Source organism: Pseudomonas sp. GW822-FHT03F08 (genome assembly GCF_058801265.1).
Window position 1 is genome coordinate 1 of sequence record NZ_JBXANC010000002.1, and the last position, 55792, is coordinate 55792.

The following is a 55792-nucleotide window of genomic DNA, read 5'->3' on the forward strand; positions in this document are numbered from 1 at the left end:
CTACCGCAAAATCACCTGGACCCACGAAGTCTCCGGTACTTCGGGTTCCGATGACTGGCGTGCTCCAGTCGTTTAATTACGGCTGATGGTTGTACCGCCTCGACCGGTTTCGCCGGTCGAGGCACCTTCACTACTTAAAGAATTTTCAGCGTCAGATCCTTATCGATCTGGCGTGCGCTGCAGCACAGCACGAGGGACAAGGGAATGTTCTCACCGGCCAACCAGGCTCATTTCAACCTGACCATCGATGGCGCGGACAGCGATTTCCAGGTGCTGTCGTTCACCGGTCGGGAGGCCCTCAACACGCCCTTCGAATTCGAGCTGGAACTGGTCAGCGAAAAGGCCTCGATCAACCTCGAAAGTCTGCTGCACAAACTGGCGTTTCTTCAGCTGTCGCCGAGCGGCACCGGCATTCACGGGCTGATCTACAGCATCGCCCAGGGCGAGGCGGGCAAGCGCCTGACCCGCTACAAGATCTCGCTGCGCCCGCAGCTTTCGTACCTCGCGCACCGTTTCAACCAGCGCATCTTCCAGCAGATGACCGTGCAGCAGATCATCAGCCAGGTGCTGGAAGAACACGGCATCCTCGCCAGCGACTACCACTTCCAGCTGAGCGCGATCTATCCCGAGCGCGTCTACTGCACGCAGTACGATGAAAGTGACCTGCATTTCGTCCAGCGCCTGTGCGAAGAGGAGGGGATTCACTACCACTTCCAGCACACCGCCAGCGGCCACAAACTGACCTTCGGCGATGACCAGACGGTGTTCCCGAAACTCGCGCCCGTGGCCTATCAGCAGGACTCCGGGCTGGTGGCGGACAAGCCGGTGGTCAAGCGTTTCGGCCTGCGCCTGGCCACCCGCACCAGCCGCACTACGCGGCGCGATTACGACTTCGTCAAACCGAAGATCGAGCTGGAAAGCGATGCCAAGAGCAGCGCCCAGCCGGACCTGGAAGATTACGATTACCCGGGCCGTTTCGTGGACCGCGAGCGCGGCAAGCACCTGGCCAACCGCAACCTCGAACGCCACCGCAGCGACTATCGCCTGGCCGAGGGCAACAGCGACCAGCCGATTCTGGTCACCGGGCATTTTCTGGCCCTGACCGACCACGCCAACCCGACGTGGAACGACCTCTGGCTGCTCACTGAAATCTTCCACGAAGGCAAGCAGCCGCAAGTGCTGGAAGAGTCGGTGACCAGCGACACCACCGACAACAAAGACGATTTTCACCAGGGCTATCGCAACCGTTTCAACGCCATCCCCTGGGACGTGCCGTACCGTCCGCCGCTGGATCACCCGAAACCCAAGGTCCTCGGTTCGCAAAGCGCCGTGGTCACCGGGCCGGAAGGCGAAGAGATCTTCTGCGACCAGTACGGCCGGGTGAAGGTGCAGTTCTTCTGGGACCGCGAAGGCCAGCACGATGACAAGACCACCTGCTGGATGCGCGTGGCCTCCAGCTGGGCGGCTGAAGCCTTTGGCTCGATCAACATTCCGCGGGTCGGCATGGAAGTGCTGATCACCTTCCTCGAAGGCGATCCCGACCAGCCGCTGATCACCGGTTGCCTGTACCACGGCGCCAACCTGCCGCCGTACAAACTGCCCGACTTCAAGACTCTGGCCACGGTCAAGAGCAAGGAATACAAGGGCAGCCGCGCCAACGAACTGCGCATCGACGACACCACCAGCGAGATCAGCATCGCGCTGCGCAGTGATCACGGTGCGAGTGCGATCAACCTTGGTTACCTGACCCATCCACGTCCTTCAGGTGGGCAGCCACGCGGCGAAGGTTTTGAACTGCGCACCGACCGCCATGGCGCCGTGCGTGCTGGTGCCGGTCTGTTGATCACCACTGAGCCGCGCCCAAACGAATCCAAGCACCACAAGGACCTGCCGGAAACCGCCGAACGCCTTGCCACCGCCAGCGATCAACAGGACGGTTTCGCCACGCAGGCCAAAGAGCTTCAGGCTCAAGAGGCGGGCGATCAGGACGACGTGGCCAAGGCCTTGCACGCCCAGCACCAAGGCGTGCTCGGCTCGGGTCCGGCAAACCTCACCGCCAACGAATTCCCCGAATTCACCGAGCCGCATCTGGTGCTCGCCAGTCCGGCCGGTATCGCCCTGACCACACCGCGCTCCAGCCACATCGCCACCGGCGAACACCTGGCGCTGAGCAGCACCGGCCACACCAGTTTTTCCATCGGTAAACGCTTGCTGGCGAGTGCCAGCCGTGGCATGCGCTTGTTCGTGCAGAGCATGGGTTGGCGTCTGGTGGCGGCGTCCGGCGACATCGACGTCAAGGCGCTCAAGGACAGCATCAACCTGCTGGCCAAACTCAACATCACCGCCAACGCCGACCGCATCACCCTCACCGCCAAGACCGAACTGGTGATCCAGGGCGGCGGCAGCGCCACGACCTACAACGCCGGCGGCATCACCCACGCCACCAGCGGCCCGTACACCGCGCATGCGGCGAACTTCGCCTACACCGGGGCGAAATCCTTGGCGGGCGTGTTCCCGGAACCGCCGAAACCGGGCAAGGGCAATCTCGAATTATTCAACCAGTACGCCGGGCGTCAGGGCATCAAGGAAGGCGATTACGAAGTCATCGATGCGCTGGGCAAGAGCATCAAGGGCAAGCTCGATGCGAAGGGTTTCGCCAGTGTTGCCGGCGCCGCACCGGGGCCAGCGCGGGTGCTGTTCGGCAAGGACCCGGCGGACACTTGGAGTGAAGGCAGCTACATCGGCAAACCGGAATGGCCGTTGAATCCACCGGGCGCTGAGGACGTGCCGAGTCAGGTGCAGGCGATGGTCGCGCAGGCGCTGCCGAGCAAGAACTGGGATCTGTTGGAGAAGGGCAAGGAATTGGCACAGACCGGGATGGGCGCGGTGCACACCGCACAAGGCGCGATGCAAACAGCGCAGCAGGTGAAAGGCGCGATGCAGGGCGGGGTGGCTGGGCTGCCGAAACTGGCGAGTGCGGCGATGCCGAGTGCTTCCGGGCTGCTCGGGGCGGCGAGCAAGGCGGGCAAGTTGCCGAGTCTGCCAGCACCCGCGCTACCGAAATCCTCGCTTAAAACCCCTGGGCTGATTGCAAGTGAGATGCTGTCATGACTACCGCAAGCGCAACACAAAGCCGAGAGTCTCAAGTTGCTGTCGTGCCACTGAATCAGATTCAAGTAGCGGATGTCGGACGCGATGCTGCCAAGTTCGATGCATGGCTGCAGGAAGTCAGTGGCGGTTACGTCACCCTCGAGCGAATCAAATATGTCGCCGGAGCCCTGCCGGTAGTTGGCAACATCATGGCGTTGGTCGATGTCTTGAATGACATTGCCGTTTTATCTCGAAGTGAAAAGCGCGATCCGCTGGATTGGGTCAGCCTGGGCATCGACCTTATCGGTGTAATACCTGTCCCTGCGAATATGGCTGCCGCACGCATGAGCCTTCGACCGACGCTTTACCTGGTTCGGCAGGAAATGAAGGTGGCTGGCAAGGCGCTTTTGGGCGACGCGTTGATCAACGTGATTGCCGGTCACTTGAACGCAACGATTGTTGGCGAGATTGATCACTTCGTTAAGACCGCCCAATCTGCCTTGCCTGATCTGCTGGATAAAGCCGGGCAAAAGGGTGAAGAGTTCCTCAAGCAGATTGCCACGGGATTGAACGCTGTTGTCGATGCTGAACTTGATGCCGGTGCTGACCTCAAGCGAGCAGGGAAAAAAATGGACGGTGTGGGGGGGCAACTCCTGCACGATCCCGGCAAGGCCATCAGCAATATTTTTGACGCAGCCTTCGATGTCTATAAGGCCGCGGGAAAGGGCGTAGTCAATAGCGCTGCAAAGCATCTGTTGCCTCGGGAAGCCAAGAAGCTCGTTCACGATCAAACCAAGATACTGGTTGCCATGGGGCCGGAGCTAAAGGCTCAACTGAAAAAGCTCAGTAATCCGAACATGCCGTTTTCCATCGGCGCGCTGCTGATCGTACTGACAAAGGCTGTCGAGGCCTGGAATCTGCGTAACAGGCGTGGTGTCGCCGGTCACGTGAAAGTCGGCGGAACGAGCCAGGCCAAACACAGGGCAGGTGAGGGCAGAACCGAAGTCAGGAAAACGGAAGTCCCGGCGAAGAAGAAACCCAATGCTGAAAAAAACGGTACCTGCCCGGGTACCTGCGACAGCATCAGCTTTGCAGTGGGCTCCGAAAGCATTGCTCACACGGATTTCAATTTGACCGGCCCGTTCCCGATCGAGTGGACGCGTATTTACAGCTCGGATCTGGATACCTATGACCAAGGCGATTTGGGTGCACGATGGATCACTTCGTTCACCACACGATTCGACCTCGTTGACGGTGCCTTGCAGTTCCATGATGCGGATGGCCGCAGCCATGACTATCCGCTGCCCAAAGTTGACCTGTTCCATTACGACGCGATCGAAAACCTCACGGTTGTCCGCGTTAGTGACGACAAGCTGTTGCTCTGCCGTGGTTTCGAACGCAAGGAAACCTATGTCCGTCGTGGTCAGCAGTTTCTGCTGGTCGGTGTGGAGTTGCGCAGCGGCGCCGGCATCATGCTGCATTACGAGCATCGCTACGGTGACCGGACAGTACTGTCCGACCTGATTACGTACGAGGGGGATCCGGGCAAGGTGCATCTGCACCTCGGCACGATGATTGATGGACAAGGGCGCTTGACCGGGCTCTGGGAGATCCGTGACGGTGAGCCTCTGCGTCAGCTTTGTTCCTATGTTTACGATTCGGCGGGCGATCTGGTTCAGGCACAGGATGAAAACGGTGCTGCATGGCGTTATCAGTACCAGCATCACCTGATCACCCGTTACACCGATCGCACCGGGCGCGGCATGAACCTGCAATGGCTGGGTCATGGTGCAGACGCCAAGGCAGTTCGTGAGTGGGCGGATGACGGCAGTTTCGATACCCGTCTGGAATGGGATGAAAACATTCGACTGGTGTACGTCACGGATGCGCTCGGTCATGAGACCTGGCATTACTTTGACAGTCTGGGTTACACCTACCGTATTCGGCACGCCGACGATCGTTCTGACTGGTTCTTCCGCGATAGCGCAAAAAACGTGATCCGCCACGTCCGTGCCGATGGGCGCTCGGATCGCTACAGCTATGATGAACGAAGCAATCTTCTCGAACACATTCGCACCGATGACACGGTGGTCCACTTCGCCTACGACGATCTCGACCAACTGATCAAGATCAGCGATGCCGAGGGCGGGCAATGGACAAGGGCCTATGACGACGCTGGCAACCTTGTCGAGAGCGTCGATCCACTGGGCAACAAGACCGAATACGCTTACAACCCGGCCGGGATGCCAACCTCGGTCAAAGATGCCAACGGCAATGAAAAGAAACTGGCCTACAACGCTTCCGGGCAATTGGTGGAGTACGTCGATTGTTCAGGCAAGACCAGTGCCTGGGAGTACAGCGAACGCGGCCAGATGATTTGCTTCACGGACGCTGCCGGCCACAGTACCGAATACCGATACAGTGCCGGGCAATTGACGTTGATCATGCACCCGGACAAGACCGAGGAGCGCTTCGAGCGTGATGCCGAGGGCCGATTGCTGGCCCATGTCGATGGTCTGGATCGTTGCACAACTTGGAAGTACAGCGCGGCGGGGCTGATCGCCGAGCGGGTGGATGCGCTGGAGCATGCCGTTCGTTATCGCTGGGACAAGCTCGGTCGACTGATTGCACTGGAGAACGAGAACGAACGTCGTGCTCACTTCAACTACGACCCGGTCGGTCGTTTACTTGAAGAAACAGCTTTTGACGGGCGTTCAACCCGTTATTCGTACGAGCCCGAAACCGGGCGGCTTGCGAAAATCTACAACGGTGAACATTGCGTCGAGATACGTTTTGACTCAATGAATCGTTTGATCGAACGCAGAGCGATTCTGGGTGATCAGCAGCAAAGCGAAACCTTCGATTACGACGGTAACAGCAAACTGATCATGGCTTGCAACGCCGATAGCCGCTTGCAGTGGTTCCATGATCTGGCGGGTAACATCCTGCGTGAGCATCAACACTATCTGGGCCTCGAGAGCCCGATGGTCGCCATATGGCAGCATGAGTACGATGCACTCAATCAACGCGTTGCAACCCTGCGCCCCGATGGCCACCGAGTCAGTTGGCTGACCTACGGCAGCGGCCACCTGCTGGGATTGCGTCTGGATGACCATGAACTGGCCGGATTCGAGCGTGACGATTTGCACCGTGAAGTCGCTCGCCATCAAGGAAATCATCTGTTGCAAACGCAGAAATGGGACCCGGCCGGGCGCTTGCAAGCTCAGGTGCTGGAGCGCAGTGCCGACAAATCGGTGCTGCTCAAGCGTGACTACCAATACGATGCCGCTGGTCAACTGACGGATATCAATGACAGTCGTCGGGGCCCGCTTTCCTATCGTTATGACCCTGTCGGTCGTTTGATCAATGCCGTTACGCGTATAGGGGTCGAAACCTTTGCGTTCGATCCTGCCGGGAATCTCCTGGATGAACGAGCCTTTGAAATCCGCCGGCCTCTGGACCAAGAGCCTGCGCGAAGCAAACTGCTGGATAACGTGTTGCGTGAATACGCGGGCACGAATTATGAGTACGACGAGCGCGGCAATCAGATCAAGCGCTGGAGTAACGGCAGCGTCTGCGAAATGCGATGGGACCTGTTCGATCGCCTGGTGCATTTCGAAGATGATCGTCTGTCGGTGGATTATGCATACGACCCGTTAGGTCGCCGCCTGCACAAGAACTCTCGAGCGCACTACAAGCATCGTCCAGAGGCAGGCTCTCTGTGGAACAGCAATGAACATGCACGTAAACAACGTGAGCATGACTGTGGCTTCACGATGTTCGGTTGGGATGGTGACAATCTGGCGTGGGAGAGCAGTCCCCCGCAGCTGGATGGTGATACCGGACGCACGGTTCATTACATTTACGAACCTGGTACCTACAACCCCGTGGCACAGGCGCTGAGTCAGCAGCCTGTTCGTCTGGTGCCTCAACCCGAATACGGTGACGTTTACGCGGCGGACGAGGATCCACTTTGGAATCACGCTCCGGTTCCGCCCCCGTTTGATGCGATTGCCTGGTATCAGTGTGATCACCTCGGTACACCCCAGGAAATGACCGATCAGCAAGGGAATGTGGCTTGGAGCGCTCATTACAAAGTGTGGGGGCGGGCGATTGAACAGCGCTCATCATCAGCGCTGCAGCAAGGGTTGAAAAACCCATTTCGCTTCCAGGGTCAGTATCACGACCATGAGACCGGCCTGCATTACAACCGTCACCGGTACTACGATCCAGACGTCGGTCGCTTCGTTTCTCGTGATCCGATCGGGTACGCGGGTGGTATCAACTTCTATCAATATGCAATCAGTCCGACCCAGTGGGTCGATCCGAACGGTCTTTGCAGCACTGCACTCAATCGGGCACTGGGCGGAAAAACCCATGACAAGATGCAGGCCCATCACCTGATTCCCGAGGAAGTATGGGGACGGCAGGCCAGCTTCTTCTCGGATATCGGGATGGGTGGAGAACGCGATAAAAAGGAAAACGGATTGTTGATGCCCGACAGTGCCGATCAGGCCAAGAAAACCAAGCGTGTTTTTTACCACTGTGGGTCGCATGGTAAGGTCTACAGCCCGATGGTTAACAACATGGTAACGACCGTCAGAAGCAAATATGAAGCTGGTGTGATTGACGAAGCGCAGGCGCGAACTCAGATATCCGCGATTCAGACAAGACTGAGAGCCAGTCTTTCCGTACCTGGCACAACACAGCGCAGACTTAGATAAGCAGGGAGAAGGGATTATGGAATACTTTGTGCTTTCTCAAAAAGAAGAGTCCGGTTGCCCGGTCGGATTCTTGCAGGCGGATCTATACGATAAGTTCTATTCAGATACCAAGGACGTTGAGCATGGTTTTTTTTCGTGGTACGCGGAGAAAATTCATTACAAAACGCACACGCCTTATCCAGAAGGCATGGTGCTTATTTCAAAAGACAAGCTCTATGACTTTGATATACGTAGCATTGCCCGCTTTTATATAGTCAGTGACGAATTCATGTCTGTTTGCAGCGAGATGGATGTTGCTGTTACTGATTCGGTGCCAATCAAGGTGGTTTCCAAAGCTGGAGAAAGTATTTCATCCAGAAACTACAATGCTGTTCTTTTTGAGGAACTGGATGCGCGCTCGCAAACTGACCCGGCATCGACTTTTATAGAGGAGGATGGGTTGATTTTCAGATTCAAAAAGCTTGTATTGCCAGCAGGCTTTAATCGGAATCTGTTCAAGTTCAAGGGGCTGATTTCAGGTAGTAATACGCTTATCTGTTCCAGTGAGTTCAAGAAGCTCGCGGAGGGGATCAAAGGGGTGAACTTCACTCCTCTGAAGGATGTGATCTGGTCGGGCGTGAGACCTATTTGACTGCGAGCACAGAGTTTATGAATTTTTATGTGCTTTCACAGAAAGAGGAGCAAGGCTGTCCTGCCGGGATTTTACGTGCTGATCTTTTCGACAGATATTATTCCTGCACAAGAGATGTTGAATTTGGTTTTTTTCCCTGGTACGCGGAAAGGGGGAAGCCCGGGCCGCGTACCCCCTTTCCGGAGGGCATGGTTTTAATTTCCAAAGATGAAAACTATGAATTCGATATTCGAAGCGTTTCGAAATTTTTTTATGTGGTGAGTGACGAATTTTTAGCCGCCTGCAATAGCTTCAACGTGAATGTGGTTGATAGCGTCAGGATTGACGTGCTTTCGGAGGGCGGAAAACGCACTTCCTCAAAACATTACAATGCTGTGTTGTTCGATGAGTTGGATGTACGGACAAACTGCGATCCAGCCTCTACGTTTGTAGAGGAAAAGGGCAGGCCAATCAGGTTCAAAAAATTAATTCTCGGTGATGATTGGAAATTCGATCTTTTCAAGTACGGGAGACAGGTGTCAGGAAGTGATAGTCTGATCTGTTCTCAGGCGTTCAGGGATGCGGCAATCGATTTCAAGGGTATTGATTTTACCTCGTTGGAAACAGTTGTGTGGTCCGGGGTTAGGCGAATATGAACGATACAAAGCTGAGTTTTCGCATAGCCGACAAAACCAACCCTGTTCATATTAAGGTATTTGCAGGCAGCCACTCTGATGGTCCGGTATACGAGGAGCTCCCGGCTCGTCATGTAGGCGCGACAGCCTATGAACTGCTGTCCTCACCCGGGCTGGCGCTGAATATGGCTCGCGGAGACGTCATATCGATCAAAAACAAAAACACCCATGCGGTGGTGCTTGAACGAGGTGGTAACTTTTGCATTCACATCTACGCCGATTCCATTCGTGCTGCGGATATCGCTGAGCTGGAAGTCGATGTGCTGCGTGAACTGGGTGGAACGCTGGACGGCGTGTTTGAGGGCAATCTTTCGTTGGCTGTTCCAGCGAGCAACGGGATGAACAAGATCAACGAGGTTTTTGACCGATTTCGCGATAGAACCGGGATTCAATGGTATTACGCCAACATCTATCAGAACCTGGATGACGATGATGACGAGACGCTGTTGAACTGGTGGCTCGAAGGCTGACGACCCTGAACCCACAATCGAATGGAATCGGATCAACAAACAAGGAGTGGCTGTGAGCGAACATGAGCGGGTTTATCCCAGTGCTGCGCAGAACGCGATCTGTGAAAAATACGGGATGTCTGTGCTTCCTCCCGAGGAAATGGTCGCTATCGCCATCGAGTCGCTAGGGAACACACCCATTTATGGCACACGCGTTTGTTTGCCGGATGGGGGGAATGTCAGCTGGTTCATCCACGGCGGCACGCATTCAGCGGCGATTGATTTTTACCAGCCGGTTTGTATTGAACACTTACCCGAAATGCTTCCGCTGGTGATGAAATATCTGTGTTTACCCACGGGCGCCAAATTCATCATCGATACCCAAGGGTACGAAGACGTCTGGATGGCTGAGTAACCTGGTCAAAGGAGTGACAACATGAAAGACGCAATCCGCCTCGGCGACTCCACCACCCACGGTGGCAAGGTCCTCGAAGCCTTCTCCCGGACCGACCTCAACGGCAAGCCGATTGCCGGGGTCGGCCACAAGGTCAGTTGCCCGTTGTGCAAAGGGATTTTTCCGATTGCCGAGGGCAGCAGCACCTACACCGTCGATGGTGTGCCCATCGCGCTCGACGGCATGAAAACTGCCTGTGGGGCGGCGCTGATTGCCAGCGGGCCCAAAGGTGCAGTTGTCAGCTAAAACCATACTTGTACATTGATTGCCATCTTCATGACGCGGCCTTTTCGGCGCGTTTTTTGATAAGAAATGCTTCAACCAAAGCAGAGTTCAAAACTCTCCAACATTTAAAGGAATAAATATGAAAACCGCTTCTTTGATTCTCGCCATGGCAGCCGCTTTTGGCACCAGCATGCTCGCCCACGCCGAAGGGCAAGACGCCGTCACCCTGAAAGGGATATACGACAACGGCCGCAACATGTCAGGCCTGATCAAAAGCTGCGTCGACAAGGGGTTCCTGAAAGCAGATAGCACCGAGAACGCCAACAAGATGGTTGCATTCGTTGGCAACATGCCTGGCGATTTCGACAAGCGTGACGGCGATAAAAACGAACAGTTTGGCCGTAAAGGCGAAGTGTTCACGGATGGGGAATACAAGAGCCTGGAAAGCAACCTGCCGCCGAACCTCACCCTCAAACAATGGTGCGAACAGGCTGATCAAGGCATGCGCGAAGGGTTGAAGCGCGTCGGTCTGTAGCCGTCAGCTGATTCAGGACCGACGGTAACGGCAAGTCGATTGCCGCGGTCGGTCCTGAGGTCAGTTGTACCCCCTCAATAGACAGACCTAAGCTAATGCAAAAAAGATATTTGTTCGGAGTTTTATATATCGTTTAGTTTTGATTCACAGACGAATCAAAGCATCAAACCGACAGACCCCCGATTGCCATGACGGCACACGCTGAATCGATCACAGGCTCTTCAGGTTTGATTCACACGGGAGTGAATCATGCCGCACACCTCAGACATCACCGCATTACCCATCCTGGACTTGTCCCTGCTCGACGGTACGCCGCAGCAGCGCCAGACCTTTCTCGATGACTTGCGCCACGCCGCGCGCGACGTCGGGTTTTTCTACCTGACCGGCCATGGCATCGACGCTGGCTTGCTCCAGCAAGTGCAAGACCACGCCCGCCAATTCTTTGCCTTGCCCGACAACGAGAAAACCGCCGTCGGCATGGTCAATTCCCCGCACTTTCGCGGTTACAACCGCGCCGCTTCGGAGATCACTCGCGGCCAGCCCGATCAGCGTGAACAGTTCGATCTGGGGGCCGAGCGTGACGTCTTGCCGTTGACGGCCGACAGTCCGTTGTGGGCGCGCCTGCAAGGCCCCAATCAATGGCCGCAGGCATTGCCGCAACTCAAACCGTTGCTGCTCGATTGGCAGCAAGCCATGACCCAAATGTCTTTGCGCCTGCTGCGTGCGTTTGCCCAGGCGCTCGCGCTTCCGGAAGACGCCTTCGACCAGTTGTACGGCGATAAACCCAACGAACATATCAAGTTGATTCGCTATCCCGGGCAGCCCTCGAAGGCGAGCAATCAGGGCGTCGGCGCGCACAAGGATTCGGGTTTCCTCAGCTTCCTGCTGCAAGACCAGCAGGCCGGTCTGCAAGTGGAAATCGAAGAAGGTCGCTGGATCGATGCGTTACCACGGGACAATACCCTGGTGGTCAACATCGGCGAATTGCTGGAGCTGGCCACCAACGGTTATCTGCGCGCCACGGTGCATCGCGTGGTTTCGCCGCCAGCGGGCAGTGAGCGTTTTTCCATCGCGTTTTTCCTTGGTGCGCAACTCGACGCGGTGGTGCCGCTGTACCCGTTGCCGGCGGTGTTGCTGCGCGAAGCGCGGGGGCCGGCGAGTGATCCGCTCAATCCGTTGTTCCGTGACGTCGGCTGGAATTACCTCAAGGGCCGACTGCGCTCCCATCCCGATGTCGCGCAGCGCTTCTATGCCGATGCGTCGAATACCCGGACACCGCTTCGCAAGACCGCCAACGCCTGATCCATCACTCGCAAAAGGACTCTTCCCATGTTGAAAAAAGCAGGCTTGACCCTGGCCGTTCTCGGCGCGCTGGTGGCTTCGTTTGGCGCTCAGGCGCTGGAACCGTTGCGCGTTGCCGCCGACCCGGTGCCCCACGCGCAGATTCTGGCGTACATCCAGAAGATCGACCCACAACTGAACCTCAAGGTGATCGAAATCCCTCAGGGCGTGAACTCCAACGAGCTGCTGGTTCACGGCGATGTGGACGCCAATTACTTCCAGCATCTGCCGTATCTGCAATCCCAGGAAAAAGCCCTCGGCGAGAAACTTGCGGTGGCCGCGACGGTGCACATCGAACCGCTGGGCATTTACTCCCACCGTCACAAAACCTTCGCCCAAGTGCCGGACAAAGGCACCGTCGCCGTACCGAACAACGTCACCAACCTGAGCCGTGCGCTGTACCTGTTGCAGGACAACGGCCTGATCAAGCTCAAGCCCGGTTTCAATGATCCAGCGGCCGATCAGGCAACGCCCAAGGACATCGCCGAAAACCCGAAACACCTGAAGATCCTCGAAATCGAATCGCCGCAACTGCCTCGTGCGCTGGACGATGTGGACCTGGCGGTGATCAACGGTAACTACGCGCTGGAGGCCGGTCTGGTGCCGGCCAAGGATGCGCTGGGCCTGGAGAAAGCCGAGCACAACCCTTACGCCAACATTCTGGTGACCACGCCGAAACTGGAAAACGATCCGCGCATTCAGCAACTGGCCAAGGACCTGACTTCGCCGCAAGTCGCCAAATACATCGCCGAGAACTTCAAGGGCTCGGTGATCCCGGTGGCGGACGCCAAGCCATGATCCTCGTCGAGCAGTTGAGCAAGACTTACCCGTCAGCGCCGACACCGGCGCTGGATCAGGTATCGCTGAGCATTCCCGATGGTGCGATCTATGGGATTCTCGGGCGCAGCGGCGCGGGCAAGTCGACGCTGTTGCGCTGTCTCAATCTGCTCGAACGCCCGGACTCCGGGCGGATTCTGCTGGACGGCGAAGACCTCACGGCACTGTCCGACCGTGAGCTGCGCCGGCAACGTCAGCGCATCGGCATGATCTTTCAGGGCTTCAATCTGCTGCATTCGCGCAACGTGTTCGACAACGTCGCGGTGCCGCTGGAAATCGCCAAGGTCGCCAAACCACAGCGTCACGAGCGGGTTCGGGAGTTGCTGGATCTAGTGGGCTTGAGCGACAAGGCCGAAGCCTTTCCTTCGCAACTGTCCGGCGGGCAGAAGCAGCGGGTGGGCATCGCCCGGGCCTTGGCGGCGCGTCCGGCGTATCTGCTATCGGACGAAGCCACCAGCGCCCTCGACCCGGAAACCACCGCGTCGATTCTGGAGCTGTTGCGCGATATCAACCGGCAGTTGGGTTTGACCATTGTGCTGATCACCCACGAGCTGGACGTGGTCAAGTCGATCTGCGATCACGCTGCGTCCATGGCCAACGGAAGATTGGTGGAGGCGGGGCCGGTCGCCCGATTGCTGGCGACTCCGGATTCCGCGCTCGGTGCCTCGCTGCGGCCCAGTTGCGGTTTACCGCTGGGGCACGACGCGCCGGGGCTCAGTTTTCTCCGACAATACGGCGTACGGGCGGCCCACTCATGAACCGTACCGTCGACTGGAATGAAATCCTGCAACTGGTGCTCAACGCCACCGGTGAAACCCTGTACATGGTGCTGCTTGCCGGGCTGTTCACGCTGTTGATCGGCCTGCCGCTGGGCGTTTTGCTGTTCATCAGTCGCCGTCAGGGTTTGTACCCGTTGCCCCGGATCAATCAGGTACTGGGCGCAGTGATCAACCTCGGTCGGTCGCTGCCGTTCGTGGTGATGCTGATTGCCCTGATCCCGCTGACCCGGCTGGTGGTCGGCACCACGTTGGGCAGCACGGCCGCCGTGGTACCGATCACTATTGGAGCCTTTCCGTTTTTTGCGCGGATCGTCGAGAACGCCCTGGACGAAGTTGAAAAGGGCCGGATCGAAGCGATCCTCGCCATGGGGGGCGACATCCGTCATGTGATTTTCAAAGTGCTGTTGCCCGAAGCGCTACCGGCGTTGCTGGCGGGCGTCACCCTGACGCTGGTGATGCTGATCGGTTTTTCCTCCATGGCCGGCGTGATCGGTGGCGGCGGACTGGGTGATCTGGCAATCCGTTACGGCTATCAGCGGTTCAACAATGAAGTGATGGTCGCCACCGTCGTGGTGCTGGTCATCCTCGTCCAAGGCGTGCAGAGCCTGGGCGATCGGCTGGTGCGATCGCTGGCTCATCGACGTTGAAGGTCGGTTGCAGGCTTACTTTTTGAGGGGCGTGACGAGCGCCGTTTCGTCGGTGTCGAGGACGAACACCGCCAACAAGCGCGCAGGCTGGGTATCGCTGGCGTTGGCACTCACCAGGTGCACGGAGCCCGGCTCCTCGACGAAGTTTTCGCCGACGTGGTAGATCTTTTCCGGCTCGCCTTTGACTTTGATGCGGAACGAGCCTTCCAGAACCGTGGCGTAGATGAAGGCGGTTTTCGGGTGGGTATGGGACGGTGATGCCGCTCCCGGCCCGTATTCGACCACCACACCCCTCATGCTTTTGCCGGGGATGTTGGGAATCGGCCGATCAAAGACCACCGAGACCTTGCCGGCGGGTGGCTCGGCGGCCGATGCGGCGCTGATCGACAGCGCTGCAAAAACGGCGCTCAACAAAAATCGAATTACCATGATTTTTCTCCTTGGCAAAAAGGGAAGGGAATGGCGCGAATGACTATCGCGCTGTCGACCGAGCGATCCAGTCTTCAAAACGAATGGCACCCAGGCGCGACTGCTTGCCGGTGACCAGCGATTGATCGTCGAGCAACGTCCCGTAGTAGCGTGCATGCACGTCCGGTACGACCTTGCGGTTGTCCTGGCTCGCCTGCAGGAAGCGTCGGACCAATTCGTCCAGCGGCAGTGCTTCAGGCCCGCCGACATCCACTGAGCCGTTGAGCGGGGCGGCCAGGACGACGTCTGCCAGCGCCGCCACCACGTCGTCAGAAGCAATCGGTTGAATCAGCGCTGGTGGCACGCGAAGTTCATCGGCGACGGCAAAGGATTCAGCGATGCCACCGACAAATTCGAAAAACTGCGTGGCCCGCAGGATCGAGTAAGGCATGCCGGATGCCTTGATCAGGTTTTCCTGGGCCACCTTGGCGCGCATATAGCCGGCCTCGGGCAAGCGTTCACACCCGACAATCGACAGTGCAACGTGATGACGCACCCCGGCAGCAGCCTCGGCCGCCAGCAGGTTGCGGCTCGAGGTTTCGAAGAAGTCGAGGACGGCCTGATCCTCCCACGACGGAGCATTGGCCACGTCGACCACGACGTCGGTGCCGTCCATGGCGGCCGCCAGACCTTCGCGGGTGATGCTGTTGACGCCCGTGCTGGGGCTGGCGGCGAGCACGTCATGGCCGCGCTCGCGAAGAAGGTTCACCAGTTTCGAGCCGATGAGGCCGGAGCCTCCGATAACGACGATCTTCATGGGGTCTCTCCTCGATGACGCCAACCATTGGCGTCGTTGGAATGGAGAGTGCCGGTGCAGGGGAGAGAAGTCCTTGTGGCGACCTTGGGTTTGCCTTGTCGAACCCTTGCATTTTTGTCCAGCCTGCGCCCCGGAATGGACGCAGTAGCGTGTTCAAGTCAGGCGTATTATCGTTCTCGACTTCTCACCATCTGCCGCCCGGGACACGGAGTTGAAGGCGCGTCGCCAAGGGACGTTCGCTGTGCCATTCACGTTTGAAGACTATGTACTGGATCAGGAACGTCGCGAGCTGACCTTGCGCGGGCAGGTCGTGGCCGTCGGCCCGCAGGTCTTCGATCTGTTGCTGCTGTTCGTCAACAACCCCGAACGCGTGCTGAGCAAGGACGAATTGCTCGGCACGGTATGGAGCGGTCGCATCGTTTCCGAATCGACGATCACCAGCCACATCAACGCCGTGCGCAAGGCTATCGGTGATACCGGCGAGGAGCAGCGTCTGCTGCGCACGGTCGCCCGCAAGGGCTATCGTTTCATTGGCCAAGTCAGTTCCGATATGACCGAGCCGGTGCCTGACACCGACGAGGGCTCAACTGCATCTCCCCGCGTATTGGCGCTGCCGGACAAACCCTCGATCACCGTCCTGCCTTTCTACAATCTGAGCGGCGATCCCGAACAGGATTACTTTGCCGACGGTGTCGTGGAGGACATCATCGCGGCGTTGTCGCGTCTGCGCTGGTTGTTCGTCATCGCACGCAATTCGAGCTTCACGTTCAAGGGGCGCACGGTCGATGCCCAAGGGGTCGGGCAGGAACTGGGCGTGCGCTATGTGCTGGAAGGCAGTGTGCGCAAATGCGGAAACCGGGTGCGCATCACCGGGCAACTGATCGACGCCACGAGCGGGGCACACATCTGGGCCGAGCGTTTCGAAGGCACCCTCGACGACATCTTCAAGCTGCAGGATCAAATCACCGAAAGTGTCGTCGGGGCCATCGCGCCACAACTGGAGCGCGCGGAGATCGAGCGCGCCAAACGCAAACCGACGGAAAGCCTGGACGCCTACGATTACTACTTGCGCGCCATGGCAAAGCTGCACAGCGGCACCCAGGAGGCCATCGAGCAGGCGCTGCCGATGTTCTACAAGACCCTCGAACTCGATCCGGAATTCGCATCGGCCTATGGCATGGCCGCCTGGTGCCACTTCTGGCGCAAGCTCAATGGCTGGATGACGGATCGGCCGGCCGAGATCGCCGAGGGCATTCGCCTGGCGCGTCTGGCGGTCACGCTGGGGCGCGATGACGCTGTGGCGTTGACGCGCGGCGGACATGCGCTTGCGCACCTGGCGGGGGATGTGGACGCCGGCATCGCATTGCTCGACCGCGCGCGCCTGCTCAATCCCAATCTCGCACCCGCTTGGTTTCTCGGCGGAATCCTGCGTGCACTTCGCGGTGAAACCGCGCCGGCCATCAAGGACTTGAACCATGCTGCGCGCTTGAGCCCGCTGGACCCGGAAATGTTCAGAATGCACGTCGGCATGGCTCTGGCGCATTACTTCGCCGGGGACTTTGAGGCCTCGGCAGATTTCGCCGAAAAAGCCTTGGGCAACCTGCCCACGTTGTTGGTGGCGGCGGCGCTGGTGGCGGCCAGTCATGCGCTGGGCGGGCGCCCGGATAAAGCGCGCTGGGCGATGCAGCGTTTGCAGACGCTGAATCCGGCGTTGCGCCTTGGCCACCTCAAGGACTGGCTGCCGATTCAACGGCCCGAGGATTTTGCCCGGTTCATTGAAGGGCTTCGACTTGCGGGGTTGCCGGAGTGATGGCTTGAGTGCACCTGCTCCGATCTCGCGGACATGCACGGCGGTACCGGGCCTAAGCTAATACCAAAACGGTATTTGTTTGTTGTTTTTAAGATCGTTTAGCTTTTACTGACTCACCAATCAGACTTTCAAATAATAGAACCCTCGATTGCCATGACGGCACGCGCTGAATCGATCAAAGGCTCTGCAGAATTTTCTTGCTGATGGGCGCCACACACTGGCCCATCGACTTTAAGGATTTGTATGAGTGCGCCTGTCGCCGTGGCCTCCGAGCCGCTGATTCGTGTACGTGAACTGAGCAAGACCTTCGGCTCGAACCGCGCGCTGGATCGGGTCAGCCTGGAGATATTTCCCGCCGAAGTGGTTGCGTTGCTCGGTGCCAACGGCGCGGGCAAGTCGACGCTGGTGAAGATCCTCGCCGGCAGCCAATCGGCCGACAGTGGCGAGATTCAGGTCGACGGTCAGCCCCGGCAATTCAACTCGCCGCTATCCGCTCGGCGGGTCGGCATCGTTGCGGTTCATCAACAGATCAACGAGGGCATCGCGCCGGGATTGAGCGTGGCGGAAAACCTGTTGCTCGATGAACTGTGCCGGCCGGACGGTGACTTCTGGCTCAACCGCAAACGCCTGCTGGAGCGCGCCGCGAACATTGCTGCCGGGCTCGGTCTGGTGCTGCCGCTGGAACAACCGATCGAGCACCTCGGCCAGGCCGAGCGGCAACTGGTGGTGCTGGCCCGCGCCTTCGCGTTGCAACCACGGTTGCTGATTCTCGACGAACCGACAGCAGCGCTCTCGGATGCCGAAGCGCAGCGCCTGTTCGGCCTGATCGACACGCTGCGCAGTCGGGGCGTGGCGATCATTTATATCTCCCATCGCCTGTCGGATCTGCAACGGGTGGCGGATCGCGCCATCGTCCTGCGTGACGGGCAACTGGCCGGCGAATTCAGTGCCCGGCAATTGCCTCAGGCGCTGGAGGCCATGCTCGGCCAGGCGCTGGAGACGCATGTCTATACGCCGCGAGCGGCGGGGCGCGAAGTGCTGAAGCTGCACGACGTGAAACTGCTGCCGCGCACCCGAGCCTTTGACCTGACCCTGCATGAAGGCGAAGTCGTGGTGCTGACCGGATTGCTCGGTGCCGGCAAAAGCGAGATCGCCGAAGTGCTGTTCGGTCTGCGCAAACCCTTGTCCGGATCATTGCAACTGGATGGCGCCGACTGGCAACCGGGCTCGCCTCGGGTGGCGATCCAGAGCGGGGTGTTCTTCGCCGCCGAAGACCGGGCCAGCCAATCGCTGGTGCCGGATTTTTCCCTGCGTCGCACCCTGACCCTGCCGTTCCTCGAACGCTTCACCCGTGGCGGTTTCATCCGCAACCGCGCCGAAGCGGCAGCGGTGGAAGCGCAAGTCGCGGCGCTGGGAATCAAGACCGCCGGCATCGATGTGCCGATGAGCGCGCTGTCCGGCGGCAATCAACAGAAAGTCGTGCTCGGTCGCTGGCTGCTTGGCGAGGGCAGGGTGTTGATCCTCGATGAGCCCTTTCAAGGCGTTGATGTGCGTGCCCGACGCGAGATCGGTCAGCTGCTGCGTGATAGCGCCGACGGTCGTGCCACGCTGGTGATCTGTGCGGATGTCGATGAAGCCCTGGAAATCGCCGACCGGATCCTGCTGGTACGCGATCACGCCGTGGTGGCCGAGTACCCGCGTGCCGGGCTGGATCGCGCCACCCTGGTCGCCGCGCTGGCCGGCACTGATCCAGAAAATTCTTTTGTTCAAGCCGCGCCAAGGAGTAGAGCGAGTGCCTGATTCGAGTTCCCTGTTGTCATCCGCCCCGGCGCCGTCCGAGCGCTTCGTGCAAGCGTTGATTCGCTACGGCCTGCTGTGGGTGCTGGCGTTGATCGTGGTGTTTTTCAGTGTCGCTGAACCAGCGTTCCTGCGGGTCGGCAACCTGTTCAGCATCTTGCAGTCGGTGTCGATTGTCGCGCTGCTGGCGTTGGGTGTGACCCTGACCATGGCTGTCGGCGGGCTGGATCTGTCCATCGGTGCGGTGGCGGCCATGAGCCTGATGATCGCCGGTTACGTGATGGTGGTGCTCGGTTGGGGCGCGGTGCCGGCGGTGCTGATCAGCCTGGCCGGTGGCGCGCTGGTCGGGCTGCTCAACGGCTGGCTGATCGTGAAGATGCGCGTGCCGGACATTCTCGCAACGCTCGGCAGCATGTTCCTGGTGATCGGCGTGCAACTGATTCCCACCGGCGGACGCTCGATTGCGGTGGGCATGACCCTGCCCAATGGCGACGAAGCCGAAGGCGCGTTCAGTGCGTTGTTTCTGGCGCTTGGGCGCGGGCGGCTGTGGGACGTCGTGCCGATTCCGGTGTTGATCACGGCGGTTGTCGCGGTGGCGGTGTGGCTGTTTCTCGAACGCACGCGCATCGGTCGGTTGTTCTATGCGATTGGCGGCAACGAGCAGGCGGCGCGTCTGGCCGGTGCGCCGGTGCAGCGCTTCAAGCTGCTCGCTTATGTGCTCTCGGCGCTGCTGGCGTCGCTCGGCGGATTGTTGTTGGCGGCGCGCCTGGGGCGCGGCGATGTCAGTTCCGGCAACGGTCTGGTGCTGGATGCACTGGGTGCTGCGCTGATCGGCTTTGCCGTGCTCGGCGCGAAGAAGCCCAACGCGTTCGGCACGCTGGTCGGTGCGTTGCTGGTGGCCTCGTTGCTCAACGGCCTGACCATGCTCAACGCGCCGTATTACGCGCAGGATTTCGTCAAGGGACTGGTGCTGGTGCTGGCCCTGATGTTCACCTTCGGCCTCGCGCATCGGGCGCGCTGAGCCGGTTCATTGAAGCTTCAAGGAAAGATCCATGCACGGTTCAATCAAGCAGTTCGCACGCCATTGTCTCGCTGGTGCCTTGCTCTCGGCACTGGCGCTCAATGCCCAGGCCAAAGCCTTGCCGGGGGCGCCGGCACCGTTCGATAAAGGTCAGGTACAGATCGCGCTGGTGGGTTATCTGTTCTCCGGGGATTTCCCCGAAGCCTACCTGCGCGGCGTCGAGAGACAGACCGAAGCGCTGGGCGCCAACCTGCGGGTGTTCGACGCGCGACAGCAGGCGGCCAGTCAGGGCGAGATGATCGATCAGGCCGCCGACCTTGGCGTCGACGGGATCATCGTGCAACTGGGTCTGGCGGAAACTCTCAAGGGGCCGATCGACCGTGCGTTGGCCAAAGGCATCAAGGTGGTTGCGTTCGACGTCGACCTGAACACGCCACAAGTGACTCAGGTTGAGCAGGATCACCACGCGCTGGCGCGTCTGGCACTCGATCAAGCAGTCAAGGACAACGGCACCCGTTTCGACGCAGGCTACGTCTACATCAGCGGCTTCACACCGATGGAACGCCGCGACGAGATCTGGAGCCAGGTCAAGGCGAGCAATCCGGGGATCATCGAGAAGGCCCGTTTTGGCACGCTCAATCCGCCGATTGCCAACTCGGTGGCCGATCAGGCCAGCGCCGTGTTGCGGGCCAATCCGGGAATCAGCGTGATCTTCGCGCCGTTCGACGAGTTCGCCAAAGGCGCGAAAATCGCCGTGGACGAGGCGGGTCTGAGCAGCAAAGTGAAGATCTACAGCGCCGACATTTCCACCGCCGACATCCAGATCATGAAAGAGCCGAACAGTGCCTGGGCCGCGACGGCAGCGGTCAATCCGCAAGTGGCCGGCGCGATCAGCGTGCGCAGTCTGGCGCTGCTGATCGCCGGGGAAAGTCCGGGGCACAAGGTGCTGGTGCCGCCGACCCTGATCACCCGCCAGCAATTGCTGGATCTGGACGTGAAAAACGTGCGGGATCTGGGGCAGAAACTGCCGTCCTTCGGCGATACCGCCAATGTGGCGCGAGCGTCGTGGATTCCTGTGGCGAACTGAGGAACCGACATGCACGACAAGGCTGCGCGCCTGCGCAAAAGCCGTTCGCCGCAAGCCGATGTGGCGCTGGGCGAACGGCTGCCACCGGGGCAGGTGCTGACGGAGCGTTTCCCGATCCTGCACGAAGGCGAGGTGCCGGCGTATGACCTGGCGACGTGGTCACTGCGCCTGTTCGGCACCTTGGCAAACCCGGTCGAGCTGACCTACGCCGATCTGCAAGCGCTGCCGCAACGCTCGTTGCAATGCGACATTCATTGCGTGACACGCTGGTCGAAGTTCGACACCCGCTGGAGCGGGGTGCACCTGCAGGATCTGTTGCAGGCCCTGGACATCCGGCCGACGTCGTCCTTCGTCATGGCCCACGCCGATCACGATTACCAGACCAACCTGCGTCTCGAAGATCTGTTGCACCCGGACAGTCTGCTGGCCACTCATTACGACGGTCAGCCGCTGACTGCGCAACATGGCTGGCCGCTGCGTCTGGTGGTGGCAGGTAGGTACTACTGGAAGAGCGCGAAATGGCTGCGCGGGCTCGAGTTCACCGATCAGGAACAACCGGGCTTCTGGGAGCGCAACGGCTTTCATTTGCACGCCGATCCGTTCATTGAACAGCGCTTCAGCGGTGATGCGCTGGACATAGCCGAAGATGCCTGGCGGGAAAAGGATTTCGACTGACGGCATTTAACTTCGCGCCGAAAAAAACAAAGATTAAGAGCGTGCTCTACAACAGCGTGGAGTGCGTTTTTGTGCGTGATTAGTTGTTCGCTAGTTGGTTGTTCATGTTGTTGCGTAAACACAAGTGTTGCTCAGGCAACACTCCGTTCGTCGGGCATAACCTAAGCGTTATTGGTTCTTTTGCGGCGGGCGACCACTCATCTAGGATCGGTAAACAGGGGGTTCTACTAACTTTGGGGTTCTTGCACTCTAACAGTCGATAGTTGTTCGACACACTTCGCTGCCTTTCTGAACATCAAAACTACAGCAGAAATTACTGTGCGCTGATTGCCGACGCTTAATGATTCGGCAGCGGCCGGTTATTAACTGCGATTCAAGGAGCTGTCACATGATTCACCGTTCCCGTTCATTACTGGCCGTCGCTGTTGTCAGTGCGATCTGGCAACTTCCCGCACAAGCCGAAGACTCTTCTGCCCGCGCTGACGATGACACACGGTTGGGTACCGTGCTGGTCACCGGCACCCGTGGCACCGCCCGTACGGTGCTGGATTCACCAGTGCCGGTGGATGTGCTGACCGCTGAAGACCTGAAGACCGCCGGCGCCAGTGACGGCGAGTTGGGTCAGGCGTTGCAGACGCTGTTGCCGTCGTTCAGTTTTCCGCGTCAATCCAACTCCGGCGGTGCCGACCATGTGCGTGCCGCACAGTTGCGCGGCATGAGCCCGGATCAGGTGCTGGTGCTGGTCAACGGCAAGCGTCGGCACACCTCGGCGGTGGTCAATGACTCGTCGAAAATCGGTCGCGGCACGGCGCCGGTGGATTTCAACTCGATCCCGATCAGCGCCATCAAACGCATCGAAGTGCTGCGCGACGGCGCGGGTGCGCAATACGGCTCCGACGCGATTGCCGGGGTGATCAACATCATCCTCGACGACGCCCCCGAGGGCGGTGAAGTGTCCACCAGCTACGGCGCCTATCACACCCATCAGGACGCCATCGGCAAAACCACCACCGACGGCCAGAACAGCGTGACCACTGCCAAGATCGGCACACGCCTGGGCGAAGAGGGCGGTTTCATTCGCGGCGGTACCGAGTACAAGAATCGCAACCCGACCAACCGCGCCGGCTACGACGGTTTTGCCGACACACCGAACCAGCGCAACTACGTGATGGGCGACGGCATCGCTCGGGACGTCAACCTCTGGTTCAACAGCGAATTGCCGCTGGCCGGCGGCAAGGCTTATTCGTTTGGTACCTACAACCAGCGGCACACTACAGGCGCCGAGTTTTATCGTTATCCATCCGAGCAGCCGCAGTTCTACCCCAACGGTTATTTGCCGCAGTCGATCGGCGACAACAAGGACATCTCCGCCACGGCCGGCTTCAAAGGCCTGATCGGCGACGACTGGGACTTCGACAGCAGCGTCACCCACGGTCGCAACCGTTTCGATGGAGCCACCCGGCGCACCCTCAACGTCAGCCTGGGCGAAGACTCGCCGACCCGATTCGACACCGGCGATTACGAGTTGCGCCAGACCACCGCCAACCTTGATTTCAGCCGCGAACTGCGGCTGGGCGGACGCTCCTTCGTCCTCGCGCTCGGCAGCGAATACCGCTACGAAAACTACCTGACTTACGCCGGTGACGAGGCCTCTTACATCGGCTCCGGCGCTGACGGTGCCAACGGTTTGCGCCCGAGTGAAGAATCGGACCTGGACCGCAACGTGTTCGGCACCTACGCCGAATTGTCCGGTGATCTCACCGACCGTTTCTTCGTCGACGCCGCCACGCGCTGGGAGCATTACGACGATGCCGGCAGCAAACTCACCGGCAAGCTCAGTGGTCGCTACAAGTTGACCGAGCAGTGGGCGTTGCGCGGTGCGATATCGAACAACTTCCGTGCGCCATCGCTGGCGCAAAGTGGCTTCCAGAGCACCACCAGCAACTTCGGCGACGGCGGCACGCTCACCGACATTCGCGTGCTCTCGGTCAACGACCCGATCGCCCGTGCCCTCGGTGCGCAGAAGCTCGATCCGGAAACTTCGAAGAACTACAGCCTCGGCCTGACGTTCCAGTTGAACGAACGTTTCGACGCGTCGCTCGACGTGTTCCGCATCGACGTCAAGGACCGCATCACGCTGTCGCAACGCATCGGCAGCGACGCGCTGGAAAGCTACATCAATGACAACTTTGGCGTGGCGGGCGTGCACGATGTCAACTTCTTCACCAACGCCGCCGACACCAGCACCCACGGTGCCGAACTGGTGCTCAACTATCACCAGCCGTTCTACGAGGGGCAACTGGGCCTGACCACCGCGTACACCTACAACCACACCAAAGTCACCAGCACCAAGGGCACGCCGTCGCAACTGACCGCGTTGGGGATCGGCAACGATGCACTGGTCGGTGTCGAGGAAACCAACACCCTCACCGATGCGGCACCGAAGGATCGCTTCGTGTTTTCTGCCAACTGGGCCAGCGAACATTGGGGTTTGCTCGGCCGTTTGACTCGTCAGGGCGAGACCACCCGGGTGTTCGATTTCGGCGATTCGCAGCCTGAGCAAACCTACGGCGCGGTGTGGCAACTGGATGCCGAGGTGACCTACAAATTCACCCCGAAATTCAGCGTCGCCCTGGGCGGCAACAACCTGACCGACAACTACCCGGAACGCTCCGGCTCGGCCATCAACTACGGCGGCAACCTGCCGTACGACGTGCTCTCGCCGATCGGCACCAACGGCGCTTACTACTACGCCACCGCCACCTACGGCTTCTGAGTCTTGCCGCCAAGGATGGCGGATCATCAGCGGGAACCTTCATGACTCAAACCAATGGCCCCAAGCGGCATCTGCCGGTATTCCAGGCATTGCTGATCACGCTGGGCATGGTCATCACCACCGACATCCTCAAAACCGCGCCGACCGTTGCCTTGAACGTCGGGCCGGAACACTTCTATTGGGTCTGGGTCCTCGGCGGATTGGCGTCGATGGCCGGGGCCTTGTGCTTCGCTGAGATGGCCACCGCGTTTCCGCATCCGGGCGGTGACTATCATTTCCTGCGCACCGCGTATGGCGAGCGCATGGGTTTCCTGTTCGCCTGGTCGCGCTTCTCGGTGATGCACACCGGGTGGATCGCGTTGTCGGCGTTCATGTTTGCCGACTATTTCAACGCGGTTTTTCCGCTGGGACAGTACGGATCTGGACTGTTTGCCGGCGCGATCATTGCCGCACTGGTGCTGCTGAATCTGACGGGCAAGCACATCGGTTTCATCACCCAGACCGTGCTGGTGGGGCTGCTTGCCGTGGGCTTTCTGAGCATTGCCAGCGCCGGTGTGTGGCTGGTGTGGCTGGGTGTCGAACCGCTTGCGCCGAGTGCGCCGGTCACACCTGAGCACACGGGGGCGGCAGGATTTTCCGCTGCGATGATCTTCGTGTTTCTGGCCTTCGGCGGCTGGAGTGATGCGGCGACGCTGTCCGCCGAAGTGCGCGATGGCCGGCGCGGAATCTTCATCGCCATGCTCGGTGCACTGACGGTGTTGATGGCGATCTACCTGGCACTGAACTGGGCGTTCGTCCAAGGCCTGGGGTTCGAAGGCCTGGCCGCGAGTAACGCGCCGGCGGTGGAATTGTTGAACCGCGCATTCGGTGCGCCGGGGGTGATGCTGATTCTGTTGATGGTCGGTATCGCGGCCATCGCCACCATCAATTCAACGCTGTTGGTCGGTGCCCGCACAACGTACGCCGCTGCCCGCGACGTGCCGCAACTGCGTCGCTTCGGTGAATGGGACGAACGCGATGGTGTGCCGCGCAAGGCCTTGCTGGCCGAGGGCGCGGTGGCGTTGTTGCTGGTGTTGTTCGGCAGTTTTACCCAGAGCGGTTTCAACACCATGGTCGAGTACCTGACGCCGGTGTACTGGTTGTTCCTGAGTTTGAGCAGCCTGGCGTTGATCATCCTGCGCAAGCGTTTTCCCGAGGTGCCACGGCCGATCAGGGTGCCGCTTTATCCGGTTTTGCCGCTGCTGTTTTTTGGGTTGTGCGTGTACATGCTGTATTCCAGCGTGACGGTGGTGGGGTTGGGGGCGTTTCTGGGGATTGGAGTGTTGCTGGTGGGCGCGCTGTTGCTGGCGGTGTTGAGCCGCCTGGTGTCGACACCTCGGCAAGCTCTGCAGCGCACCAACGATTAGAACGATACCTGCGCCGGTTGCGACAAACGCAGCACCGACAGATCCCCTGTAATCCGTTTGTAAGCCAGACGAATCGCCTCGATGTCGCTCTCACGCTTCGGGCTGCCTTCGTGCAGGATCACAATCACCTTGGTCGCCAGCCGCTCCGGCGTTTTCGCATCGTGGTCCTTCCACTGCCCATAAGCATCGAACACGCTGAAACCGTCCGGAAAACGCGTCGTCACTTCCTGGTCGAGAAACTCGCGCCAGCGCGCCGGGCTTACCACGCCTTCCTTGCCATCAATCGGCCCCACCGAGAAGTACAACTCGGTGCGCACCCACTGCGCCTGCGCCGGGCGTGTGGCATCGCCTTGCAGGGTTGAGCTGGCGGGGTCTTTGGTATGTACGGAAACAGGAGGAGGGCTGGCACAACCGGCGACCGCCAGGAACAGTGCTGCCATCAGGAAACGTTGCGGCATGGAACTTCCTTATTGTTAAGAACTGTCCCGAATTATAGGAGGAGGTGGTAATAGCAATAAAAGATTAAAAAGTGGATTAGTCGTTAACTAATGGAATAAGCAGGTGGCGTGAAAATAATTCCCGCTGGTTAGAACGATTATTTCTTTAAGTTATTTGCTTGGTATTGGATCGCATATCCAGGACGTTGAAAAACCTGTTCTTGCATTTGATAGATCTGTCATTGCGTCTACTCTGCTGCTGCAACGGTTCAAGGCGCACGGAATGCTGCACTTGAAGCGTTTCAACAGCACTTTTTGCTGCTCGATGGGCAGCTTGTTCCGGTTTATCCAATCCTTAGAATCAGCCCCATCAACTTCTCATCCAGTTCTTAAATCCTCAGGGAGCTTCACGATGATGAACGCCATGCAGATGCAAATGCCGATGAACGCCAACATGCCGATGATGCCGATGACAGGCATGCCGATGATGATGGCGACCATGTCCTGTGAAATGATGGACGACGGCATGATGTGCAAGATGATGCCGGCCGCCGGCATGGACATGGCGATGTTCAAGAACAGCTGCGAAATGATGCAGATGATGATGGACTGCGGCATGCCGATGATGATGCATTGCGGCAACATGAGCATGATGTGCATGTCCCAGGCGGCCATGGCCATGCCGATGATGAACATGATGATGCCGATGCCGATGATGGGCATGCCGATGCCTTCGATGAAGTGCGTGATGGAATGCACCATGATGGCCGACTGCATGATGTGCAAAATCATGCCGATGCCGGGCATGAACATGGACATGATGAAAAACTGCTGCGCCCTGATGATGAAGATGATGAACGACTGCAGCATGCCGATGATGATGAGCTGCAACGGCATGCCGATGATGTGCTGCACCTGCTGATTTCTGACCGCGCATGAAAAAGCCCCCGCAGCTTGATGCTGCCGGGGCTTTTGCATTTCTGGAATTCGGTGAAGGCGTTTGTCAGTCCAGACGTTCCGGGTAGGTCACCACGAGATACGCCACCGCCTCACTGTCAGCCGGATTGCGATAGCGGTGCGGCTGGTCGGCGTAGAACAGGATCGAGTCACCGGTCGACAGCAGATAACGCTCGTCGTTGACGCTGATCTCCAGCACGCCCTGGGACACCACCAGATTCTCCTGCACACCGGGGCCGTGGCCCTCGGAGTGATCCTCACCCAGGGGGCTCAGGCGTAATTCGTAGAATTCCGATTGGCGCGCCACATCGAACGGAAACAGCGCCCGACTGACGAACGCGCCGCTGGCACTCACCAGCCGTTTGCTCTGACTAGCCGACAACACGGCCACACCTTCGAACGCACGGTGCTCCAGAAACGCCGCCACCGACACTTTCAAACCCTTGGCAATTTTGCACAGCACCTTGATCGACGGCACGCTGCGGCCGGACTCGATCTGCGCCAGCATCGCCCGGCTCACGCCGCACTGGCGGGCGAGGGCATCCAGCGACAGATGCCGCTTGCCACGCAGGCGTTGCAGGTTCTGCGCGACGCGCTCGCAGATCGGGTCTTCTTCCAGTGATTCGAGGTTGTTCAGATCCAGCACGGGTTCGTCGGCGCTCGCCAGAAAGCGCGAGGGTTCACGTGCGTTCACGCTTGACGCGGCTCGTCGGAACGAGCGGCCTGCACCCACTGAAAAGCCTGGTAGCCGGCGTTGCGCGCATACATTTCCCACATGGCCCGGGCCCGTTGCTGAGCTTGACGGCGTTTGCGGTAGGCGGCGAAGTCGATCAGGTTGTCGGTTGGATTCATGGCGCACTTCACTGTGATCAATGACGGGATGAGCTGAGAGTACGCCGATATTTTTATAACGATAAATACTGATTTTGTATTTATTAATTCTTTTAGGTTATTTATTCAGCGCCCCTCATGCTGCTTGCGATAAGCCCCCGGTTGCACCCCCACCGACTTGGCAAACGCCCGTGTGAACGCGGCAATCGACTGATAGCCCACGGCAGCGCAAACCTGCTCGACCGTGTGATTGTTCTTCAGCAACTGGCAGGCATGGCGGATGCGCAGCGCCAGCAGTACCTGCCCTGGCGACTGCCCTGCGAGTTCGTTGAAGCGTTTGAAGAACGCCGAGCGCGAGAGTCCGATGCAGGCCGCCATGCTTTCCAGCGACCACGGCAGTTGCGGTTGCTCGATCAGTCGGTCCAGCAGCGGCGCGAATTGCGGATTGCGCGCCAGCGCTACCAGACCGCCGAGTGACGGGTTGTCGGCCATCTGCTGGCGCAGCACATACAGAAACAGCAGGTGACTCAGCCGCTCCAGCAGCGCCGAAGAGGGCGTCGGCTGGCGTTCGCATTCTTCCAGGATCAACTCGAATAAGGCCCGCGCTGCACTCGAGGAAGGATCCCCCGCTCGCAGGACGATCCAGTGCGGCAAGCCTTCGATGATCAGCGACGACAGCCCTGACTTGAAGTGGAAGAACCCACAGACCAGCCCGACGCCATCCTCTGCCTGGCTGTCCAGAGCCGTCATGGTCATGCGCGGCAAGGTCTGCGCGATGCCTGAGTCTTCAGCGCTGGACAGCCGATAGTTGAGGTCGCGCAGCAGGAACACCGCATCGCCGGCATTCAGGCGTAAGGCCTGAGTCTCGCCCTCGATGTGCAGCCAGCAATGGCCCTGCACGATCAGGTGAAAACTGGCCCGCGCCAGGCCATGCGTGCTGGCGTGCCAGCCGCCGCAATAGCGGCCGACATGGAACAGGCTGGCGTCGAGTTCGAGGCTCTCTAATAACCAATCAACCAGTGGGCTGGACGAAATCATCTAATGGAAACACTCAGGAGCAAGTAATCGCTACTTTAGAATATGGATCGGAATTCTTATAACCAACAGACTGGCCCGACACCCCAAAAGCAGGAGTCCAGCCCATGTCACGCGTCACGCTACACACCTTGCAAAGCGCGCCCGAAGCGGCCCGGCCGTTTCTTGAGAATGCACAGAAGAATTCCGGTTTCATTCCGAACCTGCTGGCCGTTCTGGCCAACGCGCCGGCCGCGCTGGAAACCTACGTTACGGTATCGGCGCTCAATGGCAAAGCCGAGTTGAGCCTGGCCGAGCGCGAAGTGGTGCAGTTGATCGCAGCGACTAACCATGGATGCGATTTCTGTGTCGCAGGTCATACCGCCGTCGCGCTGAACAAGGCAAAACTGCCACAGGAAGTGGTCAGCGCGTTGCGTGAGCGGGCGACCGTTCCCGAGCAAAAGCTTGAGACGCTGGCGGCGTTCGCCCGTGAAGTGATCGCCACCCGTGGCAACGTCAGTGAACAGACCTACAACCAGTTCAAGGCCGCCGGTTACACCGAAGGCAACGCGCTGGAAGTGATTCTCGGCGTGAGCCTGGCGACCCTGTGCAACTTCGCCAACGTGTTCGCCGATACGCCGCTCAACCCGGAGCTGGCGCCGTACCGCGCGTGACCGGCGGATCGATTCAGGCAGCGTGGTCTATGGTTGACGCTGCGTACAAGGAGAGAAACGACATGCTCGATCCGGCATTGAGTCAATGGCTGGACAACCACGCCCAGGCCCTGGACCTGGGCGACAGCGACCCACAGCAGGTGCTGACGCAACTGGCGGCGGCCGATGTCCTGCGGGTTGGTATCAGTCCGTCATTGGGCGGCAGCGGCGGCGACATCAGCGACGCCGTGGAAGTGTTGGCCGAAGTGGCCAGTCATTCGCTGGCAGCGGCTTTCGTGTTCTGGGGCCAGCGGGCGTTTATCGAATACCTGCTGCAGAGCCCGAACGTGGCACTGCGCGAGCGGCTGTTGCCCTCGTTGATCAGCGGCGAACTGGCCGGCGCGACCGGGCTGTCGAACGCGATGAAATTCCTCTCGGGCATCGAGGCCCTGCAAGTGCGCGCTCGCACCGAAGGCAACGGCTGGAGCCTCGGAGGCCGGTTGCATTGGGTGACCAATCTGCGCAAAAGCGGCTTCGTCGTCGCCGCTGCGATTGAGCACGAGGAGGGCGGCTCACCGTTTGTACTGGCGATTCCCGGCGAGGCCACTGGTGTGTTGCGTTCGGCGGATCTGCAACTGATGGGCTTGCAGTCGAGCAACACGGCGGCCATCGATTTTGCCCAGGTGCAGGTCGGTCGCGAGTGGTTGCTGCATGACGATGCGCGGGCGTTTTTGCCGGCGGTGCGCCCGGCGTTCCTCGGCTTGCAATGTGGTCTGGCCATCGGTCTGGCGCGGCGCGCATTGAGCGAAGTGCAAAGCCATTTGCAGGACGGTCGCTCGATCCTGCTGGAGCCGCTGCACGAACAGCGCGAGCAGTTGCAACACACGGTGGAACAACTCAAACAGGGCCTGCTCGATGGCCGCTTCCTGGCAAGGCCCGCTGCGCTGTTCCAGCTGCGCATCGCCCTTGCCGAATCGGCGGCCAGCGCGGTGCAACTGGAGTTGCAGGCCAGTGGCGGCAAAGCCTATCTGACCGAACATGGCAGCGGGTTCGCCCGGCGCTGGCGCGAGTCGGCGTTTGTGCCGATCGTCACGCCGAGCCTGGTGCAATTGCGCGCCGAACTGCAACGGCAGAAACGGGAGGCGGCGGTATGACTCAGCCGTTGCTGCATGCCCGCGACATCAGTCTCGGCTATCCGCGCGCCGAAGGCTGGCACACGGTGCTGGAGGCGTTTGACTTGCAGTTGCAGCCGGGTGAAGTGGTGTCGATCCTCGGCCCCAGCGGCGTCGGCAAATCCAGTCTGTTGCGGGTGCTGGCGGGGTTGCAACCGGCGCAGCGCGGCAGCGTCAGCCTGCTCGGTGAACCGCTGAGCGGTCCCCACCCACGGGTGGCGGTGGCGTTTCAGGATCCGAGCCTGTTGCCCTGGCTGACGCTGGAAAAGAACGTGGCGTTCGGCCTCGACTTCGCCCGTCAACCGCACCTGAGTGCCGAGCAACGCAAGGCCCGGGTCGACCACGCCATCGCTGCCGTCGGCCTGGAACACGCCCGGCAGTTTCACCCGGCGCAGTTGTCCGGCGGCATGGCCCAGCGCACCGCACTGGCCCGGTGCCTGGCGCGGCAGCCGCAAGTCCTGTTGCTCGACGAACCGTTCGGTGCGCTGGATGAAATCACCCGCGCCGACATGCAACAGCTGTTGCTGCAACTGATCGCCGAACACAACACCGCAGCGCTGCTGATCACTCACGACATTGACGAAGCCCTGCTGCTTTCCGAGCGGATTTTGCTACTGGGTAACAGCCCGGCGCGGATCCTCGGCGAATGGCGCGTCGACCTGCCTCAGCCCCGCGCCGAGCTGGTGGACGAACTGGGTGCGCTGCGTATCGATATCCTCAAAACCCTTCGGCGGGCGAGCCGCAATCCACTTACCCAACCTTTGCCCGAACCGTCGGAGATTGATCATGTGCCTGGACGACTTCACTCACACACGTCGTGACTTCCTCAAACTCAGCGCCTTACTGACCGCAGGCGGCGCTCTGCCGCTGCTCAACAGCCTCAATGCCCGGGCTGCGTCGGAGCCGAATGCGCCGGTGCGCATAGGCTACCTGCCGATCACCGACGCCACGCCATTGCTGGTGGCACACAACAACGGGCTGTTCGAAGCCGAAGGCATCCAGGCCGAGCGCCCGGTGCTGTTACGCAGTTGGGCGCAGGTGATCGAGGCGTTCCTGTCGGGGCAGGTCAACGTGATTCACCTGCTGTCGCCAATGACCGTCTGGGCCCGTTACGGCAGTAAGGTGCCGGCCAAGGTCGTGGCCTGGAACCATGTCGGCGGTTCCGGCCTGACCGTGGCCCCGGGCATCACCGAGGTCAAACAACTGGCCGGGCAAACGGTGGCGATTCCGTTCTGGTATTCGATCCACAACGTGGTGGTGCAGCAGTTGTTTCGCGATCACGGACTGCTGCCGGTGAGCAAACCGGCAAGCGCCGCGCTGGCCGCCAACGAGGTCAACCTGGTGGTATTGCCGCCCTCGGACATGCCGCCGGCACTGGCCGGCAAACGCATCGCCGGTTACATCGTTGCCGAGCCGTTCAATGCGTTGGCAGAAGAACTCAAGGTCGGGCGGGTGCAGCGTTTTACCGGCGACGTCTGGCGCAATCACGCCTGCTGCGTGGTGTTCATGCACGAGCAGGATCTGAACAACCGCCCCGAGTGGTCGCAGAAAGTGGTCAACGCCATCGTCAAGGCGCAACTCTGGACCCGCGACAACCGCGCCGAGGCCGCGAAGCTGTTATCCAGGGACGGCGACAACCGCTACACGCCCCATGCCCAGACCGTGTTGAACCGCGTACTGGCGCCGGCCGCCGCAGATCGCGAGCAATACCTGGTCAGCGGCGCAATCCAGCACAGCCATTGGGACGAGCAGCGCATCGACTTCCAGCCGTACCCGTTCCCCAGCTACACCGAAGAACTGGTCAAACGCCTCAAGGACACGCTGATCGAGGGCGACAAAGGCTTCCTCGCCAGCCTCGACCCGCAGCACACAGCCAAGGATCTGGTGGACGACCGCTTCGTGCGCAACGCCATTGCAGCGGTCGGCGGGATGAAGGCGTTCGGCTTGCCCGAAGGCTTTGAGCGCAGCGAGGAGTTCAGTCTCTGATGAGCAAGTCGAGTTCACCCATCGTCCACGGGTTGCTGGGCGCGGCAGGATTGCTGGGGTTGTTGCTGCTGTGGTGGTTGGGGGTGCATCTGGCCGGTGGAGGCGATGGTCTGGCGGCGCGGTTTTCGCCGCAGGCGACGCTGGCCAGCCTTGTTGAGTTATTAGGGCGGGCCGAGCTCTACGAACATGTGCTGGTCAGCCTGAAACGGATCGTGGTCGGCTTGCTGCTGGCCTTGCTGATTGGCGTGCCGCTGGGGCTGATGATCGGCAGCTACCGGCATCTCGAATCGGCGACCACACCTGCCTTTCAGTTCTTGCGAATGATCTCGCCGCTGTCGTGGATGCCGGTGGTGGTCATGCTGATGGGCGTGGGCGATCAACCGATCTATTTCCTGCTGACCTTCGCCGCGATCTGGCCGATCCTGCTGAACACCGCCGCCGGGGTACGCCAGCTCGATCCACGCTGGCTGCAATTGAGCCGCAGCCTCAGTGCCACGCGCTGGGAAACCTTGCGCAAAGTCATCCTGCCCGGCGTGCTCGGTCACGTGTTGACCGGGGTTCGGCTGTCGATCGGGATTCTGTGGATCGTGCTGGTGCCGTGCGAAATGCTCGGTGTCAGCGCAGGGCTGGGCTACTTCATCCTCGACACACGGGATCGGCTGGCGTACTCGGAATTGATGGCGATGGTGCTGTTGATCGGTGTACTCGGATTTGCCCTTGATGCGCTGGCTCGAGGACTGCACCGGCGCTGGGCACCGGCCTGAACATCGAATGGCTGCTCAGGCCGGGACCGATCACTCAAAGACCTTGAGGGACCATTTTTTCTCCCAGCCTTTTCCGGAGAAGTGAAGGGGTACAAACAGTCCGTAAGTCTGCAGATACGCGTAGGTGATCGTGCCGTCACCGATGATGTCGTTTGCGCCAGTGCAACCGATGATTTTGGCAGTACCGGTCCAGGACGGATAAATCTCGTTGGCAGCCTTTTGTTCCTTTACGTCGCAGTTGAACTGTTTTTCGATCAGCGGCTTGGGCTCCTCGTACCACTTGTGAGGCCTTTGAATCGTGTAACTCAGATGCGCGCCGAGCGGCATGGTCGCCCAGTCGCCGGTGAACTTGAGATCGGTGAGGCCTTCTTCCTCTGTTTCCAGAGGTCTTTTATAAGCAAACGTGGATTTGGCGAGGGGGATCAATCCGCGAAAACTCAATTCGACCGACTGATGCAGATCGAAGCCTGAACGTTCGGTCAGTTGGCTGCCCGCCCTGGCCGGAAGGAATTTATTCATCGGCCCCATGCGTGGCGGCTCGCTTGGCTGGCCTTGGGAAGTAATGACCGTTGACTGTCGCAGACGAGCGACGCTTTTTTCCGGCTCGGGCATCTTCAAGGCTTCGATGGCCTGCTTGACGGTTGGCGCCAGCTCGGGCTCCGGCAACACAAAGGGCTTCAGCTCACGGCCGGTGAAAAGTCTGAGCTGATCCAGCGCCAGCGGCCTGGTGCAGACTTGCTGAAAGATCCGGCGCTGATCATCGTCGAGATTTTTCAGGTCAACCGGTTCGAGCGTGGTTTTCAACTCCCCACCCAGCAATTGGCCATATCTGTTGAGCTGGAACATGCTGAGTGGAGTCAGTCGCTGCGAGACGCAGTCGGCTGTCCAGCGTTGCCGGACCTGTGAATACAAGGAAGACGAGCCTGGCGTCCGTATCTCGGCAGGTAGCACCCGGGCTGACCAGAACGTCACGGAATTACCGTCTGCTTTCAGGTTGGCCTGGTCGATCATTTGCCAGACTTGATCTTCGGCTGTCGAAAACACTCGCCATTGTGGTGTTGCGGTCTGGGCGCATGCGTCTTTGAATTGATTGCTGTGCAGGTATTGGCTCTTTTGCTTGTCTGGCAATTGTCTACGATCGCTGGCGCCCCGGCGTTCAGTCGTGAGTACCACGAGCCCGGATTTGGTCGCGTAGCCCATTTGTGCATCCGGTCGATGACAGTCCGCATCAAATCGCGCGATGTAATTCAGCTTTCCGTTCGCGGGAGATGTCACAAAATAAGTGACGATGTCGGCCTCGCGCACGATCGAGTTGGGGGTGGGGAGCCCCTTCAGGGCGTCATCAAAGATCTCGAATGCAATCGGAGGCGGCTTGGGGGTTGTGTCTACGCCATAGAGCGACTGGCAACCGGACAGTGCGACAACCAGAAAAATCGGGGATAAACGTTTGAGATGATAAATCGTGGCGTCCATGCGGAATCTGCTGAGAATTAAAATGGTGGCATATTAGCATTACCCCTTGCCATTACTGATGCCTGCCAGCGATCACCTGTTCCAGTCAGCAGGTCTGGAACAGGTGAGAGGGCAAGTTTGCTGCCTGTCTCTTACTGGCTGGCGTTCAACACAATCCGATACCGTGCCTTGCCACTGCGCAAATGATCGATGGCTTCGTTGACCCGGCTCATCGGAAATTCCTCAACCTGCGGCAGGATCTGATGCCGCGCGCAGAACTCCAGCATGGTCGCCGCCGTGGCAGGCGAGCCCACCGGTGAGGCGGACAAGGATTTTTGCTGGGGAATCAGATTGAACACGTGCACCGGAATTGCGTCGGGCACGATACCGACGAAGTGCAGCCGGCCTTTGCCGCGCAGGGTGGCGAGCATTGCCGTCCAGTCGAGGTTGGCGTTGGCGGTGATCAGCAGGAAATCCAGAGTACCGGCAATCGCTTTCAAGGCATTGCTGTCGGTGGAGGCGACGACCTTGTGGGCGCCGAGGCGCTTGGCTTCGTCCTGTTTGCTCAGTGACGAGGTGAATGCCGTGACGTCGCAACCCCAGGCATTGAGGAAACGCAGCGCCAGGTGACCGAGGCCGCCGATCCCGACGACACCGACTCGGTCAGTGGGTTTGATGTCAAATTCCACCAGCGGGTTGAACACCGTGGAGCCTGCGCAGAACAGTGGGCCGGCGAGGGCAGGGTCGATGTTGTCCGGGAGTTTCAGCGCCCAGGCCCAGTGGGTGCGCAGTCGATCGGCGAATCCGCCGTGGCTGCCGATGATCGTGGGTTTGGCGGTCGGGCAAAGGTGATGAGAGCCGCCGATGCAGGACGAGCAATGCATGCAGCTGCTCTTGTACCAGCCGATGCCGACCCGCTGGCCGACTTCGAGGCCGCGTACCTGCGGGCCTGCACGCACAATGCGACCCACCACTTCGTGACCGGGAATGAACGGGTACTGGCTGATGCCCCAGTCGTTGTCGATCAGCGACTGGTCGGAGTGACAGACGCCGCAATATTCCACGGCGACTTCGACTTCTTCATCCCCGAGCGGACCGGGATCGTAACTGTAGCGCTCCAGTGGTGCGCCGGCCGATGTGGCGGCCCAACCGGTAAACGTCGTCGGTTCGGTGTTATTGCTCATTGGACACCTCCAGGTCTGGCGACAGGGCCATGGCGGCCCGGTGCTGCGGGCGCAGCCTGAAGAGTCTAGCGGGTCATCGGGCGATCGCTAGAGCCAGGTGGCGAGCACGCGTCGGTCCAGTTCTTCCCAGTCCGCCATGCCCAGCACTCGCGTGGTATTGAGCCCGCGCAGATAGCCGCGCAATTGATTGGCGACGGCCCGCACCGACTCCGAATCGTCCGCGGACTGGCCCAGCACGGTTTCGTATTCGACGAGGTATTCGGCCACCCGGTCGCGGAATTCGGGCAGCACGGCATCGCGGATCAAATCAAAGGTTCGCACGGATAATCCTCATTTGTTTTCGTTGTGATCGAGTGTGCAGCAGTCTGCACGCTGCGCAACTATTGGTTCAAGTAATAGTGACCATCAAGAAACGCAAGTTCTGCTTTGCGGCCGACAGGCGGAAAATTGCCTCCATCGAAGACGCTGCTGAAGGAATTTGCGCGATGAAGACATTGACCCGACTGGCTGTAGTCGCCCTGCTGATGGGCGGGGTGGCCGTGACCGCACCGACTTACGCAAGCGACGCCGGTACGTGCCATTTTCTGCCCATCGCCGGCACCAGCAGCGGACTGCAGCACTCGCAAACCGTGGGTGTGCTGTACAGCGAAAACACGCTGGAGAACCAGCAATACCTGGAGCGTTATCACGACGTGGCGGTGAATGGTGCCAAGGATGCGCTCGATGCGCGGATCCGCGACGCCTTCGTCAACAGCTCCGATCCGGAACTGGCCATCGACTGGTTGATGAGTTCGCTGCAGCAGCAATTTCTCTCGGTGACCGTCTACGACAACCTCGATTCATTGGTGCAAGCCCATCCGGATGTGGTGGTGATGCTCGACACCCACAACCGTTTGCTGACGCAACGCAACAGCCAGGTCGAAGCACGGTTCGCCGCACGCTTCTACGACGCCAACCTGCAATACATCGGCAAGGCGGAAGGCGCAGTGCAAAAGCAGATGCCTTCGGTGTGGGTTCACAACAAGGCAGTGCCCGAGATCGCGGCGCAGATTGAACAGCAACGGGATCTGCAATTCAGCGCCCTGAAGCAGTTCGATGACTCGCTCAAGGCCCTGGTGAGTGCTGGCTGAACACCCAAATCAAAAATCGCAACGGCAGCGCCCGTGACGCTGAACGTTGCTTGAGAACCGAACCGTTTATTTTCAGGATTTTATCCATGCGTGCTTTTTTTATCCCTGCCATGGCGTCTGCCACTTTGTTGCTGACTGCTTGCGCCTCCGCACCGAACGACCCGACGCTGACCTTGCAGACCCACAAGACACCCGCCCAGTACGCCGAATGCGTTGTGCCGAAGTTGCAGCATGGTGCAATGAACCCGACGGTCTCGCAGACCCAGCGCAGCTACCGGATCGTGGTGCCGAGCAAAGTGTCGGCGGACAACGTGCTGGAAGCCTACAAGGCGCAGGACGGCGGCAAGGTGTTTTTGTACGAACGCCACTTGCTGGCTTCAAGTTTCACACCGTCGAGTTTTGAACGGGCTGCCCAGGAGTGCCTGTAACGCCTGACGGTTAACGCTTTTGACGATGCTCCTTTGGTTGGCCGCAACCAACCAATTCCTTTGCCCCGCATTTTGCGGGGCTTTTTTTTGCCCGGCGTTTGGCGCAGTCGGCACTACGCTGGAGAGCGGATAAGGTTTTTTCGGGAGAGTAAGGGGATGAAGAAAGACAGCAGCGACTCGGCGGCTGAACAGCCTTCTGCACTGATCGACGCAAGAATCCAGGAACTGAACGACTGGCGTGGCCAGAAACTGGCCGAGATCCGCGCGATCATTCACGAGGCCGACCCGCAGGTCGTCGAGGAGTGGAAGTGGCGGGGCGTTCCGGTCTGGTCACACAACGGCATCATTTGCACCGGGGAAACCTACAAGGCCGTGGTGAAAATGACGTTTGCCAAAGGCGCAGCGCTGGAGGATCCATCGGGACTGTTCAATGCCAGCCTGGAGGGCAATACCCGGCGGGCGATTGATGTTCACGAGGACGACAAAATAGATGCAAAGGCACTGAAAGCGCTGGTGCGTTCGGCGATTACGTTGAATACAAGGAAATGATTTGCCGTTGAGGCAGAGGTGAAGCGGGGGAGGGTGAAACGAGGAAAAAATGGCAGGGGCGGCTGGATTCGAACCAACGCATGGCAGGATCAAAACCTGCTGCCTTACCGCTTGGCGACGCCCCTGTAGCTATTGGTTTCAGTCCCGAGAGGACCTCTGCAACAGTGGGCGGCACTTTACCAGCGCTCTTGCGTTCTGGGAACCCCTGAAGCAAATAAATTTCATGGAAAACAGCTACTTATTTCCCGGAGCGGTTGAAACGGCCGGATTTTCAAGACGCCTGAGGGGGCCAAGCGCCCGAATCCTGCGGGCGCTTGAACCCGATTTCATACCAAAGTACTCGGCGCCACCCCCAGCAAACCCGTCAACGTGTTCATGATCGCCTGCTGACGGGCGCGGTCCGTCTGGTGCCTGGCTTCGGCGGCGGCGACGTCGGCGTGGCAATGCGGGCAGATCGATTCATGGGGGTGGATGTATTGCAGGCAGCTGCGGCACAGCGCCAGTTGCACGGGGATGCGTCCTTCCTCCGGGGATTTCTGGCCCTGATTGATCCAGGCGAGTTTGATCACCTGGCCGCTGTCACTGACGCTGCTGACGTGCTCGCCGGTGTCGATGCGTTCGGTGATCAGGTCAAAGCGTCCGACGGCGAAGGAACGCTGCGCCGCGTCTTCAATCTTGACGATGCGCTCGCGCAGTCCGCGTTTTTGCAGTTCCAGGGTACGGTAATGGCAGTACGGGTTGTTGCCGGGTTTGCCCAGCAGCGAGTGCGACGTCCAGGTGCAGCCACCCCGGCAGACATCGTTGTAATAGCAACTGCGACAGTAGCCCCACAGGTCGTCGACCGAGCGCAGGCGACCGAAGTGGATGCCTTCGCTGTAATGCCAGATATCGTGCAGGCTCATGTTGCGCACGTTGCCGCCGGAGAAACCGACGGTCGCCAGTGACGGGCAGCCTTTCACCGTGCCGTCGGCTTCGAGCGCCAGTACGGTCTGACCCGCTGCGCAGCCACTCCAGTGCACGCGCTCGTCACCGAAGCCACGCCACAAATGTTCGTAAGGGCCGTAATAGCCGATGTTGTTGCCGACGTTCATCAGCAGGCCGCGATCCACACCTTCGCGGTACAACCGCGCGAGCAGCGGCATCACTTCAAGCAACTGGTAGGGTTGCAGCAACAGTTCCGGGTGATCCACCGCATTGCCCATGGCCACGGTGATCTGGATCTGCCAATGGGTGGCGCCGAGTTCAATGATCGTGTCCATCAGCTCCGGCAAATCAGGCAACGTAGCCGCACCGATCTGGGTGTTTACACTGACGGCCAGCCCGGACGCCTTGGCCCGGCGCAGGGTGTCGACCGCCTTGTCGAAGGAGCCGGGGACGTTGCGCACCTGGTCGTGCAACGGTGCGAGCCCATCCAGAGAAATCCCGACCCCGTTGAGGCCCGCATCAACCGCCGCCTGCATCTTCGCCGGTGTCAGGTTGCGTCCGCCGGTCTGGATCGCGCAGTACATGCCGTGGTCGTGGATGGCCTGGATCAGTTGCGTCCAGTCCTTGCGCAAATAGGCTTCGCCGCCGATCAAAGTGATTTCGCGGGTGCCGAGTGCGGCGAGGGAATCGATCACATCAAGGCATTCACGGGTGTTCAGTTCATCGGGGCGTCGATGCCCCGCACGTGAGCCGCAATGCAGGCATTTGAGGTCGCAGGCCAGGGTGATTTCCCAGACCACGTGCACCGGCACGTAGCGTTTGAGATCGGTGTCATTGAGGTAGCGGGCAGGGCGGATGTCTGTCATGGGAGATCCTTGCGCACGGTCCTGTGCGCGGCACGATTGGACTGATCTCGATTCGCCGCAAGACCGGGCGAGGCCAGCAGTGACCTCGCCCGGGGCGTGCGGTTTAGCGTGCTTCCAGACGCGCGATTTCTGCGTTCAGATGCTCAAGGGCACTGCGTAATGCGCCTTGGTGGGCCAGTTGCTGCTCACCCTGCTGCACCACGGTTTTCAGCTGCGCCAGATCGCCACTGGTTTGCGCTTGCTGCACGGCCACGGCATACAGCGGCTGGAAGTGACGCTCGTGCGGTTGCGGCTCGATGGTCGGCGCCTGATGCACAGCAACGTGTTTCACTTGATGCCCGTCGTAGCTGTAATCGACAAATCCGCTCTCCCAGGTGCCATCAAGGATGCCTTTGAGATGAAAAGTCTCGGCGATCTGGCTGTACGGGCCGCTCGGGCTGCCGTCGAGGACGAGGACGATGTGATTCTCGACCGCCGAGGTCAGTTTGGCCTCGCTGTAGTCGCCCCAGACTCGCGCCCGGAAATTGACCGGCGGCCAGGTGCTTTGGAAGACACTGGCAACTCCGCTGACCTTTTTGCTGACGGTATTGACCAGCAGGTCGAGGGTCAGAACCGGCGCGCCGAGCAATGAATTGCTGGCGATGAGGCGGGTATGGAAAAGTCCGATCGACATGGTGTTACTCCCTAAAGTGAATGATGGATTCAGTGGTCGGCTCAGCGTGCCTGCAACCGGCTGATTTCCTTCTTCGCGGCTTCCAGTGCGCTCTGCAATTGCGGTTGCTGGTCCAGTTGCTGCTTGGCCAGCTTCGCCAGATTCTTCATCTGGGCCAGGTCGCCGCTGGCGATGGCGCTCTGGATAGGAGCGGCATACAGGGGCAGAATCGGCGGGTAATGCTGAATGATGACCGGGCCTGGCTCAAACGGTGGGAAGACCTTCGACTGCACTTCCGCCAGGTGCACAGGGACGTTGTTGACCTCGACCCAGTGCGTGCCATTGAGGTATTGGTAATTGGCGATACCTTCTTTCCAGTCAGTACCGACCACCAGACGAATCTTGAAGTTGATGATGGAGTTGGAGCCGTGGCCGCCATGATTGCCTTCGGCGGTTATCAGGATTTTGCTGACGCCGGGCTTCATGACGGTCAGGTAGGTGTACTCGCCCCACACATCAGAGTGGATATCGAGCGGCGGGTTGGTCGCTTGAGTGACGGTGGCGCCGCCGCTGACCTCATGCTGCGGCGTGGACACTAACAGGTTGAGCAACAGACTTTGCGCGCCGGGCAGCCCCGTACCAATGCGGTAACTCAACGGGAACAAGCCGACATTTTGCTGAGTAGCTGACATAGTGATTGCCTCCATTGCAATGTGTGAAATGGCCTTAGTGTTTTTCCAGACGGGAAACTTCTTTGGCCAGTTTTTCGTACGCGGTTTGCAGCTCTTTCGCTTCCGGCTTCGTCGAATCGCGCTGTTTCAACAAAGTCTTCATCTGTTGCAGATCGCCTCCCGTGATAGCGCTCTGGATGGCGACGCCGTAAGGCGGCATGTTGTGTTTTGAGCCAGTCATATCGAGGGTTTCCTCGTGGTGGTTGCCAAACGTCCCCTTCAGGCGAGGGGAGCCTTCCCTGACAGGCAGGCGACAGCCAACGGCAAGAACGACTGGCGACAGTGGTTCCCGGCTACGTGAACGCCTGATCCGTCTGGATCCGGTGGAGCGGGTCAGTTGATTCGCGCGGGTTCGAGGTCTTTGTCTCGACTCACGCGCAGGCGTCGTCAGCCAAAACCGTCAGGCCTCGCGGCGGGCGTCAATAATGAGGTTTGCCGGAACGGCAAAGGGGGGGAGCTCACCTGTACGTTGGTCATCTTTCTGTCCTTGATAGAAAGCAACGAAACACAGGGATAGGTCGTAATAACCCGCAACCACAAAAACCATCCCTGATTTTTCTTCCAGTGCGGCTGATGGCGCCCATCGAGAGATGTTTGCCAAATGGCCAGCATATCGCCAGCCACGCAACCCTAGCCCCGTTTGTACGGGGCTGCCAGAAAAAGCGCCGAACGGTCATGGTCGCTGCTATCCTTCACCGATTGCGAGATAAAAAGTGGAAAAATTCGACCTATGAACACGAATCGTGACCAATTTCCCTTGCCCGAAGACCTCAAGGTCTTCCTCACCGTCATCCGCAAGAACAGCTTCGCCAGCGCCGCCGATGAGTTGGGTTATTCGCCGGCCTACGTCAGCAAACGCATCGCGGTGCTCGAAACCACGCTCTCGACAAAGCTGCTGCACCGCACGACCCGGCGCATTGCGCTGACCGACGATGGCGAGCGGGTGCGGGTCTGGGCGGAAAAACTGCTGGGTGATTTCGATGACTTTCTCGGCGAGATTGCCCAGGCCCGGCACCAGCCGGCGGGTTCGCTGCACATTTGCAGCAGCTTCGGGTTCGGCCGCAATCACGTCGCGCCAGCGATCAGTGAACTGTCCCGAACGTGCCCGAAGCTCGACATTCGCCTGGACGTATTCGATCGCGTGGTCGATCTGGTGGGCGAGGGCTTCGATCTGGAAATCCTCGTCGGCGATGACCTGCCGGGCCAGCATCTGGCGCGCAAACTGGTCAGCAATCGGCGAGTGCTGTGCGCCACGCCTGAGTACCTCGAACGCCGGGGTACGCCGCAATCGCTCGAGGACCTGAAGGATCACGATTGCCTGGTGCTCAAGGAGCGCAACAATTCATTCGGCATCTGGAACCTGACCCGCAACGGGCAAGAAGAGTCGGTACGGGTCAGCGGGCCGTTGTCCTCCAACAGTGGAGAAATCGTGATGGAGTGGGCCTTGAGCGGCGGCGGCATTCTGTTGCGCTCGATGTGGGACGTCAAACCGATGCTCGAACAGGGGCGGCTGGTGCAGGTGCTGGAGGATTACACCCAGAGCGCCAACGTCTGGGCGGTGTACCCGACACGGCTCAGCGAGTCGGCCAAATTGCGGGTGTGTGTGGAATTTCTCGAAGAGCATTTTCGCGACTTGTCGGTTGAATGAAACCGGGTGGTTCAGTGAACCGCCCGGTTTTTTGTTTTCAGCCCAACCAGGGATTTTCCGCGAGATGCCGCGCTTCAAAAGCGCGAATCTGCTCGGTGCGTTGCAGCGTCGTGCCGATGGCGTCCAGCCCCAGCAACAGTGACTGTTTGCGCAGCTCATCAATCTCGAAAGCGATCAGTTTTCCGTCCGCCAATTCGATGGTTTGCTCGGGCAGGTTCACGCGGATGTGCGCGGTCGCCGGAACGCTGATGACGTCGGCGACCTGTTTGAACTGCTCTGCATCGAGTTGAATCGCCAGCACGCCGTTGCGCTGACAGTTGTCATAGAAAATCCCGGCAAACGTGGTGCCGATCAGCGCCCGGATCCCGACCTGCTTCAAGCCCCACACCGCGTGTTCACGGCTGGAACCGCAGCCGAAATTCGGGCCGGTCACCAGAAAAGCCGCTTCCTGCCAGGTGGGCTGATTGAGCACGAACTCGGGATCAGGCTCACCCGAGGCGAGAAAGCGCAGATCGAAAAACAGCCCTCGATCCAGCCCCTGACGATCAATGCCCTTGAGGAACTGCTTGGGCATGATCACATCGGTGTCGATGTTGGCAGCCAGGAACGGCGCGGCACTGCCGCTGATGATGGTGAAAGGTTGCATGGCTCAAACTCCCGGCGCGAAGGCGCGAACGTCAGTCAAATGTCCGGTGATGGCGGCTGCCGCGACCATCGCCGGGCTCATCAGGTGCGTGCGCGCACCGGCGCCTTGGCGGCCTTCGAAGTTGCGGTTGGTGCTCGATGCGCAGCGATTACCGGTTGCCAGTACGTCGTCGTTCATCGCCAGGCACATCGAGCAGCCTGATTGCCGCCACTCGAAACCGGCATCGAGAAAGATCTGCGCCAGCCCTTCGTCTTCGGCCTGATCGCGTACCCGCGTCGAGCCGGGCACGATCATCGCCCGCACGTGAGCCGCGACTCGCTTGCCGCGCACCACGCGGGCCACGTCACGCAAATCTTCGATCCGCGCATTGGTGCAGGAGCCGATGAAGGCGTGGCTGATCACCACTTCGTTCAGCGGCGTGCCGGGTGTCAGGCCCATGTAATCGAGGGCGCGTTGCAGACCCTGACGCAGAATCGGGTCGGGCTGGCCGGCCGGATCCGGCACTCGTCCGCCAATCGGGGCGGCCTGATCCGGGCTGGTGCCCCAGGTGACCATCGGTTCCAGCGCGGCGACATCGAGGCTGACTTCACGATCGAACACCGCGCCATGATCGCTGTGCAGGGTTTTCCAGCGCTCGACGGCCTGTTCCCAGATTTCCCCTTTGGGCGTGCGCGGCTTGAGTTGCAGATAGGCGAAGACCTTGTCGTCCGGCGCCATGAACGCACCACGGGCGCCAGCCTCCACGGCCATGTTGCAGATGGTCATGCGCGCTTCGACGCTCAGGTCGCTGATCGCCGGGCCAGTGAATTCGATCGCATAACCGGTGGCCCCTGAAGCGCCGATCTTTTCGATCAGGGCCATGATGATGTCTTTCGACGTGACGCCCGCACCGAGCTCGCCATTGACCGTCACCCGCAGGGTTTTCAGGCGTTTGTAGACCAGGGTTTGCGTCGCCAGCAGGTGTTCGATTTCCGAGGTGCCGATGCCAAAACCGAACGCACCCAGTGCGCCGTAAGTGGTGGTGTGGCTGTCACCGGCCGCGACCACCATGCCGGGCAGAATGAAACCCTGTTCCGGCGCCACGACGTGTTCGATGCCTTGGCGCTTGTCCAGCACATCGAACAGTTCGATGCCGAAGTCACGGCAGTTCTCTTCGAAATACGACACCTGCCGCGCACCGCCCGCGTCGGGCATGGTCGCGGTGCGGGTCGGCGCGGTGGGGTTCACATGATCGACCACCGCCAGCGTGGCAGCCGGGCGCCAGACCTTGCGTCCTGCGTCGCGCAAACCGCTGAAAGCTTGCGGGCTGGTGTATTCGTTGGCGACCTGGCGGTCGATGTAAAGCAGCACGTGGCCCTGATCGTCGAGGGTGCAGACCGTGTGACTGTCGATGTGTTTCTGGTACAGGGTTCTCGGGCTGGGCATGGCGTGGGCTCTTTTCTGTCAGGGGCAAAAAACGGCTACTGACAGAATATTGATCGCCGAAATGGCATCAAGAGCGCTTTGGTGAAGTCGTTGAACACGGATTGTGAGCAATTCGAGTTGCTCGCTGCCGCTTTGAACGGCAGCGAACCGTTACGCGGTCGCGTCGAAAGCCTCGTGATACTTCACGACACCGACCGGCAACTCACCGCCAAACGCCAACGCCTGAAAATACTCTGCCGGAATCCCCGGCAACTCCAGACCTGCATGGGCCTTGAAGCCGAAGCGGCCGTAGTAGCCCGGATCGCCAAGCACCACGCAACCAACCCCGCCAATGCGCTGCAACTCCGCCAGCGAGGCTTTCATCAGCGCCGAGCCGATGCCTTGCTGCTGGCGGGTCGGGCACACGGAGATCGGGCCCAGGCCGTACCAGTCCTGTGTTCCGGAGGAAATCGTCACAGGTGAAATGGCGACATGGCCGACCACCGTGTCGTTCTCGACGGCCACCAGCGAAACGCTGAGCTGACCGGCGCGGCGCAAGGCGTTGACGATGAATTGTTCGGTGTGGCTGGAGTGTTCTTCGTGCTGGAACGCGGCCTCGGTGATTCGGGCGATGGCGTCGATGTCTTCGGGGCGTTCGTTGCGGAGGGTGATATTTGTATTCATGCGTTCTCGGGTATCCCGGTCGATCAGGGCTCGAAGGGTTTCGAACAGCGGATCGGCGTTGGTGTATTGCTTGCCGTAGGCCAGGTTGAAGCCATAGTCGAAGTCTGGCGGATTCTTTCCTTGAGTGTGTTGTAAAAGTGTTTCCAGCTTGTCGAGGGCCTTCACGGCTTTGGCTTCGGGGGAACTGGCGTTTTCGTAGTCGTCCCAGAGCGCGAGGATTTCGTTTCTCAGCGCGTCGTCCAGGGAACGGGTGAGCAGCAGCAAGTCGTTGCGCTCCTGTTCGCCCTTGTCGGGGAAGTCGGCTTTGTTGACCGCCGGGATATCACCGTTGATGGCTTCGCCGAGGTCGTGGATGACGCACATTTTCAGGACTTTCAGCAGGTCGAGCCCGGACAGGTCGTCGGCGAACACGATCACCATCAGGCACAGACGCCAGCTGTGTTCGGCGGTGCTTTCGTTACGACCGGAAGAGGTGTGAGCGCTTCTGAGGACGTCCTTGAGCCGTTCTGCTTCGCGCAGAAAGTCGAGGCGTCCCTTGATTTTTTCGAGGTCCATACAGTGGCCGGGATAGAGAGAACAGGGCTCAAAGCCTAGGCCCGACCTCGATCATCGTCCACGCATAAAATATGCGGCACGCGGCCTACAGCGTCTCCACCAGCCGTGCGGCGGTGCCGTCGGAAAGCGCGATCCGCGTCCAGCGGCACAGGCTTTCGCGGATGGGAACGAGGGTTGAGTCATTGCGGCCGGTGACGAATTCCAGTGCCGGCGGCGCCTGGACTTCTCGCCAGCCAGCGTCATCCAGCAAGGACTCCTTGTGCTGGATTTGCGCCGTCGCAAAGCGCCACAGCGATTGCCCCAGCAGATCGCTCAGCGGACTGCTGAACTGCGCGGCGCGGGCCGGGGAGCAGGCCAGCAGGCGATGGGTCAGATCGCAGACCAGGTGAACCGGGCGTGCACTGTCCGTAACCAGTCGTGCGAGGGCCTGATCGGCCGCGCTGTCGAGTCGTGCTGCGAGCAAAGTCTCGAGTTGCCTGTGCGCCTCCGGGTCCATTGCCTGCATGCCGCTTTCCCAGCGGGAAATCGTCGACTGGGTGACCTTGAACAACTCGGCGGCATGGCTCTGCTTGACACGGTGCAGCACGCGCCAGCGGCGCAGGGCGATGCCGGGCAGGCTGGGCTTCAACAAGGTGTCGGGCATGGCGATGGATCGCAAAAGGAAGGCGGGCCGACAGTCTGAAGACTGTCGGCTCGTGCTGCAAATCGACGCGATATCAGGTCATTCCGGGAGCCTGGCGATTACCTTGATCTCGAACTGAAAGCCATACAGCCACGTCACACCGACCGCCGTGATGGTCGGATGCGGCGCTTCGCCCCAGAACTCGGGCACCACTTCCCAGATGGTTTCGAAGGTCGATTGCGGGTCGACCATGAACACGGTCACGTCCACCACGTCATCAAAGCTGCCGCCGGCCGCGCCGAGAATCGCATTCAGGTTGGTGAAGGCCAGGCGCACCTGTTGTTTCAGATCTGGCTCGGGCGAGCCGTCCTCAAGACTGCCGACCTGGCCGGAGACAAACAGAAAACCGTTGGAGCGTACGGCCGGCGAATAGCGGTTGCGCTCGTAGAGGGCATGGCGTCCGGGCGGGAAAACCACATCGCGTTTTGGCTGGGTGTTGGTCATGGAGTGTCTCCTTCAATGGGTTGAAAACCTGCGATGGAGAAACTCTAGGGACTTGCCTCGGCGCGATAAACGCGCAACCTTGGTGATCACTGTTTGTAAATCCCAAACAATCGAGCCGCTATTAGAGGTTGGATATGGACCGTTTTGACGCGATGCAAGCCTTCGCCCGTGTGGTGGAGGCGGGGAGTTTCACCAAAGCCGCCGAGACCCTGCACATGAGCAAGACCACCGTGACCCATCTGGTGCAGCAGCTGGAGGCACGCCTGCGGGTCAAGTTGCTCAACCGCACCACGCGCAAGGTCAACGCCACGGCGGACGGCGCGGCTTATTACGAGCGGGTGATCAAGTTGCTGGCCGATATGGACGATGCCGAAACCAGCCTTCCCGGCGCGTCAGCCCAGCCCAAGGGTCGCTTGCGGGTCGATGTGCCGAGCCCCTTGGCCAATCTGATTCTGGTGCCGGCGCTGCCCGAGTTTTGCGCGCGCTATCCGGAGATCCAGATCGACATGGGCGTCAGCGACCGGATCGTCGACATCATCGATGAAAACGTCGATTGCGTGGTGCGCGGGGGCGAGTTGCGGGATCAGTCACTGATGGCCCGGAAAGTGGCGGATCTTCAACTTGGCGTGTATGCCGCGCCGAGCTATCTGGCCCGTGCCGGCACCCCGGCGCATCCCCGAGAACTGGAAGACAGCCATCATCGGGTAGTCGGTTTCCTCTGGGCGCGCACCGGCAAACCCGTGCCTTATGCCCTGCACAACGAACACGAAGATCTGCAGATCAAGGGCCGCCATGTGCTGGCCGTCGATGACGGCAATGCCTACCTGTCGGCGGGCCTCGCGGGGCTGGGCGTGTTGTGGTTGCCCAAGTACATGTCCAAGGCTCACGAGGCGAGCGGTAATCTGGTGCCGCTGTTCGAAGACTGGCGCCTCGATCCGATGCCGCTCTATGTCGCCTACCCGCCGAACCGCCACATCAGCCGCAAGCTGCGGGTGTTCATCGATTGGATCGCCGAGGTAATGGCCCGCCACGCACCGGTCATGGATCGCTCAGGTTCGCCAGCAACCACTCGGTAAAACTGCGCGCCATCGGATCGCTCTCGCTGTCGCGGTGGGTCAGCAGCGCCCAGTTCGGGCCGCGAATGGTGTCGTCCACCAAGGGCTGCAACAGCCCGTCGGCCCGGGCCTTGCGGCTGAGCAACTGGCTGACCAGCGCGATGCCGAGCCCGCCGCACGCTGCGTCCAGCAACAGACCCGGATCGGAGAAGTTCAGGCCCTGATCCTGCTGGCCGACGTCGATCCCGGATTCCACCGCCCAATGGCTCCAGTCCATTTCCCGCTCGCCGTGCAGGGTGGTGCGCTGTGCAGGCGGAACCGCCAGCAGACTTGGATGACACGCCGGATAGAGTCGATCCGCGTGCAGCACTTTGAAGCTGCATTCGGCCTGGGAGCTGATGTCGTCGCGCACCGCCAGATCGATGGTCTGGGTCGCCATCTCCGGCACTTCGTCGGTGCTGAAAATCCACAGGTCCACATTCGGGTGCTGACGGCGGAAATCCCCCAGCCGTGGCAACAACCAGTGCCGCGCGAACGCCGGCGTGGTGTTGAGCACCAGTTGATTGGGTTTCTGGTATTGCCCCAGCCGCCGAATCCCTACTGACAGTTGCTGCAGCATCGCCTGAGTGGTGCTCAGCAGATCGTGGCCGGCGTCGGTCAGGCTGACGCTGCGTCCGCTGCGGAAAAACAGCGGCTGCTCCAGGTACGCCTCAAGGCTGCGAATCTGCTGGCTGATGGCCGACTGCGTGAGGCTCAGTTCTTCAGCGGCCTTGTGGAAACTGCCCAGCCTTGCGGCCGCTTCGAAGCCGCGCAACGAGCTGAGGGGTGGCCAGTGTTTCAGCATGATCGATAAGTTCCTCTAATCAGTTTTCCGCTAAATCCATCGTTTGTTTGCCCGTAAGGCCGCCATTAGCATGCACGTCAACGCCGCCAAGGCTGTTTTCATTGAACACAATGGCTTAACTCAAAGGGCTTTTTACCATGCAGCAGAACAAAAACAACAACAGCGGTTGGATGATGCCGGCAGAGTGGGTGACGCACGCGGCGACCTGGATGGTTTGGCCACACAATCAGGCCCTGTGGGAGTCGGGCTGGCGCGTGACCTTGCCGTTGGTGCAGGAAGATTTCGCCCGGGTCGCCAATGCTATCGCCCGGTTCGAGCCAGTGAAAATGGTCGTCGATCCGTCGGCCATCGCCAGCGCCAAAGCCTTGTGTGGGCCGAACATCGAACTGATCCCGCTGGCAGTCAACGACAGCTGGTGCCGCGACTCCGGCCCAAGCTTCGTGGTTCATCCGGAGCAAGGTCTGGCCGGGGTGAGCTGGCGCTTCAACGCGTGGGGCGGCAAGTCGGCTCACGACCTGGACGAAAGCCTGGCCCGTCGCGTGCTCAATCACCTGGGCGGCGAGTGCTTCGGCACGGCGCTGAGCAACGAGGGCGGCGCGATCCACGTGGACGGCGAGGGCACGTTGATCACCACCGAATCGGTGCTGCTCAACCCCAACCGCAACCCCGGCGTTAGCAAAGCCGAGATGGAAGAGATCTTCAGCCGTCTGCTCGGCGTGAAGAAAACCATCTGGCTGCCGGGCGATCCGGATTACGTCACCGGCGACATGACTGACGGCCACGTCGATGGCGTCTGTGCCTTCGCTCGCCCTGGTGTGTTGCTGGTGGACGCCACCCATGATCGCAGCTCGGTGTACGCCGAAGTGGTGCGGGAAAACCGTCGCGCACTGGAACTGGCCACCGACGCCCAGGGCCGCAAATTCGAGCTGATCGAACTGTATGAAGCCACCGATGCGGTGGACACCGAAGCCGAAGTGTTCTGCGCCTCGTACACCAACTTCTACATCGCCAACGGCGCGATCATCATGCCGGCGTACGGCATCGAGGCCGACCATGTCGCGGCAGAAACGCTGGCCAAGGCGTTCCCGGGACGTGAAGTGGTGCCGGTGCAGATCAATCATCTGGCCCACGGTGGCGGCGGTGTGCATTGCATCACCCAGCAACAGCCAGCCTGGCCGGTGGAGGGTTGAACGATGACGATGCTGAAAGTCGCTACTACCCAGATGCCGTGCACCTGGGATCTGAAAAGTAACCTCGATCGCGCCGAGCAGTTGGTGCGTGAAGCGGCCGCACAGGGCGCACAAGTGATCCTGTTGCAGGAGTTGTTCGCCACGCCGTATTTCTGCATCGAGCAGAGCCACCACCATATGGCGCTGGCCGAGGAGTTCCGCGACAGTCAGGTGCTGTCGCGCTTCGCCGCGCTGGCCCGTGAACTCGGTGTGGTGCTGCCGCTGAGCTGGTACGAGAAGGCCGGCAATGCCTACTTCAATTCCCTGAGCGTGGCGGATGCCGACGGGCGTTTGCTGGGTGTGTACCGCAAGACCCACATCCCCAACGCCATCGGCTATCAGGAGAAGGAATACTTCAGCCCCGGCGACACCGGTTTCAAGGTCTGGGACACCGCGTTCGGTCGTCTGGGCGTTGGTATCTGCTGGGATCAGTGGTTCCCGGAGACCGCTCGCTGCCTGGCCTTGATGGGTGCCGAAGTGCTGCTGTTTCCGACCGCCATCGGTTCTGAGCCGGGCTGCGCGGATCTGGATTCGCGCGACCACTGGCAGATGACCATGCGTGGCCACGCTGCTGCCAACTTGCTGCCGGTGATCGCATCCAACCGCGTTGGCCGTGAAGTGGCGGGCACCGATGCGGCGCTGCAAATGAATTTCTACGGCTCGTCGTTCATCTGCAACCACAAGGGAAAAATGCTCGCCGAGGCCGACCGCGCCAGCACCGGCGTATTGGTGCAAAGCCTCGATCTGTCGGCCATGCGCGAAGAGCGCCTGAGCTGGGGCATTTACCGCGACCGTCGCCCGGAAATGTACGGCGCCTTGTTGAGCCAGGACGGCCGTCACCTTCACGCCCGCTGGAATCCTCAAGGAGTCTGATATGCCTACTTCACACAAGTGGTTGCTGGGCGCTCTGGGCCTGGCGCTGGCCGGTTTGATGCCGGCCGTGCACGCCGAAGACAAGACATTGCGGCTGTACAACTGGGCGGATTATTTCGCCGAAGACACGCTGACAAAGTTCACCGCCGAAACCGGGATCAAGGTGATCTACGACGTGATGGACGGCAGCGAAACCCTGGAAGCGAAGATGCTCTCCGGTGGCAGCGGCTATGACCTGATCTTCCCCGGCGACACAGTGGCCGAGCGGCTGATGCGTGCCGGCAGCCTGTTACCGCTGGATCCTTCGAAGATCACGGCGATGAACGACATCGAGCCGGGCCTGCAAAAGCTGCGCAGTCATTACGAGCATTCGAACAAGGCCACGGTGCCGTACACCTGGGGCACCATCGGCCTGACCTACAACGCCGAGCAGATCAAGCAGCGCATGGCCGACGCCCCGGTCAACAGCCTCGACATGCTGTTCAAACCGGAACTGGCCGCCAAGTTTGCCGATTGCGGGATTTCGATGATCGACTCGCCGGACGAAGTGCTGGCCGTGGTGCTCAATTATCTGGGCCGCGACCCGCGCAGCGCCAAACCTGCGGATCTGGCGGCGGCCAGTGACTTGCTGATGAAGCTGCGGCCGCACATCCGCAAGTTCCAGTCGCAACCGGTCACCGATCTGGTCAACGGCAACCTGTGCCTGTCCCTCGGCTACAGCGGTGACATGACCCAGGCCCAGCGCACCTCGGACAGTGCCGGCAAACAGACCCGCTTCCAGTACCGCGTTCCCCGCGAGGGCACCACGGTGTGGATGGACACCATGGCCATTCCGGTCGATGCCAAACACCCGGAGTACGCCTACGCGTTCATCAACTTCGTGATGCGCCCGGAGAACATGGCCGCGATCAGCAATTTCACCGGTTACCCGACCTCCAACGCCAAGGCCCGGCCAAACGTGGATGAGGCGATGCGCAATAACCCGGACATCTACCTCGACGAAGCGACCTATGCTCGTCTGATACCGGGCAAGGACATTCCGCAGGCTGACATGCGTGCCCGCATGCGCACCTGGACCAAGTTCAAGACCGCCACTGCAAAGTGATTTTTCCGGGCCGCCTCGGCGGCCCCCTTACACATCAGGAACGTACACATGCCGACTCGTCGCGAGTTCATCAAACAGGTTTCAGTCGCCGCCGGCGTAGGCGCTGCCGTCATGGGCCTCGGCCTGTCCCCGGCGCGGGTGCTGGCGGCCAGCGAAGGTCGCTGGTTCATGCCCGACGAGGGCGACAAACACGAACGCGCCTACATGGCCTTCGGCGCGCAGGACGCGATCTGGGAAGATTTCACCGAAGACGTCCAGGAAGCGCTGGGCCGGATCGCCCGCGCCATCGCCCGCTACGAGCCGCTGACCATTTACTGCCGCAGCGGCGAACGCAGCCTGGCCGAAGAGATTTGCGGCACCTCCAACATCACCTACCAGATCGCTAACCTCGACGACATCTGGATGCGTGACATCAGCGCCAACTTCGTCATCGATGATAAAAGCGGCCTCGGCGCGGTGGACTTCAACTTCAGCGGCTGGGGCAACAAGCAGCAGCACTCGAAAGACGCGAAAATCGCCCAACGAGTGGCGCAAGACGCACAAGCGACCTACATCCGCAGCGAACTGGTGGGCGAGGGCGGCGGCATTGAGGTCGATGGCCACGGCACCGGGATCATGACCGAAAGCTGCTGGGTCAACAGCAACCGCAACCCCGGCTGGAGCAAGGCTGATGTCGAGGCGGAACTGAAGGCACGCCTGGGCCTGCGCAAAATCATCTGGCTGCCGGGCATCAAGGACAAGGACATCACCGATGCCCACGTCGATTTCTACGCACGCTTCGTCAAGCCCGGCGTGGTGATCGCCAACCTCGACACCGACCCGAAGTCCTACGACAACAAGGTCACGCTGGCGCACTTGGAGATCCTGAAAAAGGCCACCGACGCCGACGGTCGCCCGCTGCAGATCCACACCGTTTCGCCACCGCTGAAACCGCGCAAGACCAAGTTCAACAAGAACAACGACGACTTCGCGGCCGGTTACATCAACTACTTCGTCATCAACGGCGCGGTCATCGCCCCGGAGTTCGGCGACAAGGACGCCGACAAGAAGGCCTTCGACCTGCTCAAGCAGCTCTACCCGAACCGCGACGTGGTGCAGATCAACATCGACGCCATCGCGGCCGGTGGTGGCGGGATTCACTGCGTGACCAGTCACCAGCCGGCGTAAGGGTCGCGTTCAGCGAAACCGTGGGGGAATCGCCTCGGCAAAGGGATAGAAGTCAAACCACGGTTTGGCTTCTTCGAGCACCTGTTTGAAGGCGGGGCGCTGAACCAGTCGCTCGAAATAGGCATTCAAGTGGCCATGGTCGCCGGGGAACGGTACCAGCGTGCTGGCGTAAAACAGGGCCGGGCTCGCGGAGCAATCGGCCATGCTGAAGTCCGGGCTGGCGATCCACTGACGGGTCGCCAACTGACGTTCGAGCATGCCGTACGCGGTGTTCAGCAGGGTGCGCTGGCTGGTCAGGTCGCCGTGTCGGTCGTGGATGCGGTCGGCGACAATCTGCGACATCGGCGTCATCACATAGTTGTCGAAAAACCGGTCCCACAGGCGCACTTGCAGGGCGGTGTCCCAGTCGTCGGGGATCAGCCGGCCAGCGCCGGCATGGTAGTGATCCAGATACTCGATGATCACGCTCGACTCCGGCACGCTGCGCTGGCGGGCACGATCATGCAGCACCGGGAATTTGACCAGCGGCCACAGAGCCCGCAGCTCAGCGCGCTCGGCTTCGCTGGACAGGTCGATGACACGCTTGTCGAATGCGGTGCCGTGTTCGTAAAGGGCGATCAGTACCTTGTGGCAGTAGGACGACAACGGGTGGTAATAGAGGGTCAAGTCCATGGTTCACGCCTCGCGCTGGTGGTGAAAAGCACTACACAGGTATAGCGCGCCTGCGCACGGCCATGCATTTGATTTCCACCAGCAGCCCCGAACGCTGAATCGGGTCACTTCGCGCGAAAGTACCGGATCAGGTTGACCGATTTTGTGAACACCGCGTAAGCCACCGCTGCGATCATGAGTCCGGCCACGGCCGGGCCGACCGCATTGAGGCCGGTAATGAGCAGCATGTAGAGCGACAGCATCAGTATCAGCACGACATAACTGGCGAGTGTCTGTCTAAAGAACGCCAACAGCAGCGGGATGAATGCCACTGCCACCGAGTGGATGGCCACCGCCTGCAAAATCTCGATTATCAGATACGAGAAAGCATCTTCGCCGCTTGCTTGCGTGGCGATCAGCCAGGATTCGTTCATCAGCCAATTCAGGCCGCCAACCACCATCAGGCTGATGACGACAATCAGCGCCATGTTTTTTGCTCGGCTACTCATTGGTCTTCATTGCGCCCATGAGCGGCCGCCGCCAGTTGTTCGGTATCCACCCGAACAAACACCGAATCACCCACCGCCGTCAGCACCTCCCCGGCGTAGACCTCGCAGATCACCCGGCTCTTGCGTCCGACTTCGCCTTCTACTCGGGCCTTCAGCGTCAGCGGCACGCCCATCGGCGTCGGCTTGATGAACTTGATGCCGAGGTTGCCGGTGACGCAGTTGATGCGCGGCAGGCTTTCGGCTTCGCGATTTTCCGCGCGGTAGTGGTAAGCCATTGCGGTCCAGTTGGAGTGGCAGTCCACCAGCATCGCGATCAGGCCGCCGTAGACCAGCTCCGGCCAGCCGCAGTATTTGGCTTCCGGGATGTGTTCGGCCATGACGTG

Annotated in this window: 56 protein-coding genes, 1 tRNA gene and 2 pseudogenes (1 of these 59 cut by a window edge); 35 read left to right on the forward strand and 24 right to left on the reverse strand. The window is 60.1% G+C overall.

What is annotated here, in order from left to right; genetic code table 11:
• The 13 genes and pseudogenes from AC1RME_RS03760 to AC1RME_RS03820 form a co-directional block, all read left to right on the forward strand.
• A pseudogene (locus AC1RME_RS03760) lies at positions 1-76 on the forward strand (Hcp family type VI secretion system effector); the annotation flags it as partial.
• A gap of 128 nt (positions 77-204) precedes the next feature.
• Positions 205-3111: a type VI secretion system Vgr family protein gene (locus AC1RME_RS03765; RefSeq protein ID WP_493090509.1), complete on the forward strand. Its 2907-nt coding sequence runs from the start codon at positions 205-207 to the stop codon at positions 3109-3111.
• On the forward strand, positions 3108-7814 hold the full coding sequence (locus AC1RME_RS03770; protein ID WP_096821614.1) for an RHS repeat-associated core domain-containing protein: 4707 nt from the start codon (positions 3108-3110) through the stop codon (positions 7812-7814). Before AC1RME_RS03765 ends, AC1RME_RS03770 begins: the two co-directional genes overlap by 4 nt.
• Positions 7815-7830: 16 nt before the next feature.
• The gene (locus AC1RME_RS03775; protein WP_096821615.1) at positions 7831-8445 is read left to right on the forward strand and encodes an Imm43 family immunity protein; all 615 of its coding nucleotides are present in this window, start codon (positions 7831-7833) and stop codon (positions 8443-8445) included.
• Entirely contained in the window at positions 8442-9080 is a 639-nt protein-coding gene (locus AC1RME_RS03780; protein WP_096821616.1) for a hypothetical protein, read from the forward strand. Before AC1RME_RS03775 ends, AC1RME_RS03780 begins: the two co-directional genes overlap by 4 nt.
• 23 nt (positions 9081-9103) lie before the next feature.
• Positions 9104-9589, forward strand: a complete 486-nt coding sequence (locus AC1RME_RS03785) for a DUF4265 domain-containing protein (protein WP_208491909.1) — start codon at positions 9104-9106, stop codon at positions 9587-9589.
• A 52-nt stretch (positions 9590-9641) separates the two neighbouring features.
• A complete protein-coding gene (locus tag AC1RME_RS03790; protein WP_255261940.1) occupies positions 9642-9983 on the forward strand; it encodes an immunity protein Imm33 domain-containing protein in 342 nt (113 codons plus the stop codon).
• Positions 9984-10004: 21 nt separating this feature from the next.
• Positions 10005-10268: a PAAR domain-containing protein gene (locus AC1RME_RS03795; protein ID WP_096821618.1), complete on the forward strand. Its 264-nt coding sequence runs from the start codon at positions 10005-10007 to the stop codon at positions 10266-10268.
• Positions 10269-10386: 118 nt separating this feature from the next.
• On the forward strand, positions 10387-10782 hold the full coding sequence (locus AC1RME_RS03800) for a hypothetical protein (protein WP_096821619.1): 396 nt from the start codon (positions 10387-10389) through the stop codon (positions 10780-10782).
• Between the two features lie 249 nt (positions 10783-11031).
• Positions 11032-12084 (forward strand): isopenicillin N synthase family dioxygenase, encoded by a 1053-nt coding sequence (locus tag AC1RME_RS03805; RefSeq protein WP_493090512.1) that lies wholly within the window; start codon positions 11032-11034, stop codon positions 12082-12084.
• A gap of 27 nt (positions 12085-12111) precedes the next feature.
• On the forward strand, positions 12112-12921 hold the full coding sequence (locus AC1RME_RS03810; protein ID WP_192560621.1) for a MetQ/NlpA family ABC transporter substrate-binding protein: 810 nt from the start codon (positions 12112-12114) through the stop codon (positions 12919-12921).
• The gene (locus AC1RME_RS03815) at positions 12918-13718 is read left to right on the forward strand and encodes a methionine ABC transporter ATP-binding protein (protein ID WP_493090514.1); all 801 of its coding nucleotides are present in this window, start codon (positions 12918-12920) and stop codon (positions 13716-13718) included. The genes AC1RME_RS03810 and AC1RME_RS03815 overlap by 4 nt, the downstream gene beginning before the upstream one ends.
• Entirely contained in the window at positions 13715-14386 is a 672-nt protein-coding gene (locus AC1RME_RS03820; RefSeq protein WP_096821623.1) for a methionine ABC transporter permease, read from the forward strand. The genes AC1RME_RS03815 and AC1RME_RS03820 overlap by 4 nt, the downstream gene beginning before the upstream one ends.
• A 15-nt stretch (positions 14387-14401) precedes the next feature.
• Here AC1RME_RS03820 and AC1RME_RS03825 read toward each other — a convergent pair whose 3' ends face one another.
• Together AC1RME_RS03825 and AC1RME_RS03830 are read right to left on the reverse strand one after the other, a co-directional pair.
• Positions 14402-14815, reverse strand: coding sequence for a cupin domain-containing protein (locus AC1RME_RS03825; RefSeq protein WP_096821624.1), 414 nt, complete (start codon positions 14813-14815; stop codon positions 14402-14404).
• A 43-nt stretch (positions 14816-14858) separates the two neighbouring features.
• Complete coding sequence (locus AC1RME_RS03830; protein WP_096821625.1) at positions 14859-15611, reverse strand: SDR family oxidoreductase; 753 nt, start codon at positions 15609-15611, stop codon at positions 14859-14861.
• Positions 15612-15852: 241 nt separating this feature from the next.
• On the opposite strand from AC1RME_RS03830, the gene AC1RME_RS03835 reads away from it, so the two are divergent.
• The 7 genes from AC1RME_RS03835 (at position 15853) to AC1RME_RS03865 (ending at position 26183) form a co-directional block, all read left to right on the forward strand.
• Positions 15853-17421: a winged helix-turn-helix domain-containing tetratricopeptide repeat protein gene (locus tag AC1RME_RS03835; RefSeq protein ID WP_096821821.1), complete on the forward strand. Its 1569-nt coding sequence runs from the start codon at positions 15853-15855 to the stop codon at positions 17419-17421.
• A gap of 243 nt (positions 17422-17664) precedes the next feature.
• Positions 17665-19221 (forward strand): sugar ABC transporter ATP-binding protein, encoded by a 1557-nt coding sequence (locus tag AC1RME_RS03840; RefSeq protein ID WP_493073647.1) that lies wholly within the window; start codon positions 17665-17667, stop codon positions 19219-19221.
• The gene (locus tag AC1RME_RS03845) at positions 19214-20239 is read left to right on the forward strand and encodes an ABC transporter permease (protein WP_493073646.1); all 1026 of its coding nucleotides are present in this window, start codon (positions 19214-19216) and stop codon (positions 20237-20239) included. The genes AC1RME_RS03840 and AC1RME_RS03845 overlap by 8 nt, the downstream gene beginning before the upstream one ends.
• 31 nt (positions 20240-20270) lie before the next feature.
• Entirely contained in the window at positions 20271-21326 is a 1056-nt protein-coding gene (locus AC1RME_RS03850) for a substrate-binding domain-containing protein (protein ID WP_493073645.1), read from the forward strand.
• Positions 21327-21335: 9 nt separating this feature from the next.
• On the forward strand, positions 21336-22001 hold the full coding sequence (locus AC1RME_RS03855; RefSeq protein ID WP_493073644.1) for a sulfite oxidase-like oxidoreductase: 666 nt from the start codon (positions 21336-21338) through the stop codon (positions 21999-22001).
• 388 nt (positions 22002-22389) lie between these two features.
• Positions 22390-24777, forward strand: coding sequence for a TonB-dependent receptor plug domain-containing protein (locus AC1RME_RS03860; protein ID WP_096821630.1), 2388 nt, complete (start codon positions 22390-22392; stop codon positions 24775-24777).
• A gap of 41 nt (positions 24778-24818) precedes the next feature.
• Positions 24819-26183, forward strand: coding sequence for an APC family permease (locus tag AC1RME_RS03865; protein WP_096821631.1), 1365 nt, complete (start codon positions 24819-24821; stop codon positions 26181-26183).
• On the opposite strand, the gene AC1RME_RS03870 is transcribed toward AC1RME_RS03865, so the two are convergent.
• The gene (locus AC1RME_RS03870) at positions 26180-26641 is read right to left on the reverse strand and encodes a DUF3574 domain-containing protein (protein WP_096821632.1); all 462 of its coding nucleotides are present in this window, start codon (positions 26639-26641) and stop codon (positions 26180-26182) included. The genes AC1RME_RS03865 and AC1RME_RS03870 overlap by 4 nt on opposite strands.
• A 391-nt stretch (positions 26642-27032) precedes the next feature.
• Here AC1RME_RS03870 and AC1RME_RS03875 point away from each other — a divergent pair, with 391 nt between their 5' ends.
• Positions 27033-27542 carry a hypothetical protein gene (locus AC1RME_RS03875; RefSeq protein WP_244142466.1) on the forward strand — a complete coding sequence of 170 codons (510 nt, stop codon included), beginning with the start codon at positions 27033-27035 and terminating at the stop codon, positions 27540-27542.
• Positions 27543-27623: 81 nt separating this feature from the next.
• Here AC1RME_RS03875 and AC1RME_RS03880 read toward each other — a convergent pair whose 3' ends face one another.
• From AC1RME_RS03880 to AC1RME_RS03890, 3 genes are all read right to left on the reverse strand, one after another.
• Positions 27624-28214, reverse strand: coding sequence for a helix-turn-helix domain-containing protein (locus AC1RME_RS03880; protein WP_173861382.1), 591 nt, complete (start codon positions 28212-28214; stop codon positions 27624-27626).
• A gap of 53 nt (positions 28215-28267) precedes the next feature.
• Positions 28268-28429, reverse strand: coding sequence for a hypothetical protein (locus AC1RME_RS03885; protein ID WP_170929559.1), 162 nt, complete (start codon positions 28427-28429; stop codon positions 28268-28270).
• Positions 28430-28534: 105 nt separating this feature from the next.
• Complete coding sequence (locus tag AC1RME_RS03890; RefSeq protein ID WP_096821634.1) at positions 28535-29446, reverse strand: AraC family transcriptional regulator; 912 nt, start codon at positions 29444-29446, stop codon at positions 28535-28537.
• Positions 29447-29550: 104 nt separating this feature from the next.
• Here AC1RME_RS03890 and AC1RME_RS03895 point away from each other — a divergent pair, with 104 nt between their 5' ends.
• From AC1RME_RS03895 to AC1RME_RS03915, 5 genes are all read left to right on the forward strand, one after another.
• Positions 29551-30096: a carboxymuconolactone decarboxylase family protein gene (locus AC1RME_RS03895; RefSeq protein WP_493073638.1), complete on the forward strand. Its 546-nt coding sequence runs from the start codon at positions 29551-29553 to the stop codon at positions 30094-30096.
• A gap of 62 nt (positions 30097-30158) precedes the next feature.
• Positions 30159-31229: an acyl-CoA dehydrogenase family protein gene (locus AC1RME_RS03900; RefSeq protein ID WP_493090518.1), complete on the forward strand. Its 1071-nt coding sequence runs from the start codon at positions 30159-30161 to the stop codon at positions 31227-31229.
• On the forward strand, positions 31226-32068 hold the full coding sequence (locus AC1RME_RS03905; protein WP_096821637.1) for an ABC transporter ATP-binding protein: 843 nt from the start codon (positions 31226-31228) through the stop codon (positions 32066-32068). Before AC1RME_RS03900 ends, AC1RME_RS03905 begins: the two co-directional genes overlap by 4 nt.
• Positions 32034-33233 (forward strand): ABC transporter substrate-binding protein, encoded by a 1200-nt coding sequence (locus AC1RME_RS03910; protein ID WP_493090521.1) that lies wholly within the window; start codon positions 32034-32036, stop codon positions 33231-33233. The genes AC1RME_RS03905 and AC1RME_RS03910 overlap by 35 nt, the downstream gene beginning before the upstream one ends.
• A complete protein-coding gene (locus AC1RME_RS03915) occupies positions 33233-33997 on the forward strand; it encodes an ABC transporter permease (RefSeq protein ID WP_102621680.1) in 765 nt (254 codons plus the stop codon). The genes AC1RME_RS03910 and AC1RME_RS03915 overlap by 1 nt, the downstream gene beginning before the upstream one ends.
• A 30-nt stretch (positions 33998-34027) precedes the next feature.
• On the opposite strand, the gene AC1RME_RS03920 is transcribed toward AC1RME_RS03915, so the two are convergent.
• From AC1RME_RS03920 to AC1RME_RS03930, 3 genes are all read right to left on the reverse strand, one after another.
• The gene (locus AC1RME_RS03920; RefSeq protein WP_493090523.1) at positions 34028-35470 is read right to left on the reverse strand and encodes a hypothetical protein; all 1443 of its coding nucleotides are present in this window, start codon (positions 35468-35470) and stop codon (positions 34028-34030) included.
• Positions 35471-35601: 131 nt separating this feature from the next.
• Positions 35602-36633 carry an NADPH-dependent aldehyde reductase Ahr gene (gene ahr, locus AC1RME_RS03925; protein ID WP_493090525.1) on the reverse strand — a complete coding sequence of 344 codons (1032 nt, stop codon included), beginning with the start codon at positions 36631-36633 and terminating at the stop codon, positions 35602-35604.
• An 87-nt stretch (positions 36634-36720) separates the two neighbouring features.
• The gene (locus AC1RME_RS03930; protein ID WP_192560641.1) at positions 36721-36954 is read right to left on the reverse strand and encodes a hypothetical protein; all 234 of its coding nucleotides are present in this window, start codon (positions 36952-36954) and stop codon (positions 36721-36723) included.
• A 164-nt stretch (positions 36955-37118) separates the two neighbouring features.
• Here AC1RME_RS03930 and AC1RME_RS03935 point away from each other — a divergent pair, with 164 nt between their 5' ends.
• The 3 genes from AC1RME_RS03935 (at position 37119) to AC1RME_RS03945 (ending at position 38740) form a co-directional block, all read left to right on the forward strand.
• Positions 37119-37763 (forward strand): ATPase, encoded by a 645-nt coding sequence (locus AC1RME_RS03935; RefSeq protein ID WP_493090527.1) that lies wholly within the window; start codon positions 37119-37121, stop codon positions 37761-37763.
• An 86-nt stretch (positions 37764-37849) separates the two neighbouring features.
• Positions 37850-38191 (forward strand): hypothetical protein, encoded by a 342-nt coding sequence (locus AC1RME_RS03940; RefSeq protein ID WP_096821644.1) that lies wholly within the window; start codon positions 37850-37852, stop codon positions 38189-38191.
• 156 nt (positions 38192-38347) lie between these two features.
• Complete coding sequence (locus AC1RME_RS03945) at positions 38348-38740, forward strand: DUF1801 domain-containing protein (RefSeq protein ID WP_273540332.1); 393 nt, start codon at positions 38348-38350, stop codon at positions 38738-38740.
• A 50-nt stretch (positions 38741-38790) separates the two neighbouring features.
• Here AC1RME_RS03945 and AC1RME_RS03950 read toward each other — a convergent pair.
• From AC1RME_RS03950 to AC1RME_RS03970, 5 genes are all read right to left on the reverse strand, one after another.
• A tRNA-Gln gene (locus AC1RME_RS03950) sits at positions 38791-38865 on the reverse strand.
• Between the two features lie 201 nt (positions 38866-39066).
• Complete coding sequence (locus AC1RME_RS03955; protein WP_192560644.1) at positions 39067-40530, reverse strand: GDL motif peptide-associated radical SAM/SPASM maturase; 1464 nt, start codon at positions 40528-40530, stop codon at positions 39067-39069.
• 103 nt (positions 40531-40633) lie between these two features.
• Entirely contained in the window at positions 40634-41203 is a 570-nt protein-coding gene (locus AC1RME_RS03960) for a DUF1842 domain-containing protein (RefSeq protein ID WP_096821647.1), read from the reverse strand.
• Between the two features lie 41 nt (positions 41204-41244).
• Positions 41245-41874, reverse strand: a complete 630-nt coding sequence (locus AC1RME_RS03965; protein WP_096821648.1) for a DUF1842 domain-containing protein — start codon at positions 41872-41874, stop codon at positions 41245-41247.
• Positions 41875-41908: 34 nt separating this feature from the next.
• On the reverse strand, positions 41909-42094 hold the full coding sequence (locus tag AC1RME_RS03970; protein ID WP_085708738.1) for a DUF1843 domain-containing protein: 186 nt from the start codon (positions 42092-42094) through the stop codon (positions 41909-41911).
• 549 nt (positions 42095-42643) lie between these two features.
• On the opposite strand from AC1RME_RS03970, the gene AC1RME_RS03975 reads away from it, so the two are divergent.
• Positions 42644-43561, forward strand: coding sequence for a LysR substrate-binding domain-containing protein (locus tag AC1RME_RS03975; RefSeq protein ID WP_493064638.1), 918 nt, complete (start codon positions 42644-42646; stop codon positions 43559-43561).
• 37 nt (positions 43562-43598) lie between these two features.
• On the opposite strand, the gene leuD is transcribed toward AC1RME_RS03975, so the two are convergent.
• From leuD to AC1RME_RS04005, 6 genes and pseudogenes are all read right to left on the reverse strand, one after another.
• Positions 43599-44207 (reverse strand): 3-isopropylmalate dehydratase small subunit, encoded by a 609-nt coding sequence (gene leuD / locus AC1RME_RS03980; RefSeq protein WP_493090529.1) that lies wholly within the window; start codon positions 44205-44207, stop codon positions 43599-43601.
• Positions 44208-44210: 3 nt separating this feature from the next.
• Complete coding sequence (gene leuC / locus AC1RME_RS03985) at positions 44211-45632, reverse strand: 3-isopropylmalate dehydratase large subunit (RefSeq protein ID WP_493090531.1); 1422 nt, start codon at positions 45630-45632, stop codon at positions 44211-44213.
• A gap of 150 nt (positions 45633-45782) precedes the next feature.
• Positions 45783-46295, reverse strand: coding sequence for a GNAT family N-acetyltransferase (locus AC1RME_RS03990; RefSeq protein WP_244142481.1), 513 nt, complete (start codon positions 46293-46295; stop codon positions 45783-45785).
• Positions 46293-46850 (reverse strand): annotated as a pseudogene (locus AC1RME_RS03995) (HD domain-containing protein); the annotation flags it as partial. The gene AC1RME_RS03990 and the pseudogene AC1RME_RS03995, both read right to left, overlap by 3 nt.
• An 85-nt stretch (positions 46851-46935) precedes the next feature.
• Positions 46936-47493 carry a helix-turn-helix domain-containing protein gene (locus AC1RME_RS04000; RefSeq protein ID WP_493090533.1) on the reverse strand — a complete coding sequence of 186 codons (558 nt, stop codon included), beginning with the start codon at positions 47491-47493 and terminating at the stop codon, positions 46936-46938.
• A gap of 78 nt (positions 47494-47571) precedes the next feature.
• Positions 47572-47976 carry a RidA family protein gene (locus AC1RME_RS04005; RefSeq protein ID WP_096821654.1) on the reverse strand — a complete coding sequence of 135 codons (405 nt, stop codon included), beginning with the start codon at positions 47974-47976 and terminating at the stop codon, positions 47572-47574.
• A gap of 134 nt (positions 47977-48110) precedes the next feature.
• Between AC1RME_RS04005 and AC1RME_RS04010 the strand changes: the two genes are divergently transcribed.
• The gene (locus AC1RME_RS04010) at positions 48111-49052 is read left to right on the forward strand and encodes a LysR family transcriptional regulator (RefSeq protein ID WP_096821655.1); all 942 of its coding nucleotides are present in this window, start codon (positions 48111-48113) and stop codon (positions 49050-49052) included.
• Here the strand turns inward: AC1RME_RS04010 and AC1RME_RS04015 are convergent.
• Positions 49015-49875 (reverse strand): LysR substrate-binding domain-containing protein, encoded by an 861-nt coding sequence (locus AC1RME_RS04015; protein ID WP_096821656.1) that lies wholly within the window; start codon positions 49873-49875, stop codon positions 49015-49017. The genes AC1RME_RS04010 and AC1RME_RS04015 overlap by 38 nt on opposite strands.
• Before the next feature lie 137 nt (positions 49876-50012).
• On the opposite strand from AC1RME_RS04015, the gene AC1RME_RS04020 reads away from it, so the two are divergent.
• The 4 genes from AC1RME_RS04020 to AC1RME_RS04035 are packed head-to-tail and all read left to right on the forward strand — an operon-like array spanning position 50013 to position 54249.
• A complete protein-coding gene (locus tag AC1RME_RS04020; RefSeq protein ID WP_096821657.1) occupies positions 50013-51065 on the forward strand; it encodes an agmatine deiminase family protein in 1053 nt (350 codons plus the stop codon).
• Positions 51066-51068: 3 nt separating this feature from the next.
• Entirely contained in the window at positions 51069-51977 is a 909-nt protein-coding gene (gene aguB / locus AC1RME_RS04025; RefSeq protein WP_493090536.1) for an N-carbamoylputrescine amidase, read from the forward strand.
• A gap of 1 nt (position 51978) precedes the next feature.
• Positions 51979-53082, forward strand: a complete 1104-nt coding sequence (locus AC1RME_RS04030) for an extracellular solute-binding protein (protein WP_493090538.1) — start codon at positions 51979-51981, stop codon at positions 53080-53082.
• A 48-nt stretch (positions 53083-53130) separates the two neighbouring features.
• Positions 53131-54249 (forward strand): agmatine deiminase family protein, encoded by a 1119-nt coding sequence (locus AC1RME_RS04035; RefSeq protein WP_096821660.1) that lies wholly within the window; start codon positions 53131-53133, stop codon positions 54247-54249.
• A gap of 9 nt (positions 54250-54258) precedes the next feature.
• Here the strand turns inward: AC1RME_RS04035 and AC1RME_RS04040 are convergent, their stop codons facing one another.
• The 3 genes from AC1RME_RS04040 to AC1RME_RS04050 all read right to left on the reverse strand — a co-directional run.
• Positions 54259-54921 carry a glutathione S-transferase family protein gene (locus AC1RME_RS04040; RefSeq protein WP_493064647.1) on the reverse strand — a complete coding sequence of 221 codons (663 nt, stop codon included), beginning with the start codon at positions 54919-54921 and terminating at the stop codon, positions 54259-54261.
• A gap of 104 nt (positions 54922-55025) precedes the next feature.
• Positions 55026-55388, reverse strand: a complete 363-nt coding sequence (locus AC1RME_RS04045; RefSeq protein WP_493073615.1) for a hypothetical protein — start codon at positions 55386-55388, stop codon at positions 55026-55028.
• 17 nt (positions 55389-55405) lie between these two features.
• On the reverse strand, positions 55406-55792 hold the 3' portion of the coding sequence (locus tag AC1RME_RS04050; RefSeq protein WP_096821663.1) for a PaaI family thioesterase. Its footprint extends 120 nt past the window's final position; only the last 387 of its 507 coding nucleotides appear in the window; its start codon lies off the right edge, out of view — the gene reads right to left on this strand; its stop codon occupies positions 55406-55408.

Coding starts and splice junctions, on each gene's coding strand:
- AC1RME_RS03765 (WP_493090509.1), top strand. CDS start 205: ATGTTCTCACCGGCCAACCAGGCTCATTTCAACCTGACCATCGATGGC.
- AC1RME_RS03770 (WP_096821614.1), top strand. CDS start 3,108: ATGACTACCGCAAGCGCAACACAAAGCCGAGAGTCTCAAGTTGCTGTC.
- AC1RME_RS03775 (WP_096821615.1), top strand. CDS start 7,831: ATGGAATACTTTGTGCTTTCTCAAAAAGAAGAGTCCGGTTGCCCGGTC.
- AC1RME_RS03795 (WP_096821618.1), top strand. CDS start 10,005: ATGAAAGACGCAATCCGCCTCGGCGACTCCACCACCCACGGTGGCAAG.
- AC1RME_RS03800 (WP_096821619.1), top strand. CDS start 10,387: ATGAAAACCGCTTCTTTGATTCTCGCCATGGCAGCCGCTTTTGGCACC.
- AC1RME_RS03805 (WP_493090512.1), top strand. CDS start 11,032: ATGCCGCACACCTCAGACATCACCGCATTACCCATCCTGGACTTGTCC.
- AC1RME_RS03810 (WP_192560621.1), top strand. CDS start 12,112: ATGTTGAAAAAAGCAGGCTTGACCCTGGCCGTTCTCGGCGCGCTGGTG.
- AC1RME_RS03815 (WP_493090514.1), top strand. CDS start 12,918: ATGATCCTCGTCGAGCAGTTGAGCAAGACTTACCCGTCAGCGCCGACA.
- AC1RME_RS03820 (WP_096821623.1), top strand. CDS start 13,715: ATGAACCGTACCGTCGACTGGAATGAAATCCTGCAACTGGTGCTCAAC.
- AC1RME_RS03825 (WP_096821624.1), bottom strand. CDS start 14,815: ATGGTAATTCGATTTTTGTTGAGCGCCGTTTTTGCAGCGCTGTCGATC.
- AC1RME_RS03830 (WP_096821625.1), bottom strand. CDS start 15,611: ATGAAGATCGTCGTTATCGGAGGCTCCGGCCTCATCGGCTCGAAACTG.
- AC1RME_RS03840 (WP_493073647.1), top strand. CDS start 17,665: ATGAGTGCGCCTGTCGCCGTGGCCTCCGAGCCGCTGATTCGTGTACGT.
- AC1RME_RS03850 (WP_493073645.1), top strand. CDS start 20,271: ATGCACGGTTCAATCAAGCAGTTCGCACGCCATTGTCTCGCTGGTGCC.
- AC1RME_RS03855 (WP_493073644.1), top strand. CDS start 21,336: ATGCACGACAAGGCTGCGCGCCTGCGCAAAAGCCGTTCGCCGCAAGCC.
- AC1RME_RS03860 (WP_096821630.1), top strand. CDS start 22,390: ATGATTCACCGTTCCCGTTCATTACTGGCCGTCGCTGTTGTCAGTGCG.
- AC1RME_RS03865 (WP_096821631.1), top strand. CDS start 24,819: ATGACTCAAACCAATGGCCCCAAGCGGCATCTGCCGGTATTCCAGGCA.
- AC1RME_RS03870 (WP_096821632.1), bottom strand. CDS start 26,641: ATGCCGCAACGTTTCCTGATGGCAGCACTGTTCCTGGCGGTCGCCGGT.
- AC1RME_RS03875 (WP_244142466.1), top strand. CDS start 27,033: ATGATGAACGCCATGCAGATGCAAATGCCGATGAACGCCAACATGCCG.
- AC1RME_RS03885 (WP_170929559.1), bottom strand. CDS start 28,429: ATGAATCCAACCGACAACCTGATCGACTTCGCCGCCTACCGCAAACGC.
- AC1RME_RS03890 (WP_096821634.1), bottom strand. CDS start 29,446: ATGATTTCGTCCAGCCCACTGGTTGATTGGTTATTAGAGAGCCTCGAA.
- AC1RME_RS03895 (WP_493073638.1), top strand. CDS start 29,551: ATGTCACGCGTCACGCTACACACCTTGCAAAGCGCGCCCGAAGCGGCC.
- AC1RME_RS03900 (WP_493090518.1), top strand. CDS start 30,159: ATGCTCGATCCGGCATTGAGTCAATGGCTGGACAACCACGCCCAGGCC.
- AC1RME_RS03905 (WP_096821637.1), top strand. CDS start 31,226: ATGACTCAGCCGTTGCTGCATGCCCGCGACATCAGTCTCGGCTATCCG.
- AC1RME_RS03910 (WP_493090521.1), top strand. CDS start 32,034: ATGTGCCTGGACGACTTCACTCACACACGTCGTGACTTCCTCAAACTC.
- AC1RME_RS03915 (WP_102621680.1), top strand. CDS start 33,233: ATGAGCAAGTCGAGTTCACCCATCGTCCACGGGTTGCTGGGCGCGGCA.
- AC1RME_RS03920 (WP_493090523.1), bottom strand. CDS start 35,470: ATGGACGCCACGATTTATCATCTCAAACGTTTATCCCCGATTTTTCTG.
- ahr (WP_493090525.1), bottom strand. CDS start 36,633: ATGAGCAATAACACCGAACCGACGACGTTTACCGGTTGGGCCGCCACA.
- AC1RME_RS03935 (WP_493090527.1), top strand. CDS start 37,119: ATGAAGACATTGACCCGACTGGCTGTAGTCGCCCTGCTGATGGGCGGG.
- AC1RME_RS03940 (WP_096821644.1), top strand. CDS start 37,850: ATGCGTGCTTTTTTTATCCCTGCCATGGCGTCTGCCACTTTGTTGCTG.
- AC1RME_RS03945 (WP_273540332.1), top strand. CDS start 38,348: ATGAAGAAAGACAGCAGCGACTCGGCGGCTGAACAGCCTTCTGCACTG.
- AC1RME_RS03955 (WP_192560644.1), bottom strand. CDS start 40,530: ATGACAGACATCCGCCCTGCCCGCTACCTCAATGACACCGATCTCAAA.
- AC1RME_RS03960 (WP_096821647.1), bottom strand. CDS start 41,203: ATGTCGATCGGACTTTTCCATACCCGCCTCATCGCCAGCAATTCATTG.
- AC1RME_RS03965 (WP_096821648.1), bottom strand. CDS start 41,874: ATGTCAGCTACTCAGCAAAATGTCGGCTTGTTCCCGTTGAGTTACCGC.
- AC1RME_RS03970 (WP_085708738.1), bottom strand. CDS start 42,094: ATGACTGGCTCAAAACACAACATGCCGCCTTACGGCGTCGCCATCCAG.
- AC1RME_RS03975 (WP_493064638.1), top strand. CDS start 42,644: ATGAACACGAATCGTGACCAATTTCCCTTGCCCGAAGACCTCAAGGTC.
- leuD (WP_493090529.1), bottom strand. CDS start 44,207: ATGCAACCTTTCACCATCATCAGCGGCAGTGCCGCGCCGTTCCTGGCT.
- leuC (WP_493090531.1), bottom strand. CDS start 45,632: ATGCCCAGCCCGAGAACCCTGTACCAGAAACACATCGACAGTCACACG.
- AC1RME_RS03990 (WP_244142481.1), bottom strand. CDS start 46,295: ATGAATACAAATATCACCCTCCGCAACGAACGCCCCGAAGACATCGAC.
- AC1RME_RS04000 (WP_493090533.1), bottom strand. CDS start 47,493: ATGCCCGACACCTTGTTGAAGCCCAGCCTGCCCGGCATCGCCCTGCGC.
- AC1RME_RS04005 (WP_096821654.1), bottom strand. CDS start 47,976: ATGACCAACACCCAGCCAAAACGCGATGTGGTTTTCCCGCCCGGACGC.
- AC1RME_RS04010 (WP_096821655.1), top strand. CDS start 48,111: ATGGACCGTTTTGACGCGATGCAAGCCTTCGCCCGTGTGGTGGAGGCG.
- AC1RME_RS04015 (WP_096821656.1), bottom strand. CDS start 49,875: ATGCTGAAACACTGGCCACCCCTCAGCTCGTTGCGCGGCTTCGAAGCG.
- AC1RME_RS04020 (WP_096821657.1), top strand. CDS start 50,013: ATGCAGCAGAACAAAAACAACAACAGCGGTTGGATGATGCCGGCAGAG.
- aguB (WP_493090536.1), top strand. CDS start 51,069: ATGACGATGCTGAAAGTCGCTACTACCCAGATGCCGTGCACCTGGGAT.
- AC1RME_RS04030 (WP_493090538.1), top strand. CDS start 51,979: ATGCCTACTTCACACAAGTGGTTGCTGGGCGCTCTGGGCCTGGCGCTG.
- AC1RME_RS04035 (WP_096821660.1), top strand. CDS start 53,131: ATGCCGACTCGTCGCGAGTTCATCAAACAGGTTTCAGTCGCCGCCGGC.
- AC1RME_RS04040 (WP_493064647.1), bottom strand. CDS start 54,921: ATGGACTTGACCCTCTATTACCACCCGTTGTCGTCCTACTGCCACAAG.
- AC1RME_RS04045 (WP_493073615.1), bottom strand. CDS start 55,388: ATGGCGCTGATTGTCGTCATCAGCCTGATGGTGGTTGGCGGCCTGAAT.